The sequence below is a fragment of the Azospirillum sp. B506 genome, from assembly GCF_000333595.1.
GTDB lineage: Bacteria > Pseudomonadota > Alphaproteobacteria > Azospirillales > Azospirillaceae > Azospirillum.
Window position 1 is genome coordinate 1 of record NZ_BADK01000666.1, and the last position, 51,910, is coordinate 51,910.

At 67.2% G+C, this 51,910-nt stretch carries 44 protein-coding genes and 1 pseudogene; 9 read left to right on the plus strand and 36 right to left on the minus strand.

Annotated features, from left to right (window positions below; translation table 11 throughout):
* Both I71_RS19705 and I71_RS19710 read right to left on the minus strand, forming a co-directional pair.
* Window positions 1–2,969, minus strand: a 2,969-nt coding sequence (locus tag I71_RS19705) for an efflux RND transporter permease subunit (protein WP_042696827.1), incomplete at its 3' end; no start/stop codon positions are given.
* Window positions 2,966–3,994 carry an efflux RND transporter periplasmic adaptor subunit gene (locus I71_RS19710; protein ID WP_049976205.1) on the minus strand — a complete coding sequence of 343 codons (1,029 nt, stop codon included), beginning with the start codon at window positions 3,992–3,994 and terminating at the stop codon, window positions 2,966–2,968. The genes I71_RS19710 and I71_RS19705, both read right to left, overlap by 4 nt.
* A gap of 192 nt (window positions 3,995–4,186) precedes the next feature.
* Here I71_RS19710 and I71_RS19715 point away from each other — a divergent pair, with 192 nt between their 5' ends.
* On the plus strand, window positions 4,187–4,810 hold the full coding sequence (locus I71_RS19715) for a glutathione S-transferase family protein (RefSeq protein ID WP_042696833.1): 624 nt from the start codon (window positions 4,187–4,189) through the stop codon (window positions 4,808–4,810).
* A gap of 40 nt (window positions 4,811–4,850) precedes the next feature.
* Here the strand turns inward: I71_RS19715 and I71_RS19720 are convergent, their stop codons facing one another.
* The 7 genes from I71_RS19720 to I71_RS19750 form a co-directional block, all read right to left on the minus strand.
* Window positions 4,851–6,080, minus strand: coding sequence for a phenylacetate--CoA ligase family protein (locus I71_RS19720; protein WP_042696836.1), 1,230 nt, complete (start codon window positions 6,078–6,080; stop codon window positions 4,851–4,853).
* A gap of 62 nt (window positions 6,081–6,142) precedes the next feature.
* Entirely contained in the window at window positions 6,143–6,925 is a 783-nt protein-coding gene (locus I71_RS19725) for an ABC transporter ATP-binding protein (protein ID WP_042696924.1), read from the minus strand.
* A 160-nt stretch (window positions 6,926–7,085) separates the two neighbouring features.
* Window positions 7,086–8,366, minus strand: a complete 1,281-nt coding sequence (locus I71_RS19730; RefSeq protein ID WP_042696839.1) for an ABC transporter substrate-binding protein — start codon at window positions 8,364–8,366, stop codon at window positions 7,086–7,088.
* A 53-nt stretch (window positions 8,367–8,419) separates the two neighbouring features.
* Window positions 8,420–9,493 (minus strand): branched-chain amino acid ABC transporter permease, encoded by a 1,074-nt coding sequence (locus I71_RS19735; RefSeq protein ID WP_042696841.1) that lies wholly within the window; start codon window positions 9,491–9,493, stop codon window positions 8,420–8,422.
* A 7-nt stretch (window positions 9,494–9,500) separates the two neighbouring features.
* The gene (locus I71_RS19740; RefSeq protein ID WP_042696844.1) at window positions 9,501–10,388 is read right to left on the minus strand and encodes a branched-chain amino acid ABC transporter permease; all 888 of its coding nucleotides are present in this window, start codon (window positions 10,386–10,388) and stop codon (window positions 9,501–9,503) included.
* Between the two features lie 211 nt (window positions 10,389–10,599).
* Window positions 10,600–12,543, minus strand: coding sequence for a long-chain fatty acid--CoA ligase (locus I71_RS19745; protein ID WP_042696847.1), 1,944 nt, complete (start codon window positions 12,541–12,543; stop codon window positions 10,600–10,602).
* Window positions 12,543–13,445, minus strand: a complete 903-nt coding sequence (locus I71_RS19750; protein WP_199902214.1) for an ABC transporter ATP-binding protein — start codon at window positions 13,443–13,445, stop codon at window positions 12,543–12,545. The genes I71_RS19745 and I71_RS19750 overlap by 1 nt, the downstream gene beginning before the upstream one ends.
* A 201-nt stretch (window positions 13,446–13,646) precedes the next feature.
* Here I71_RS19750 and I71_RS39925 point away from each other — a divergent pair, with 201 nt between their 5' ends.
* The 3 genes from I71_RS39925 (at window position 13,647) to I71_RS19760 (ending at window position 16,029) form a co-directional block, all read left to right on the plus strand.
* Window positions 13,647–14,579: an AMP-binding protein gene (locus I71_RS39925; RefSeq protein ID WP_244433935.1), complete on the plus strand. Its 933-nt coding sequence runs from the start codon at window positions 13,647–13,649 to the stop codon at window positions 14,577–14,579.
* Window positions 14,580–14,651: 72 nt separating this feature from the next.
* The gene (locus I71_RS39930) at window positions 14,652–15,389 is read left to right on the plus strand and encodes an AMP-binding protein (protein WP_244433936.1); all 738 of its coding nucleotides are present in this window, start codon (window positions 14,652–14,654) and stop codon (window positions 15,387–15,389) included.
* Between the two features lie 70 nt (window positions 15,390–15,459).
* Entirely contained in the window at window positions 15,460–16,029 is a 570-nt protein-coding gene (locus I71_RS19760; RefSeq protein ID WP_042696849.1) for a TetR/AcrR family transcriptional regulator, read from the plus strand.
* A 4-nt stretch (window positions 16,030–16,033) separates the two neighbouring features.
* Here I71_RS19760 and I71_RS19765 read toward each other — a convergent pair whose 3' ends face one another.
* From I71_RS19765 to I71_RS19820, 12 genes are all read right to left on the minus strand, one after another.
* Window positions 16,034–19,000 carry a methyl-accepting chemotaxis protein gene (locus I71_RS19765; protein ID WP_042696850.1) on the minus strand — a complete coding sequence of 989 codons (2,967 nt, stop codon included), beginning with the start codon at window positions 18,998–19,000 and terminating at the stop codon, window positions 16,034–16,036.
* A gap of 276 nt (window positions 19,001–19,276) precedes the next feature.
* On the minus strand, window positions 19,277–19,771 hold the full coding sequence (locus tag I71_RS19770; RefSeq protein ID WP_042696854.1) for an Lrp/AsnC ligand binding domain-containing protein: 495 nt from the start codon (window positions 19,769–19,771) through the stop codon (window positions 19,277–19,279).
* Between the two features lie 150 nt (window positions 19,772–19,921).
* Complete coding sequence (locus tag I71_RS19775) at window positions 19,922–21,526, minus strand: HAMP domain-containing sensor histidine kinase (RefSeq protein ID WP_042696858.1); 1,605 nt, start codon at window positions 21,524–21,526, stop codon at window positions 19,922–19,924.
* Window positions 21,507–22,331, minus strand: coding sequence for a response regulator transcription factor (locus I71_RS19780; RefSeq protein WP_042696861.1), 825 nt, complete (start codon window positions 22,329–22,331; stop codon window positions 21,507–21,509). The genes I71_RS19775 and I71_RS19780 overlap by 20 nt, the downstream gene beginning before the upstream one ends.
* A 28-nt stretch (window positions 22,332–22,359) precedes the next feature.
* On the minus strand, window positions 22,360–23,115 hold the full coding sequence (locus I71_RS19785) for a hypothetical protein (protein WP_244433937.1): 756 nt from the start codon (window positions 23,113–23,115) through the stop codon (window positions 22,360–22,362).
* Window positions 23,116–23,885: 770 nt separating this feature from the next.
* Window positions 23,886–24,785 (minus strand): hydroxymethylglutaryl-CoA lyase, encoded by a 900-nt coding sequence (locus I71_RS19790; protein WP_042696867.1) that lies wholly within the window; start codon window positions 24,783–24,785, stop codon window positions 23,886–23,888.
* A 2-nt stretch (window positions 24,786–24,787) separates the two neighbouring features.
* Window positions 24,788–26,791, minus strand: a complete 2,004-nt coding sequence (locus I71_RS19795; protein ID WP_042696870.1) for an acetyl/propionyl/methylcrotonyl-CoA carboxylase subunit alpha — start codon at window positions 26,789–26,791, stop codon at window positions 24,788–24,790.
* 5 nt (window positions 26,792–26,796) lie between these two features.
* Window positions 26,797–27,579: an enoyl-CoA hydratase/isomerase family protein gene (locus I71_RS19800; RefSeq protein ID WP_042696874.1), complete on the minus strand. Its 783-nt coding sequence runs from the start codon at window positions 27,577–27,579 to the stop codon at window positions 26,797–26,799.
* Window positions 27,580–27,589: 10 nt separating this feature from the next.
* Window positions 27,590–29,197, minus strand: coding sequence for a carboxyl transferase domain-containing protein (locus tag I71_RS19805; protein WP_042696876.1), 1,608 nt, complete (start codon window positions 29,195–29,197; stop codon window positions 27,590–27,592).
* Between the two features lie 42 nt (window positions 29,198–29,239).
* The gene (locus I71_RS19810; RefSeq protein WP_042696879.1) at window positions 29,240–30,373 is read right to left on the minus strand and encodes an acyl-CoA dehydrogenase; all 1,134 of its coding nucleotides are present in this window, start codon (window positions 30,371–30,373) and stop codon (window positions 29,240–29,242) included.
* Window positions 30,374–30,441: 68 nt separating this feature from the next.
* Window positions 30,442–31,623 (minus strand): acetyl-CoA C-acyltransferase, encoded by a 1,182-nt coding sequence (locus I71_RS19815; RefSeq protein WP_042696883.1) that lies wholly within the window; start codon window positions 31,621–31,623, stop codon window positions 30,442–30,444.
* A 68-nt stretch (window positions 31,624–31,691) separates the two neighbouring features.
* Entirely contained in the window at window positions 31,692–32,864 is a 1,173-nt protein-coding gene (locus I71_RS19820; protein ID WP_042696930.1) for an isovaleryl-CoA dehydrogenase, read from the minus strand.
* 300 nt (window positions 32,865–33,164) lie between these two features.
* Between I71_RS19820 and I71_RS19825 the strand changes: the two genes are divergently transcribed.
* Window positions 33,165–34,172: a bile acid:sodium symporter family protein gene (locus I71_RS19825; protein WP_042696885.1), complete on the plus strand. Its 1,008-nt coding sequence runs from the start codon at window positions 33,165–33,167 to the stop codon at window positions 34,170–34,172.
* A 6-nt stretch (window positions 34,173–34,178) separates the two neighbouring features.
* On the opposite strand, the gene I71_RS19830 is transcribed toward I71_RS19825, so the two are convergent.
* Complete coding sequence (locus I71_RS19830) at window positions 34,179–35,603, minus strand: hypothetical protein (protein ID WP_042696887.1); 1,425 nt, start codon at window positions 35,601–35,603, stop codon at window positions 34,179–34,181.
* Complete coding sequence (locus tag I71_RS19835; protein WP_042696890.1) at window positions 35,600–36,706, minus strand: hypothetical protein; 1,107 nt, start codon at window positions 36,704–36,706, stop codon at window positions 35,600–35,602. Before I71_RS19835 ends, I71_RS19830 begins: the two co-directional genes overlap by 4 nt.
* Before the next feature lie 405 nt (window positions 36,707–37,111).
* Here I71_RS19835 and I71_RS19840 point away from each other — a divergent pair, with 405 nt between their 5' ends.
* On the plus strand, window positions 37,112–37,516 hold the full coding sequence (locus I71_RS19840) for a 6,7-dimethyl-8-ribityllumazine synthase (RefSeq protein ID WP_083897271.1): 405 nt from the start codon (window positions 37,112–37,114) through the stop codon (window positions 37,514–37,516).
* Between the two features lie 6 nt (window positions 37,517–37,522).
* Here the strand turns inward: I71_RS19840 and I71_RS19845 are convergent, their stop codons facing one another.
* Complete coding sequence (locus I71_RS19845; protein ID WP_083897272.1) at window positions 37,523–38,740, minus strand: benzoate/H(+) symporter BenE family transporter; 1,218 nt, start codon at window positions 38,738–38,740, stop codon at window positions 37,523–37,525.
* Between the two features lie 112 nt (window positions 38,741–38,852).
* Here I71_RS19845 and I71_RS19850 point away from each other — a divergent pair, with 112 nt between their 5' ends.
* A complete protein-coding gene (locus tag I71_RS19850; protein WP_042696892.1) occupies window positions 38,853–39,551 on the plus strand; it encodes a GntR family transcriptional regulator in 699 nt (232 codons plus the stop codon).
* 19 nt (window positions 39,552–39,570) lie between these two features.
* Here the strand turns inward: I71_RS19850 and I71_RS19855 are convergent, their stop codons facing one another.
* From I71_RS19855 to I71_RS19865, 3 genes are all read right to left on the minus strand, one after another.
* A complete protein-coding gene (locus I71_RS19855) occupies window positions 39,571–41,055 on the minus strand; it encodes a PAS domain-containing hybrid sensor histidine kinase/response regulator (protein ID WP_244433941.1) in 1,485 nt (494 codons plus the stop codon).
* Window positions 40,979–41,992, minus strand: a complete 1,014-nt coding sequence (locus I71_RS39940) for a PAS domain S-box protein (protein ID WP_244433938.1) — start codon at window positions 41,990–41,992, stop codon at window positions 40,979–40,981. Before I71_RS39940 ends, I71_RS19855 begins: the two co-directional genes overlap by 77 nt.
* Before the next feature lie 213 nt (window positions 41,993–42,205).
* Window positions 42,206–43,093: a LysR family transcriptional regulator gene (locus I71_RS19865; RefSeq protein WP_042696898.1), complete on the minus strand. Its 888-nt coding sequence runs from the start codon at window positions 43,091–43,093 to the stop codon at window positions 42,206–42,208.
* Window positions 43,094–43,168: 75 nt separating this feature from the next.
* Here I71_RS19865 and I71_RS19870 point away from each other — a divergent pair, with 75 nt between their 5' ends.
* Window positions 43,169–44,419 carry an MFS transporter gene (locus tag I71_RS19870; RefSeq protein WP_049976206.1) on the plus strand — a complete coding sequence of 417 codons (1,251 nt, stop codon included), beginning with the start codon at window positions 43,169–43,171 and terminating at the stop codon, window positions 44,417–44,419.
* A gap of 6 nt (window positions 44,420–44,425) precedes the next feature.
* A complete protein-coding gene (locus I71_RS19875) occupies window positions 44,426–44,971 on the plus strand; it encodes a GNAT family N-acetyltransferase (protein ID WP_042696900.1) in 546 nt (181 codons plus the stop codon).
* Window positions 44,972–44,987: 16 nt separating this feature from the next.
* Here I71_RS19875 and I71_RS19880 read toward each other — a convergent pair whose 3' ends face one another.
* The 9 genes and pseudogenes from I71_RS19880 to I71_RS19915 all read right to left on the minus strand — a co-directional run.
* Complete coding sequence (locus tag I71_RS19880) at window positions 44,988–45,236, minus strand: hypothetical protein (RefSeq protein ID WP_042696903.1); 249 nt, start codon at window positions 45,234–45,236, stop codon at window positions 44,988–44,990.
* Between the two features lie 163 nt (window positions 45,237–45,399).
* Complete coding sequence (locus I71_RS19885; RefSeq protein WP_042696906.1) at window positions 45,400–46,575, minus strand: fumarylacetoacetate hydrolase family protein; 1,176 nt, start codon at window positions 46,573–46,575, stop codon at window positions 45,400–45,402.
* A 31-nt stretch (window positions 46,576–46,606) separates the two neighbouring features.
* A complete protein-coding gene (locus I71_RS19890; protein WP_042696908.1) occupies window positions 46,607–47,062 on the minus strand; it encodes an RbsD/FucU family protein in 456 nt (151 codons plus the stop codon).
* Window positions 47,063–47,115: 53 nt separating this feature from the next.
* Window positions 47,116–47,832, minus strand: coding sequence for a hypothetical protein (locus I71_RS37585; RefSeq protein ID WP_148294295.1), 717 nt, complete (start codon window positions 47,830–47,832; stop codon window positions 47,116–47,118).
* A gap of 284 nt (window positions 47,833–48,116) precedes the next feature.
* Complete coding sequence (locus I71_RS19895) at window positions 48,117–49,130, minus strand: aldo/keto reductase (RefSeq protein WP_042696911.1); 1,014 nt, start codon at window positions 49,128–49,130, stop codon at window positions 48,117–48,119.
* Window positions 49,130–50,224, minus strand: coding sequence for an ABC transporter ATP-binding protein (locus tag I71_RS19900; RefSeq protein WP_042696914.1), 1,095 nt, complete (start codon window positions 50,222–50,224; stop codon window positions 49,130–49,132). Before I71_RS19900 ends, I71_RS19895 begins: the two co-directional genes overlap by 1 nt.
* 25 nt (window positions 50,225–50,249) lie before the next feature.
* Window positions 50,250–51,080, minus strand: a complete 831-nt coding sequence (locus tag I71_RS19905; protein ID WP_042696917.1) for a carbohydrate ABC transporter permease — start codon at window positions 51,078–51,080, stop codon at window positions 50,250–50,252.
* Window positions 51,077–51,643 (minus strand): carbohydrate ABC transporter permease, encoded by a 567-nt coding sequence (locus I71_RS19910; protein ID WP_244433939.1) that lies wholly within the window; start codon window positions 51,641–51,643, stop codon window positions 51,077–51,079. The genes I71_RS19905 and I71_RS19910 overlap by 4 nt, the downstream gene beginning before the upstream one ends.
* A 64-nt stretch (window positions 51,644–51,707) precedes the next feature.
* Window positions 51,708–51,910, minus strand: a pseudogene (locus tag I71_RS19915) (formate dehydrogenase subunit gamma); the annotation flags it as partial.

Genomic DNA, 51,910 nt, shown 5'->3' on the forward strand with positions numbered 1-51,910 from the left:
AAGTCCAACAGCAGAATGGAATTGCGCACGATGATGCCGGCCAGCGCAATGAAGCCGATCATCGAGGTCGCGGTGAGGCCCGCACCGAACAGCCAGTGGCCGAACAGGATGCCGATCAGCGTCAGCGGCACCGGCACCAGGATGACCAACGGCAGCTTGAAGCTGCCGAACTGCCCGACCACCAGCAGATAGATGCCGAGGATCGCCACCGCGAAGGCCGCTCCCATGTCCCGGAAGGTGACATAGGTGATCTCCCATTCGCCGTCCCACAACAGCGCGGGCCGGCTCTGGTCGTCGGGCTGCCCGTGCAGCAGGATGTCCGGCGCGGCGCCCAGGCCGACGGCCTTCCAGTCGATCTCCATCAGCCGGTCCTGCACCGCCAGCATGCCATAGACCGGCGCCTCGAACCGCCCGGCAAGGTCGGCCGTCACCATCTCGGCGAACCGCCCGTTGCGACGGAACAGCGGATGCGAGGCCGGCTCGCGCGTCATGGTGACGAGATCGCCCAGCTCGACCGTGCCTCGCGCGCCCGGCACCGGCGTGGCAAGGATGCGTTCGGACAGGAAAAGCCCGGATTTGGGCAGTTGGACGGCGATTTCGATGGGATTGCGCCCGGTGCCACGGTGCGAATAGCCGACCGGCACCCCGCCGATCAGCGCCTGCAACGTGTCATAGACCGCCTGTTCCTCGACCCCGTGGAACTCCAGGCTTTCATGGTCGAGGGCGAAGCGCAGCCGCTCGCCGGGCGGCCGGACGGTGGTGTCGACATCGACGATGAAGTCCACGCCGCGGAAGGCGTCCTCGACGATGTGCGCCGTCCTGTTCCGCGTCTCGACATCGGGACCATAGACTTCGACCAACAGGGTGGAGAGCACCGGCGGACCGGGCGGCACCTCCACCACCTTGATCGTCGTCCCCTTGGGCACCGCCAGCCTCTTCAGCCGGGCACGGACGTCGAGCGCGATCTCGTGGCTGCCGCGGCTGCGCTTGCCCTTGGGCGCGAGGTTGACCTGAAGATCGCCCTGTTCCGGCTGGTCGCGCAGGTAATAGTGCCGCACCAGACCGTTGAAATTGAAGGGAGAGGCGGTGCCGCCATAGGCCTGGACGCTGTCCAGTTCCTGCAGGCCGGCAATCGCATCCGCGGCGCCCAGCAGCACCCGCTCGGTGTCTTCCAGGGAGGCGCCGCGCGGCAGATCGACGATGACCTGGAGTTCGGACTTGTTGTCGAAGGGCAGCAGCTTCACCGCCACGTCCTTGGTGTAGAACAGCGCGGTGGAGGCCAGCGTCGCCGCCCCGACCGCCAGCAGGAAGATCCAGGCCCGCCACCTGTTGCGGATGAGCGGCCGCGCCACCGCCAGATAGATTCGGCCGAGCAGTCCGCCGTCGCGATGTCCCGTGCCGTCACTCCCCCCGCCGATTTCGCCGGCCGTTGCCTCGCCGGGGCGGAGTTTCACCATCAGCCAGGGTGTCAGCACCATGGCGACGAAGAAGCTGAACAGCATCGCCGCAGAGGCGTTGGCCGGAATCGGGCTCATGTACGGCCCCATCAGGCCGGAAACGAACATCATCGGCAGCAGGGCGGCGATGACGGTCAGCGTGGCGACGATGGTGGGGTTGCCGACTTCGGCCACCGCCTCGATGGCGGCCTGGACCTTGCTGCGGCCGTCACGCATCGCCCAATGGCGGTCGATGTTCTCCACCACGACGATGGCGTCATCCACCAGGATGCCGATGGAGAAGATCAGCGCGAACAGACTGACCCGGTTGATGGTGTAGCCCATCAGCCAGGACGCGGCCATGGTCAGCAGGATGGTGGTGGGGATGACGATCAGCGTCACGACACCCTCGCGCCAGCCGATCGCCAGGACGATCAGCGCGACGATGGTCACGGTGGCGAGCGCCAGATGGAACAGCAGCTCGTTCACCTTCTCGTTCGCGGTCTCGCCATAGTTGCGGGTGACTGTCAGCGCCAGCCCCTTCGGCAGCGAGGTCGCCTGGATGGCGCCGACACGCTCCAGCACGCGCCCGGCGATGGTGACGGCATTGGCGCCGGCCCGCTTGGCGAGGGAAATCGTGACCGCGGGCGCACGCCGCAGCCCGCCCCGGCCGTCGGGGGTCATGGTCCAGGCCCGGCTTTCGTCCGGCCGGGATCCCACAACGACATCGGCCACGTCCTTCACATAGACCGGGCGTCCGTCGCGGGTGGTCACCAGCAGCAGGCCGATGTCCGCAATCCCTTGCAGGGTCTGGCCCGCCACCACCGGCAGGCTGCCGCCCTGCGCCCGGACCGAGCCGACGATGAAGGAGCGGTTCGCGTTCCTCACCTTGTCGACCAGCTGGGTCAGCGTCACCCCGAACAGGGCCAGCCGTTCCGGATCGGGTTCCACCCGGATCTGGTCGGGACGGCCGCCGACGACCGTGCTCTTGCCGACATCCTCCACCTGCACCAGCTGGGCCAGCAGCTCTTCGGCGACACCATGCAGGGCGGTATCGGTCCAGCGTTCCGCCTCCTCAGGCTTCGGCGCCAATGTCAGGGTCAGGATCGCCACATCGTTGATGCCACGCCCGACGATCAACGGCTCGGGAATGCCGAGCGGGATGCGGTTCAGGTTGGCCCTAACCTTCTCATGCACGCGCAGGATCGCATCGTCCGCCGAGGTGCCGACCAGGAACCGCGCGGTGACGACGACGCCATCGTCCATGGTCTGGCTGTAGGTGTGTTCGACCCCGTCGATGCCCTTGACGATCTCCTCCAGCGGCTTGGTCACCAGCTCGACCGCATCGCCCGCCTTCAGACCGTCGGCACGGACCAGGATGTCCACCATCGGCACGCTGATCTGCGGTTCCTCCTCGCGCGGCAGCGATAGCAGCGCGACGACACCGACGACCAGGGACGCAAGCAACAGCAGCGGCGTCAGGGGCGAGCGGATGAAGGTCCGCGTCAGCACCCCGGAGATGCCGAGCCTCATCGTGCAGCCTCGGGCCGGACGATCACGTCGCCGGGCCGCAAGCCGGACAGCACCTCGATCCCGCCGGGGCTGCCGTCCGGCGCGGGGATCGGGCCGCCGACCTGAACCGGCGTTTCGCTGTCGTCGGCAAGCCGCAGGAAATCGGTGCCGAAACGGCGCAGGATCCAGTCCGGCGGGACCAGGATGGCCTCGCGCGTGCCGGTCGCCACATAGACGCGCACCCGCTCGCCGACGAAGAAGTCGCCGAGGCCGGCGACCGTGGCGTCGGCGACGACCTGCCCACCCGACAGCTCCGGATAAACCTGACGGACGGTCCCGCGCTTCAACCCCGTCTCGCCACTGGTGGCCGGGGACGGAGACAACCCGCGTTCGCCGATCAGCACAGGGTCTCCCTCATGAATGAAGCGGGCATGCCGCTCCGGCAGATGCAGACGCAGCACATAGGTCTCTGTCGCGATGCTCGCCACCGTCTCGCCGGACACCACCACCGCACCGTCGATTGCCTTGACCTGCAGGATCCGCCCGCTGGCCGGCGCCAACACATCGCCCTCGCGCAGCTGTTGTTCGATCACCGACCGATCCGCCTGCATCGCCGCGATCTGCGCACGGTTGACATCGACCGCCGACTGCGCATCGTCCAGCCGCTGCTGTGTGCCCGTCCCGCTCGCCCGCAAGCGGCCGGCCCGGTCCAGTTCCAGCTCGGCCTGATGCTGTTGCGCCTGCATGGCGCGGATGCGCGCCTCCAGGGCCGCCAGCTGCAAGGGCAGCTTCGGATCGACAACGGTGGCGATCAGCTGTCCGGTAACGACCCTGTCCCCTTCCCTCACCGTCAATGCGGCGACGGTGCCACCGATGCGGGTGCGGGCGAGCGTTTCCCGGACGCTTTCCACCGTCGCGAAAACAGCCTTCAGATCCTCGACCTGCTGTTTCTCGACGGTGAGGCTTTGCGGTGCGGAGGATTGTGCGTGTGCCGCCAATGGACTTGCCGCAACGGCCAGAAGGATGGGAATGGATCGAAGAAGCATGAAATGCCGGCTCGGTTGGCAGGGACAAACAGCCCCGATGATAATTTAGTTTTTTCTAATTTACTATCGTCGAATGATTCTGGTGTACCAGCGGACGCGCTTTCCACTGGCATGGCCGGGGCGGTTGAGGCCATCCTCCCGGCAACACCGCCCCCGGCCGATCCGGGTCGGCAAATCAGGGAGACAGAGATCGTGACCGCGCCCTTCATCCTCTATGGCAACGTGAATTCCCAGCCCGCGACCCGCATCGCGCTGTTCTTCCGGCTGGCCGGCATTCCCTTCCAGTACCGTCACCTCGATCTGCGCGCCGGCCAGCAGAAGTCGCCGGAGTATCAGGCGATCAACCGCTTCGGCCGGGTGCCGACGCTGGTGCATGGCGACCATTCGATCTCGGAATCCAGCGTGATCCTGACCTATCTGGCCGAGCAGACCGGCAAGTTCGGCGGCCGGGACGAGGCCGAGACGCTGCGCCTTGCCGAATGGCTGAGCTGGCTGGCCGACGTGCTGTTGCCGGTGCAGCGCGCCCGCGCGGTGCGCAAGTTCAACGGCGATGCCAATGCCCTGCCCTGGCTCGACGGCGCGGCGGCCAGCGGGTTGAAGCTGTTCGACCAGCATCTGGCCGGGCACAGCTACATCCAGAGCGAACGCCTGACCATTGCCGATCTCTTCGCCTTCCCTTGGATCGATCTGCTGAGCGAATCCGGGATCGAAGAGAAGGACTATCCCAACGTCAAGACCTGGGCCGACCGCATCCGCGCCCAGCCCGGCTACAAGCCGCAGTATGAACTGATGCCGCAGGCGGACGCGGAGTGCTGAGGTAGGACGGACGGTTGCGGCGGAGATCCGCCGCAACCATTCAGCCCCGCGTGTCGTCGATCACCTTGCCGTCGTTGGGCAGGCTTCCCGGCGCCACGAACTCCACCGCCCCCTTGAGCTTCGTCACCGACGCCAGGGTTTCGCGGATGGCAGCAGACAGCACTTCTCCGCTCTCCTCCGCTTCGCAGCGGAGCGTCATGGTGTCGCTGGCGTCCTGACGGCCGACGACCAGACGGGCGCGGGCGAGCTGGGGATGGCGGCGCAGCACCTCGGCGACCTGGCTCGGGTGGACGAACATGCCCTTGACCTTGGTGGTCTGGTCGGCCCGGCCCATCCAGCCCTTCAGCCGCATGTTGGTGCGGCCGCAGGGGCTGGTGCCCGGCAGCACCGCCGACAGGTCGCCGGTGGCGAAACGGATGAGCGGATAGGCCGGGTTGAAGATGGTCACCACCACCTCGCCGACCTCGCCGTCGGGAACCGGGTCGCCGGTGCCGGGACGGACGATCTCGACGATGCAGCCCTCATTCACCACCAGACCGGAGCGCGCCTGGGTCTCGTAGGCGACGATGCCGAGATCGGCGGTGCCGTAGCATTGGGTGACGTCCAGCCCGCGCGCCTCGTAGAAGGCACGGGCGTCGGGCAGGTAAGGTCCGCCCGACACGGCGGCGATGCGGATGGAAGAGACGTCCAGCCCCAGCGCGTCGCCCTTCTCCAGGATGATCTTCAGGAAGTCGGGCGTGCCGATATAGCCGCGCGGCTTCAGGCTGGCGACGACCTGGGCCTGCATCTCGGTGTTTCCGGTGCCGGCCGGGATGACGGCGCAGCCGATGGCGTGCGCCCCCGTCTCGAACATCGAGCCGGCCGGAGTCAGGTGATAGGCAAAGCAGTTGTGGGCGAGGTCGCCGGCGCGGAAGCCGGCGGCGAACAGCGCGCGGGCGCTGCGCCAGGGATCGGCCCCATGCGGTTCGGGATCGTGGATCGGGCCGGGCGAGGCGAAGACGCGGGCCAGCCGCCCGATCTCCACCGCCGCCAGACCGCCGAAGGGCGGGTGGGCCTGCTGCAAGGCGATCAGGTCGGACTTCCGCGTCACCGGCAGGGTGGCGAGCGCGGTGCGGTCGTGGATCGACGCCGGGTCGATGTCGGCCAGCAACCGGCGGAAGTAGGGGGCCGCGTCCTTGGCATGGTGCAGGTGGACAGGCAGCGCCGCGAACTGCTCGGCCTCGCGCCGGTCGGAGGAACGGGTTTCGAGGTCGTCGTAGAAATCGGTCATGGTCGTTCGTCCGTTCAGGGGTCGGCCGAGGTGACGCGCATCGGCAACGGGAACCATTCCCCTCAAATCCAGCGCTTGCGCCGCTTGAAGCTCTTCAGGTTCTTGAAGCTCTTGCGCTCTTCGTTGCCGCCGCCGAGGTAGAATTCCTTCACGTCCTCGTTGTTGCGCAGTTCCTCCGCGGTGCCGTCCAGAACGACCTTGCCGTTCTCCATGATGTAGCCGCGGGAGGCTGCCTGGAGGGCCATGCGGGCGTTCTGCTCCACCAGCAGGATGGTGACGCCGAGATCCTTGTTGATCTGCTGGACGATGCTGAACACCTCCTTCACCATCAACGGCGACAGGCCCATGCTGGGTTCGTCCATCAGGATCAGCTTCGGCCGGGCCATCATCGCGCGGCCGATTGCCAGCATCTGCTGCTCACCGCCGGACAGGTAGCCGGCAAGGCCGGTGCGCTCCTTCAGCCGGGGGAAATAGCTGAAGACCATGTCCAGATCATCCTTCACCCCGTTGTCGCGGCGGGTGTAGGCGCCGAGCCGCAGATTCTCCAGGCAGGTCATGTCGGCGATGATCCGCCGGCCCTCCATCACCTGGAAGATGCCCTTGCGGACGATCTGGTCGGGATCGATGCCGTTGATGCGCTCGCCGTTGAAGGTGATGTCGCCGCGGGTGACCTCGCCGTCCTCGGTCTTCAACAGGCCGGAAATCGCCTTCAGCGTCGTCGACTTGCCGGCGCCGTTGGCGCCGAGCAGGGCAACGATCTCACCCTCCGGCACCTCCAGGCTGAGGCCGCGGAGCACGAGGATGACGTCGTTGTAGACGACCTCGATGTTGTTGACGGACAGCATCGTCCGCTTCGCAGCCGTGACGGGCGGTGCGATTGCAGCGTTGGTCGGGGCGGCCGTGGCGGTTGTCAGCATGCGGCACCTGAGCTTTTCGGAAGATGACTGGTCGGAAGAAGGGGGCGCCCCCGCCGGAGAGCAGCGGAGGCGCCGGATACTCAGCGGTTTACCAGCCCAGCCATTCCGGCTTGCGCGGGACGTCGACGGTGGTCAGCTTCTCCAGCTTGATGGTGCCGGCCTTGACCAGATCGTCCACGCTGGCGCCGGTGTCGCCGCTCACCTGGGCACGATAGATGTTGACCGCCGTCATGCCGCGGTGGTCGGTGTCGGTCCAGGTCGAAGGGACGCAGACGCCCTCCAGCCCGGCGGGCACCCAATCCTTCTTCTGGTACATCGCCTTGCGGATGTTCGGACCGGTGACGCCGCCGTTCTTCGACGCCCAGTCCATCGCCTCCTTCATGTAGAAGGCGGTGCAGACGCCGGCCATGTAATGCACAGGGCGATAGGCGTTGCCCGACGAATCGGAGATCTTGGAAATCTCCTTCAGCGTCTTCATGCCCGGCGCGTCGCCGTTCCAGGTCACGGCGGTGCGCATCGGGAAGACCACGCCGTTGGCGGCCGATCCGGCGGCCTTGGCGGCGTTCTCGTCCATGCCCCAGACATTGCCCATGAACTGAACCTTGGCACCGACCGTCTGGCAGGCCTTCAGCACCGAGATGTTGGAGCCGGCGGTGTTGCCGAGATAGGCGTAGTTGGCGCCGGCCTCCTTCAGGGTCAGGCACTGGGCGGTGTAGTCCCCGGGGGTCAGCGCGAACTGCACGGCCGGCAGCACGTCGAAGCCCAGCTCCTTGGCCAACTGCTCGCCGGCATCCTTCGGCGCGTTGGGATAGGGGTGGTTGGCGCCCATATGGACGTATTTGGGCTTGCCCTGGCCGCCCTGCTTCTTCCAGTCCTCCGCTGCCCACATCAGCATGCCGCGCAGCGCATCGGAATAGGAGGGACCGTAGAAGAAGTTGTAGGGCGCCGGCTTGGAGCCGTGCGGACCCTTGCCGGTCGGGTCGGTCAGGTGGCCGGAGTAGGAGCCGGAATAAGCCGGAATTTCGTCCTTGCCGACGAAGCCGGTCAGCGCCTCGGTATCCGCGGTGCCCCAGCCCTGGAGAGCGGCGATCTTGTCGCTGCCCGACGACCATTTCTTGTACTGGCTGATGGCGCGCGGCGCCTGATAGCCGTAGTCGACGGTGTCGACCGCCAGCTTTGTGCCGTTGATGCCACCCTTGGAATTGATGTAGGCCAGCGCGTCCGCCACGCCCTGCGCATAGGGCACGCCGACGTCCGACGTGGCGCCGGACTGGTCCGCCAGATGGCCGACCGGGATGTCGGCGTACGCCGTGGCGGAGGTCGCCAGCAGGAAGGCAGAGGTTGCAAAGAGCGCGGTCTTGATCGACATGGTGCGTTGACTCCCCATTCTGTTCTGTTTGTTGATCGGCAAAAGCGTACGCATCAGTGCGAGAAGGGATAGAGCTTCCAGTAGGCCTTGATCTGCTTCCAGCGGTGGGCCAGCCCGTCCGGCTCGAAGACCAGGAACAGGATGATGACGAGGCCGATGGACATCTCGCGCAGGAAGGCGATGTTGTCCTTCAGGTTCAACGCGGTATCGATGGCGGTGCCGCTGACCAGCTTGGTCAGCGCCTGCATCGCCTCGGGCAGGAAGACCATGAAGGCGGTGCCCATCAACGTGCCCATGATCGAGCCCAGCCCGCCGATGATGATCATGCCCAGGAACTGGATCGAGAAGAGGATGGTGAATCCCTCGACCGACACGAACTGGAGATAGTGGGCGTACAGCGCGCCGCCGATGCCGGCATAGAAGGCGGAGATGCCGAAGGACATCGTCCGGTACTTCGTCAGGTTGATGCCCATGATCTCGGCGGAGAGATAATGATCGCGCACCGCCACCAGGGCGCGGCCGTCGCGGGTCCGCATCAGGTTGGTGGCAATGATGTACATCACCACCAGAGCCACCAGCGCCACGTAGAAGAAGCGCTCGTCGGTGTCGAAGGCGAAGCCGAAGACGGTCAGCGGCTCGGCGATGGTGCCGGCGGTGCCGCCGGTGAACCAGTCGGCCCGCGCGAAGAAGTCCTGCAGGATGTACTGCGCCGCCAGCGTGGCGATGGCAAGGTACAGGCCCTTCAGCCGCGCCGCCGGCATGCCGAACAGCAGGCCGACCAGCGTCGTCATCACGCCGGCCAGCGGGATGGCGAGCGCAACCGGAACGCCCAGGCTGTTGTTCGCCCAAGCCGACGCGAAGGCGCCGAAGCCGAAGAAGGCGGAATGGCCGATGGAGATCTGGCCGGTGAAGCCGACCAGAATGTTCAGGCCGAGGGCTGCGATGCCGAGATAGCCGATCTGGATCAGCAGGCTGAGCCAGTAGCGGTCCATGAAGGCCGGGCAGGCCAGCAGCAGAACCACGCCCAGGATCGCGAAGTTGCGGCTGGTCCTGGTCGGGAAGATGGTGGTGTCGGACCCGTAAGACGTCTTGTAATCGCCGCTCGGGATGATGCTGACAGATGCCATGGGGGCCTCACACGCGCTCGATGTCTTTGGTGCCGAACAGGCCGTAGGGCTTGATCATCAGGATGGCGATCAGGACGTAGAAGGGCGCGATCTCGTACATGTTGCCCCAGTTCAGCCACTGGCTGTCCAGGTAGTGCGCCATGTTCTCCAGCACGCCGACAATCAGGCCGCCGACCACGGCGCCGATGACGCTGTCGAGACCGCCGAGGATCACCGCCGGGAACACCTTGATGCCGAAGAAGGACAGGGCCGACGACACGCCGTTGACCACGCCCACCGTGACGCCGGCCACCGCCGACACCATGGCGGAGATCGCCCAGCTCATCGCGAACATGTGGCGGACCGAGATGCCCAGCGACTGGGCCACCTGCTGGTCGAAGGCGGTGGCCCGCATGGCGAGACCGGTCCGCGAGTATTTGAAGAACCAGCCGAAGCCCGCCATGATCAGGATCGAGATGAGCAGCGACATGACATAGACGGTCTGCACCTCCAGCCCGAACAAATTGACGGTGGGGCTGGCGAAGATCGGCGGGAAGGGCTTGGCGAAGACGCCGAACATCCACTTCATCGCCGCCTGGAAGACGATGGACAGGCCGATCGTCACCATGATGACGGAGATGATCGGCTCGCCGATCATCGGCCGCAGCACGACGATCTGCAGGATGACGCCGAAGACCAGCATGAAGGCCAGCGTGATCGGGAAGCCGATCCAGAAGGGCAGCTGCCAGCTGGTCAGCAGCCACCAGCAGGTCCAGGCGCCGATCAGCAGGAATTCGCCCTGCGCGAAGTTGACGATGCGGCTGGCCTTGTAGATCAGCACGAAGGACATGGCGACCACGCCATACAGCGCGCCGACGATCAGGCCGTTGACGAGAAGCTGAAACAGAAGAGTCATGGCGTGGCCTCGCCCGTGAGGATCGCGTTATCCCCTATCCCCCCCATCGCAAGCGCAGCTTGCGATGCCGACAGGCGAAGCGCAGCTTCGCCGAAAGGCGGGGAGAGGGTTAGGGTGAGGGGGTTGCACGGCAAGGAGCGTCCGGCAAACGGATCCCCCTCACCCATCCTCTCCCCGGGGGGGAGAGGGGTTTTTCCTGTTTGCATAGGCATCACGCCGCGACCGGCTGCCGCGGTGCCTTGGCAGCAGCCGGGGCCAGGTCGATGACGGTCAGGGTGGTGCGGATGCGCTGCTTGGTGCCGTCCTGGAAGGCGATGGTGGTGTCCACGTCGATCTTCGGCTGGCCGGCATAGATGCTGTCGATGATGGTGCCGTACTTCTCGGCGATGACGCCACGGCGCACCTTGCGGGTGCGGGTCAGCTCGCCGTCGTCGGCGTCCAGCTCCTTGTAGAGCAGCAGGAACTTGGAGATGCGCTGATACTCGGGCAGCGTCCGGTTCACCCGCTCCACCTCCGCCCGCAGCAGGTCGTAGACCTCCTGCTTCGATGACAGGTCGGAATATGTGGTGAAGGCGATGCGGTTCTTCTCCGCCCATTTCGAGACGATGGGGAAGCGGATGCAGATGATCGCCGACAGATAGTCGCGCCTGTCGCCCAGGATCACCGCTTCGGCCACATATGGCGAGAACTTCAGCTTATTCTCGATATATTGCGGGCTGAAGCGGTCGCCGCCAGCGGTGGTGGCGATATCCTTGATGCGGTCGATGATGACCAGATGGCCCTTCTTGTCGAAGAAGCCAGCGTCACCGGTGTGCATCCAGCCGTCGCGCATGTCGGCGACGGTCGCCGTCTCGTTGCGGTAATAGCCGGCGAACATGTTGGGGTGGCGGGTGACGATCTCGCCGACACCGTTGTGGTCGGGCTCGATCACCTTCACCTCGATGCCGCTGTCGAACGGCACGCCGACGGTGTCGAAATCCACGTCGGTGCCGCGATGGACGGTGTAGGCACCCATCGTCTCGGTCTGGCCGTAGATCTGGCGCAGCGGCACACCCAGCGCCTGGAAGAACTTGAAGGTGTCGGGGCCGAGTGCCGCACCGCCGGTCGCAGCAGATTTCAGGTTGGTGAATCCCAGCCGGTCGCGCAGGGCCTTGAACAGGATGGCGTCGGCCATCGCCGACCGCTGCCCCTTCGCCAGCGCCTCCAGCCCCAGCTTCATGCCGAGATCGAACATCTTCTGCTTGAAGGGCGAGGCGTCCATCATGCGGGCGCGCACGTCGGCGGCGATCTGCTCCCACAGGCGGGGGGCGAACAGCACGAAGGTCGGCCCGATCTCGCGGAAGTCGTGCATCATCGTCTCGGCTTCCTCGACGAAGTTCACGCGCATCCGCGACACCATGCCCATGCCGACCGCATAGACCTGCTCCATGATCCAGGACAGCGGCAGGACCGAGACATACTCGTCCTCCGGTCCCTTGGGATCGGCGGACAGGTAGCTGGCGACATGGCGGATCAGCCGCCCGGCCGGCAGCATCGCCATCTTCGGGTTCGACGTGGTGCCCGAGGTGGTGCAGAGGATGGCGACCTCGTCGCCCTTCGTCGCTGCGACCATGCGGTCGTAAAGGTCCGGCTGCTGCGCATGCAGCTCCTCGCCCATCGCCACCAGCTCGGTGACCGGCATCAGCCGGGGATCGTGGTATTTGCGCATGCCGCGCGGGTCGGAATAGAGGATGTGCTGCAGCGTCGGCAGCCGGTCGGCGAGATTCAGCAGCTTGTCGACCTGCTCCTCGTCCTCGGCGAACACCACCTTCACGTCGGCATAGGTGATGAGGTAGGCAACCTCCTCGTCCAGCGCATCGCGGTAGATGCCCAGGCTGTAGCCGCGCACGGCATGGGTGGCGACCTCGCCCATCACCCAGTCGGGACGGTTGTCGCCGAGCAGACCGACCACCTCGCCGGGCACGACGCCGAGCTTGGTCATGCCCAGCGCGAAGGCGCGGACGCGGGCCTGCACCTGGCCCCAAGTGAAGGTCCGCCAGATGCCGAAGTCCTTCTCGCGCATGGCGATGTCGCCGCCATGCTCGCGGGCGTGCAGGGCCACCAGCTTCGGCAGCGTGTCGTTGACGGCCAGATCGGGAAGGCTGTTGGCGGCCATCACGCGACCTCCTTCCGGGCGGGCGGAACGACGGTGGTGGCGGGTGCCTCCTCATCCTCGTCGTCCTCGCCCAGATAGGCGCGGCGGACGCGGGGATCGGCCAAAACCTCCTCCGGCTTGCCTTCGGCGATCTTCTTGCCGAATTCCAGCACCATCACCCGGTGCGAGATGTCCATGACCACGCCCATGTCGTGCTCGATCATGACGACGGTCATGCCGAACTCCTCGTTCAGGTCGACGATGTAGCGGGCCATGTCCTCCTTCTCTTCCAGGTTCATGCCGGCCATCGGCTCGTCCAGCAGGATCAGGTCCGGCTTCAATGCGATGGCGCGGGCCAGTTCAACCCGCTTGCGCAGCCCGTAGGACAGCGTGCCGGCGGTCGCCTTGCGCACATGCTGGATTTCGAGGAAGTCGATGATCTCCTCCACCTCGCGACGGTGGGACAACTCCTCCGTCCTGGCGCCGGTCAGCCAGTAGAGCGACCCGGTCAGGAAGTTGTTCTTCAGCAGGTGGTGGCGGCCGACCATGATGTTGTCGAGCACCGTCATGTGCCCGAACAGCGCCAGATTCTGGAAGGTGCGGCCGATGCCGAGCGAGGCGCGGTGGTTCGGGGTCATCCCCGTTACGTCGCGCCCCTTGAAATAGACCTTGCCGTCGGTCGGACGGTAGCGGCCGGAGATGCAGTTGACCATCGAGGTCTTGCCGGCCCCGTTCGGGCCGATGATCGAGAACAACTCGCCCTTACGGATGCCGAAACTGACGTCGGTCAGCGCATGGACGCCCCCGAAGCGCAGATTGACGCCCCGAGCCTCGAAGATGGTCTCCGCCTGGGTGGTGGGCGACTTTTGGCCAGGGAAATTTTGGCCAGGGCCGGGGTGTGGTGCGACGGGCGCGCCTGACATTTCCTCCTCCGTTGCTGTTGGTACCGCTTCTCGGGGGTCACGATCCGGCTCTTTGGCGACCGGCTGGGTCCATATTGTGGACCGTTTCATGAGCAACTTCCGCACTATATACCGGCTCTCCGTCTGTTTTCAACACTGACATTCCGCTATTGCATGTTTTTTGGCGCGACAAGCCGCTTTCTGGTCCATATTATGGACCCCATGAACAGCCATGCCGATATCGTTCCCCCTGCCGCCGCGGCGAGCGCGGCAGGCGGCACCCAGAGCCTGGAACGCGCCATCGCCCTGCTGCGCGCGGTCGCCGACGCCGAAAGCGACGGGGCGCGGCTGGCTGACCTGATGGCGGGCGTCGGGCTGTCGAAAGCGACCGCCCACCGGCTGTTGATGGCGCTCGCCCGCGACGGGCTGGTGGAGCAGGACGGCCGCAGCAAGCGCTATCACCTCGGTCCGGATCTGGTGGCGCTGGGCGATCTGGCGGCGCTGCGTCACCGTCCGCCGGCACCTTCCCCTCCCCCCGCTTTGCCCCAGCCGCCGGAGGCCGCGCCGCCGCCGATGGCACAGCCCTCGCCGCCCACCCTGATGGTCAGGCCGTCGGCCTTCCTGCGGCCGGAATATCGCGGCGACTCCATCGCGCTGGCCACGCTGCTGTGCGACCGCCATGTCCGCGCCGCCGATGGCGCGCGGGCGGCGTTGCTGCATGAAAGCGTGGCCGGCCAGACGACGGAGTTGAGCTTCGCCCGGTTGGCCCGCGATTCGGCGCGATTCGCCGCCGTGCTGGCCGGCATGGGGGTGGGAGCGGGCGACCGGGTGGCGGTCCTGCTGCCGAAGGGGCCGGAACTGCTGATCACCGCGCTGGCGATCTGGCGGCTGGGTGGCGTCTATATGCCGCTGTTCACCACCTACACCGCCTCGGCCGTCGCCTACCGGCTGGCCGACAGCGAGGCGCGGGCCATCGTCACCAACGGCTTCCTCCGCCGCAAGGTGCCGCGCGACAACACCCGGCCGGTGGTGACGGTGGAGGGCGACGAGGCATTCGGTCCCGACGCCGTGCCCTTCTGGTCGTCACTGCACGCGGCCGCACCGCTTGCCGAGGTGGCGCGCTACCGCGAAAGCGACGCCTTCGCCCTGATCTAAACCTCGGAGTCGGAGCCGACGCCGCTCGGCGTCTCGCTGCCGGTCAAGGCGCTGTCCGGCATCGAACAGTACATGCGCATGGGCCTCGACCTGCGCGACGACGACATCTACTGGAACATGGCCGATCCCGGCTGGGCCTATGGCGCCTATTACGGGCTGGTCGGCCCGCTGCTGCTGGGACGGACGACGATCTTCTGCGACGGTCCCTACGATGTGCGGCAGGGCTACCGCATGCTGACCAAGTTCGGCGTCACCAACCTGACCGCCGCCCCATCGCAGATCCGCGCCTGGCACGGCGCCGATCCCGCCGTGTCGCACCAGACCGCGCTGCGCATCCTGTCGGTGGTCGGCGAACCGCTGCCCCCGGACCTGATCGCCTGGGCCAACCGGACGGTGAAGGTCCCCCTGCTCGACCAGTACGGCCAGCGCGAGACCGGCATCTTCATCGTCAACCGCTACGACCCCGACGGCATCGGCCGTCATGACTCCGAGGGACCGGAGGGCGGGGACACGGCCCAGCCGCCCAGCGGCTCGCTCGGCCGGCCGATGCCGGGCTTCCGTGTCGTCATCCTCGACCCCGACGGGCGGGAGGCGCCAGTGGGCGGCGCCGGCGAGCTCGCCATCGACGTCGACCACTCGCCGTTGTTCTGGTTCGAATCCTATGCCAACAACCCGGACCGCACCGCCCGGCGCTTCCGTCATGGCCGGCGCTATTACCTGACCGGCGACCGCGCCTTCCTGGACGGCGACGGCAACATCCATTACCGCGGCCGGGCGTCGGACGCGATCCAGATGCAGCAGGGCGAATAGGCAGCAGCCCCCCTTTTCGGGTATAGAACGCAACCGGAGATGCGGCAGCCGAGAATCGCGAAGGACGGGTATGGAATCCAAGACGAAGAACCGCGAATCCTGGCTGGCCGCCGCCTTCGCGGCGCTGGCCGAAGGCGGCGTCGACACGGTGCGGGTGGAGGTGCTGGCGAAGGCCCTGAAGGTCACCAAGGGCAGCTTCTACTGGCATTTCCGCGACCGCACCGACCTGATGAACGCCCTGCTGGACAGCTGGAAGCTGGGCCGCATCGCCGCGATCAAGGAGCAGACCCGGCTGGACGGGCGCGAACCGGCACAGCAACTGCGCGATCTGCTGGCGCTCTATGGCGGCAGCAAGCCGCGCGGCATGGCGATCGAGCTGGCGGTGCGCGACTGGGCCCGGCGCGCGCCGGAAGCGGAAAGTGTGATCGCCGAGGTCGACCGCGAACGCCTGCACAGCGTCGCCGGCCTGTTCGTCGCACTCGGCCTGCCCGCCGACCAGGCCTTCGCCCGCGCCTACCTGTTCTACGCCTTCGCCTTCGGCCAGGGCCTGCTGGCTCCCGGCGCCGCCGCCGACCGGGCCGACATGGTGCGGGCGATCTGCGCCGACGTGCTGGTGCCGTCGGCGCACCCGCAATCCTGAACCGTCACGGCAGATAGGCCAACCGCAGATTGCCCCAGTGGCGACCGCGAACCAGGATCGGCGCATCGACCTCCTTCAGCCGGACCGTCTGGCCGCCGCCCATGTCGCGGCGGTAGGCCTGCAACAGGAACGGCCGGGTGTTGCGCGCCGCGGCGAGACCGGAACGGTCGACGAAGACGCGGCGGTTGCGGCAGTGGGCGGCGTTCCAGGCAGCATCGCCCGGCCGCTGCGGTTCGGAATAGCAGGCGTTGTGGGTCGGCAGATACCCCACGCCATTGACCGCCGCACAGAACTGGAAGCGCGGGTTGGAGGCCAGCACCGGATCCTGGATCGCCGGGAACAGACGGTCGGTCAATTCGGTGAAGGGGGCGAGGCACTGTTCCGGTTCGGAGCCGGCTATGGTGGACAGCTCGGTCGAGAACAGCGCCTCTTCGCCGATGCCGCCATTGGCAAGCGCCCCCTCCAGCGCCCGGCCCAGGGCCACCGCAGCGTCCTGCGCGGTGCCGATGATGGCGGAATCGGCTTCGATCATCGCATTGTATGCGCTCTCCAGGCGGTTGGCCTGGGCGTCCGAAAGATCGTCGAATGCCAGATGCAGACCCAGATCGCTGGTTCCGGCGACGATGGCCGGCAAATCGCCGACTTCGCGCAGGGTCACGGTCAGCCGCGTCTGCTCGGGCAGATCCGGCAGACCGGCGCTGTCGATCAGGAGGCCGTCCAGCGACAGGTCCAGCATGGTGACGGTGCGCCGGTCATCCGCCACGGTCATGGCGATCGGCTCCTCGCACGGGATGCGGTTGGAGACGCGGCGGTCACCGGCCACCGACTGGCGCAGGGCGATGACCAGCCGGCGCTTCAGGTCGGCCACCGCGGCCTGGGTGTCGGTCATGCGGCGGCTGACGTCGGTGGCGATGCCGGTGATCTCGTCGGTCTGGTCGCGGATCCGCAGAACGCTGCCCGACACCTGGGAGGCGCCGCCGGCGGAGTTGGTGGCGCTGCGCCCGATCTCTGCGTTGGCGGCGGACTGTTCCTCCACCGCCGCGGCGGTGGCGGCGGCGGCCTCGTCGATCTCCTCGATCACCGAGATGACGGTCTGGATCGCAGTGACGCTGCCGCCGACCGCCTGTTTCAGCTGCTCGATCTGGCGGGCGATGTCCCCGGTCGCACGCGAGGTCTGGTTGGCGAGCTGCTTGACCTCGCTGGCCACCACGGCGAAGCCCTTGCCCGCCTCTCCCGCCCTGGCGGCCTCGATGGTGGCGTTCAGGGCCAGCAGGTTGGTCTGGCCGGCGATCTCGTTGATGAGGTTGGCGACCTTGGCGATCTCCTCCGTCGCGATCTCCATCCGGCCGATGGCGCTGGCGGAGCCGCGGGCGCTGTCCACCGCGCGCCGCGCCACCTCGCTCGACCGCGCCGCCTGCCGGGCGATCTCGTGCCCGGAGGAATTCAGCTCCTCCGTGGCGGCGGCGACCGATTGGGCATTGGAACTGGCCTGCTCCGACGCCGCCGAGACAACGACCGTATTCTCGCGCACCACACCCAAGGCATTCATCAGGTGGTGGATGCCGTCGCCGGCGCGACGGCTCGCCAGTTCCACCCCCATCCAGGTGGAATCGATGTCGCCCTCGATCGATTTGCAGGTTTCCAGCAGGGCCTGCCGGGTCAGCGCCTTCTGGCGCAGCTCCGTCTCGTGCTTTTCGTGGAGGCCATAGGCCAGCTTCGCCTTCATGGCGTTCAGTTCGGATGCCACGCGCTGGAATTCGGGAACGCCGATGGCGGGCATCGGCTCGGTCAGGGCGCCGCTGGCGATGCGCTCGAAAATCCTCTCCAGCACCGCCAGCGGCCGCCGCAGGTTGCGCAGGATGGCCCAGCCGGACAGGAGGGCGAACAGACCGCTCAGCAGCATGGCGGCCACCACCTCGTAGAAGCGGCTCTTATAGTCCTTTTCGGCCTTCTCGAACTCCTCGCGCGCCACCCGGACCTGAAGCTCCAGCAGGGCGTCGGCGACGCGGTGCAGGTCGGCGAAGGCCGGGCGGATGATGTTGCGCAGATGGGAGTCCAACCCGGCCGCGTTCCTCTCCCGCGCCTGCGCCAGCGCCGGTGCGATGCCGGTCTGCAGATAGGAGCCGACCAGCGGTTTGAATTTCTCGGCGAGAAGCGTTTCCTCCGGCGTCAGGTAGGTCGCCAGATAGTCGGCCAGCAGGCGTTGAATCGCCGCGGCGTTGGCGGTGACCTCGCTGTCGACCGTAGCCGGATCGCCGGCGCCGCTTCCGGTCCGAAGGTCGGCGGCGAGATCGGTCAGGCGCTGCCGGCTGTCGCGGGCAAGGTTCTGGATCTCGCCGATCTGATAGGCGGGAACGGTGCGGTCCTCATACACGGTGCGCAGCGACTGGTTGGAGTTCGACATGCCGTCCAGTCCCAGCCATCCAGCCAGCAGGATGGCGAGGGTCAGCAGCGCGAACACCGCGGCCATGCGCCCCGACAGGCTCGCCCGGGCATGGACGGCGGCCCGGCCGACGCGGCTGCGGCGCTTCAGCACGCCGCCGGACAGCACCAGCCCGGCATGGCCGGCGCGCATCTCCGCATACAGCGCGCCGGCTGCCGCGATTTCCTCGCGCGACGGCTTGGACCGGATGGAGATGTAGCCGACGACGGCGCCATTCTCCATCACCGGGGTGACGTTGGCCCGCACCCAATAGAAATCGCCACACTTGGTGCGGTTCTTCACCAGCCCTTCCCAAGGCTGTCCGCTCTTCACCGTCGCCCAAAGGTCGGCGAAGGCCTCCTTCGGCATGTCGGGGTGACGGACGATGTTGTGCGGGGCGCCGATCAGCTCATGGTCGTCGAAGCCGCTGATCTCGACGAAGGCCTGGTTCACGAAGGTGATGCGCCCGCCGGTGTCGGTGCGCGACACCAGGGGAACCCCCTCGGTCAGATGGACTTCCCGGTCGGTGATCGGTGTGTTGACACGCATGAGGCGGTTCCGCTCCAGCCAAGGTCTCGACGACATCGGTCGGGCGATTGGGTGGAACGAATGCCACCCGGCAACCAAATCGGTCGCCTCACCGGACCGACCGTTTCGCTGCAAGTGGCATGCCGCGTCATTTTGTCAGCAAACGAACAAGCTTCCGCTTCCGACCGCAGCGACAACGCGCGCTCCGCGGCCTTGCTCGTCGCAAAATGCATTCGGAAACTGGAGACTGGTCCCAACGTATTATGCAATTTGGAAAAAGCTATACTGTCTGATCGTTCAGCTGCGCAACGATCCGGCGGACAGCCCGTCCAGCGGAATGGCGGTGACGCTCTTGACCTCCTCCATCACGGCGTAGGTGTGGGTTTCCCGCACGCCGCGGGCGGTGGACAGCAGCTCGCCGAGGAACAGGCGGTATTCGTTCATGTCGCGCACGCGGGCCTTGACCAGATAATCGAAGCCGCCGGCCACCATATGGCATTCCATGATCTGCGGCATCCGCAGCACGGTGGCCTTGAAGTCGTCGAAATTGTCGGGTGTGGTGCGGTCCAGCACCACCTCGACGAAGACCAGCATGCCGGCTTCCAGCCGGTGCGGGTCGAGCAGCGCGACATAGCGCTGGATGATGCCATCGGCCTGCAGCCGCTTCACCCGCTCCAGGCAGGCGGCCGGGCTGAGGTTGATGCGGCGCGCCAGCTCCACATTGCTGAGACGTCCGTCATCCTGCAGTTCGCGCAGGATCTTGATGTCGGTGGAATCGAGGCTGCGGTCCATCGGCGGCTCGGAATGCTGTTCGGTTCAAGCCCCCGATCCTAACGGAAAGATCGGGACCAGGCCAAGCCGGACCATAGCTGGAGCGGCGATAAGGCCGCCAGCCCGAACCCTGTTCGTCCGGGAGCGGCATGCGGCCGGCAGCGCGGCCGCTCACCCCGCCAGCGGCAGGGTCACCGTCATGCGCAGGCCGCCGGTCGGGCGGTTTTCGGCGCGGACACGACCGCCGAAGGCCTCGATGTTGCGGCGGACGATCCACAGGCCGATGCCGAAATGCGCCGCTCCGGCCTGATGGGCGGCCGCCTCGTCCTCCGGCATGCCGCGGCCGGGTTCGCGATGGGAGAAGTAGCGCTCGAAGATGCGGTCGAGGTTGGCGGGATCGACACCCGGCCCCTCGTCGTCCACCACCAGTTCGGCCCAGCTGCCGCTGCGGGTCAGGCGTACGCTGACCGTGCCGTCGGGCGGCGAGAAGCTGACGGCATTCTCCACAGATTTTTCGACGATGGTCTCCAGGGTCTCCTCGNTGGCCCGCACCACCAGACCGGCATTGATGCGCGAGCGCATGTGCAGGCGGCGTTCGGCCAGCAGCCCGGTATAGCCGCCGGCCATCCGTTCCACCAGCGACGACAGATCGACGCGGCGGCGGGCAGGGGCCAGCAGGTCGGCCGCCGCCTCGTCCATGCGCCGGGCGAAGGAGACGAGGCCGTCCAGCTTGTCCAGCGACTTCTCGATCATGGTCAGGGCGCGCTGGCTGCGGGCGTTCTCCGTCGGCAGCGCGCGGCGCAGCGGCTCCACCGACTGGCGGATCACGGCGATCGGCGTCTTGAAGGCGTGGGCGTTGTCCTCCGCCGCACGGCGCAGCGACTGGGCGCTATCGCGCAGGGTGGCGACCAGCCGGTCGAAATCCTCGGCGACGCCGGCCAGTTCCGGCACGGTGTTGCGCGCAGCGAAGGAGGCGTTGCGGTCCTCATGGTCAGGCGCGTCCTCACCGCCGACGATGCGGCGGGCCAGATCGCCGAAGCGGTTCAGGTTGCGCCAGATGCCGGCCAGCACGGCCAGCACCAGGGCGGCCATCGCCAGATAGATCGCCGCCGCGGCCTGGACCGCCGGCGTGCTCCAATAGGGGCGGCCGATGGAGGAGGAGATGTAGGCTTCCGTGGCGTGGCTGGTCACCAGCGCCCAGCAGCCGAAGCTGGTCTTGATCGGGGTGATGGAGGACAGCACCTCCTCCCCGCCTTCGACATGGGGAACGCGCATCGCCAGCGTCGAATTGCCGGCGCAGCTCGACCCCAGACGGTCCAGCACGCCCTGTTCGAGCAGCAGGCGCCGTTCGGCGTCGATGTCCGCGGTCGACAGGCTGGGAGCGGCGGCAACATAGAAGAAGGGTTCCGGCCCGGCCTTGGCGCCGGACGCGCTGGCGGCCACCCGCGGGCGCACCAGCAGCTTCAGCCGGGTGCGGTCGTCGCCATAGCGGGCCAAGGCAATGCTCAGGCTGGGCAGGGCCGTGCGGTCGACGCCCAGCAGTTCGGGTTCCAGCGCCCGGGCGATCAGTTCGCCCTGGCGCTGGGCGCTTTTCAGCAAAAGCTGCTGCGACGCCTCGTCGGCCCGCTGGAACTGGTCGTAGAGCAGGACCGGTACCGCCACGAAGACGAGGGTGAGCAGCAGCAGGCGGCTCGCCATCGAGCGCCAGAGCCAGAGCAGGCGGGCGGACGCCCGTCGGGGCGCCCGCATCGCAAGGTCAATCGGCAGCAGCGCCATCGATCAGCATATCCTCGCCCATGCCATCCTCGTCCCGGCCCTGGTTGGCCGCGTTCTCACCCTTGCCCCAGCGGTAGCCGAAGCCCGGATAGTTCTCGATGCAGGCGAAGCTGGCGTCGACCGAGCGGAACTTCTGACGGATGCGCTTGATGAAGGCGCGGACGTTGGCGCGGTAGCCCGACGGGCCGTAGCCGGCGACAAAGCCCTTGCCGTGGACGAGATCGTAGATCTCGCGGTAGGAGACATCCTCTTCCGGGCGGGTCGACATCAGCTTGACGATGTTGAACTCGGTCAGCGTCAGGTCGATGCGCTTGCCCTTCCAGAAGGCGCGGCTGTTGTCCAGGCGCAGCTCCAGTTCGCCCAGGCGGTGGCTGGCGCTGTTGCCGCCGGCCTCCGCATCCTCCGCGCCCTTGGCCGCATCGCCCTTGATGCCATCGAGGATCAGGCGCATGCGCTTCAGCAGGATCGACAGGCTGCGCGACTTCTCCACGAAGTCCAGCGCGCCGCCGGCCAGGGCCGCCTCTTCATAAATCTGGTCGGAGAGCACGGTCAGGAAGATGACCGGGGTGGCGATGCCGCGGGCGCGCATCTGGCGCAGCACATCGATGCCGTCCAGCTTGGGCATGCGCCAATCCAGCAGGACGATGTCGACCGACCCGCCTTCGGCGAAGAAATCGAGCGCAGGTTCGCCGCGGTCGAAGGTGATGACCTCATAGCCTTCGTCACCGAGGTTGAGGCTGAGGGACTCACGGAACAGATCATCGTCGTCCACCAGAGCGATGCGGGCAATGGTCGGATCGGTCATCGCGGACATTCCCTTGTTCGACTCCGGCTTACTGAAAGCCGGGGCGGACAGGGCGCCCGGCGTCAGCTTGAGCGAGGAGTTGGGCGAAGCATCGGTGGTCGGCGTCAGGGACATTTTGGCTGCTCTTCATGTCGTAGGAGAGGGCTCGGAAGTCCTGGGACGAGGTCATATCCATGAAGAAAAAGACCTTGAGGGTACAATCGCCCTTGGCATACCGCCAGATTTTGGCGGGAGGCGCCTCTTCCCGTGCAACGGGGGACCCCAGGAGTTTGAGCGTCTGGACTTCGTCCAGCCCGACAAGGCTGTCGGGGTCGGCGTTGGGGGTTGCGGGTTGGGTGGACATGCCCCCCATCGACGGAACCGCTGTCGGCACCACCGCGGCGTTGGCCGCAGCGGCCGCCGACTGGGGACCGGTATCGGGAGCGATGGCCGCCAGCTGCGTGGAAGTCGGCCCGGACGTCTGGGTGGAGGTCTGGCCGGACGTCTGGTTAACCGCCAGATCGCCGGTGGTGACCGGTGGACCCGGCTGCGGCATCGGCAATGCCGGCGCCAGCGCGGCGGCGTCGGCGATCTTCCGCACCGGCTTCTGCCTGGGCACCGGCGGGGTCGCCGTACGGGCATTCGGGTTGGCCGCCGTCACGTCCGCTCCCCCCCACGGTCCGGCCGTGTTGGCCGGGCAACCGGCCAGCAACAGGACCGCGACCAGCAGACCCGCATGTCGGCCCCGGCCGGCGGCGTAGGCGCCATACTGCGCCACATCGCGGAGGACTGCCGGCACGGTCATGGGGGCGGGCCTTTCAAATCCAGGAGGAACGGGCATATCGGCATTAACAGGGGACGAACCATTTTCATCTAGCCTGGAAGTCAACTTCGCCTGCTGGGTTGGAGTTGGTCGCGTCTGATCGTCCTAAACTCAATCCAGTCTGGTTAATGGCGCGTTAAAGCCACAGCCCTTACCCCCATTTTGCGAAAGTCCATCAATATTTTTAAGAGTTTCGTTTGATTTTCGAGTGAATCCGGCCGAATTCATCCGGTTCTTTGCTCAAAAGTGGTATGAATTCCGGCCAATCCATTGGATGTCGTCCGCGTCCTCGACAATTTGCGAAGAGCGACAGGACGTGACAGAAATGAGGCGGGAGGATGGCCCGGTTGGGACGGGATTGTGGCGGTTGCCCAAAAGGCAGCCGCACAAAAATCTCCGACGAAAAAACAATCGGCGGCGGAGCCACCCGGGTATGGCTCCGCCGCCGTTCAGCCGGACGGGCAACAGGTCATGGAGCGGCGCGCGTGAAGCGGCCGTGGGTCGTTGCCACTGGAACTCCAGCCGTGGTTCCGGCCGGCCATCAGGCCGGTCGGCGTCGTGGGAACGCTGCGTTTTCGGCACCATCCTTCACGACAATCATGATGCGCCGACCCAGCCGGTCCGTCAAGTTTGCAGTACGTACAATTTAGGATGCCGCATATCCGGACGATGGGGAGAGGCGGAAACCTCGTGAAGCACGAAAGGGCCGCGCCCCCTGCCGGAAACGCGACCCTTCGTTGCCGAAGGCTCCCTCACGCACAACCACGAGCGCGGGCCACCTTCGATGCGGTCGGACGGCCGATGGCGTCGCTGATGAAGGCCCCGGCCGCGATCAGCCGGTCAAGATCGACCCTGGTCTCGATGCCGAGACCGTTCAGCATGTAGAGCACATCCTCGCTCGCCACATTGCCGCTGGCCCCCTTGGCGTAGGGGCAGCCGCCCAGGCCGGCGACGGAGCTGTCGACCACCGCGACACCCATCTGCAGCGCCGCCAGGATGTTGGCCAGCGCCTGCCCGTAGGTGTCATGGAAGTGGACGGCGATCTTCTCCACCGACACCCGCTCCGCCACGGCGGCGATCATCAGTTGCGCCTTGGCCGGCGTGCCGGTGCCGATGGTGTCGCCCAGCGAGATCTCGTAGCAGCCCATGGCGAACAGCCGTTCCGCCACCTCCGCCACCGCCTGCGGCGCGATCTCCCCCTCATAGGGGCAGCCGAGCACGCAGGAGACATAGCCGCGAACCGGCACGCCCGCCGCCTTGGCCTGTTCCATCACGGGGGCGAAGCGGTCCAGGCTCTCGGCGATGGAACAATTGATGTTCTTTTGGCTGAAGCTTTCAGACGCCGCGCCGAACACCGCCACCTCGTCGGCCTTGGCGGCCAGAGCGCCCTCCAGCCCCTTCAGGTTGGGGGTGAGGGCGGCGTAGCGAACGCCGGGCTTGCGGACGATGCCGGCCAGCACCTCGGCGCTGTCGCCCATCTGCGGCACCCATTTCGGCGAGACGAAGCTGGCCGCCTCCACCACGGTCAGGCCGGCATCGGACAGGCGGTCGACCAGTTCCACCTTCACCGCCGTCGGCACCATGGACTTTTCGTTCTGGAGGCCGTCGCGCGGGCCGACCTCCACCATGCGAACGAATTTCGGCAACAGCATCGTCAGGCCTCCGCGATGTCGAGAACCAGCAGGTCGACGCCTTCAGACACCTGATCGCCCGCCGCGAAATTCACGGCGCTGACGGTGCCCGCCGCCGGGGCCTTGATGGTGTGCTCCATCTTCATCGCTTCCAGCAGCATCAACGGCGTGCCGGCCTCGACGCTCTGGCCCGCTTCGACCAGCACGCGGACGACGGTGCCGGGCATGGGGGCCGTCAGACGGCCGGAGCCACCCTCCTGCTCCGCCGCGCGGGCGCTGGGGTCGTCCAGCGTCAGGCGGGACACCGCCCCGTCGATCAGCACGGTGATGTCCAGCCCCTGCCGCACCACGGTGGCGCGGGTGCGCATGCCGTCCAGCGTCACGGTCAGCAGGCCATCGGCGAGGCTGACGCCGGTCACCGGAACCGGCTTGCCGCCATCCACCGCCACCTCGTAGCCATCTGCCCGGAAATGCAGCGTCACCTCGCGCGCCGTCTCGCCATCCATCAGGCGCAGGTCGTAATGGTTCTCCTCGTTCAGCCGCCAGCCATTGGCGAGCAGCCAGGGCGAATGGCGATCCGATCGGGCACGCAGGGCGGCCTGGGCCTCCTCCCGGCGCGTCAGCAGCACCGACAGGGATGCTGCGGCCAGCGCCCTGTCGGCCACCGGGGCCGGCGGCGGCAACAGGTCGGCGCGGTGGCGCTCGATGAAGCCGGTGTCGATCTCCACCGCCTTGAAGGCTGGATGGCCGGCGATGGCGCCGAGGAAAGCGACGTTGGTGGTGACGCCGACCACCTCGTAGTCGGCCAGCGCCACCCGCAGGCGGCGCAGCGCGCTCTCGCGGTCCTCGTCCCAGACGATCAGCTTGGCGATCATCGGGTCGTAATACATCGTCACCGAATCGCCCTCGCGGACGCCGGTGTCGACGCGGACATGGTCGCTCTCGGCCGGGGGGCGCAGGCGGACCAGCTTGCCGATGGCGGGCAGGAAGTCGCGCTGCGGATCCTCGGCGTACAGCCGCGCCTCGAAGGCATGGCCCCGACGGGTCAGCTGCTCCTGGCGCAGCGGCAGCTCCGCCCCGGATGCCACGCGCAGCTGCCACTCGACCAGATCGAGGCCGGTGATCTTCTCGGTCACCGGATGTTCGACCTGCAACCGGGTGTTCATCTCGATGAAGTAGAAGCCGCCATCCTCATAGAGGAACTCGACGGTGCCGGCGCCGACATAGTTGACCGCCTTGGCGGCGGCGACCGCGGCCTCGCCCATGCGGCGGCGGAGGTCGTCGGGAAGGTTGGGGGCCGGCGCCTCCTCGATCACCTTCTGGTGGCGGCGCTGCACCGAGCAGTCGCGCTCGAACAGATAGACGCCGTTGCCGTGGGTGTCGCAGAAGACCTGGATTTCGACATGGCGCGGCCGGCCGAGATATTTCTCCAGCAGCAGGCTGTCGTCGCCGAAGGCGGCCTTGGCCTCGCGCTGGGCGCCGGCCACCGCGTCGGCGAGTTCACCGGCGGCGCGCACCACGCGCATACCCTTGCCGCCGCCGCCGGCCGAGGCCTTGACCAGCACCGGATAACCGATGCGCTCGGCTTCCGCCGACAGGGTGGCGAAGTCCTGGTCGGTGCCGTGATAGCCCGGCACCAGCGGCACGTCGGCGTTCGCCATCAGCCGCTTGGATTCGGCCTTGGAACCCATGACGCGGATCGCCTCGATCGGCGGGCCGATGAAGACCACGCCGGCTTGCGAGCAAGCCGCGGCGAAGCCGGCATTCTCCGACAGGAAACCGTAGCCGGGATGGATGGCCTCAGCGCCGGTGCGCTTCGCCACGTCGAGGATGACGTCGCCGCGCAGATAGCTTTCGCCGACCGGGGCCGGGCCGATACAGACGGCCTCGTCGGCCATCTGGACATGCATGGCCTTGGCGTCGGCCTCCGAATGGACGGCGACGGTCTTGATGCCCAGGCGGCGGGCGGTGCGGATGACCCGGCAGGCGATTTCGCCGCGGTTGGCGATCAGGATCTTGTCGAACATGGGGATCAGCTCCGCCAGGACGGGGTGCGTTTGTCGAGGAAGGCGCCGACGCCCTCCTTGCCTTCGGCGCTGGCGCGCTGGCGGGCGATGCGCTCCGCCGTGTCGCGCACCACGTCGTCGGTCAGCGGCCGGCGGGCGACGGCGCGGATCAGCTCCTTGGCGGCGGTGACCGCCGAAGGCGCGCTGTCCATCAGGGTCTTCACCGTCTTCGCCACCGTCTCTTCCAGCCCGTCGGCGCCGGTCAGCTCATGCAGCAGGCCGATGCGGTGGGCCTCCGCCGCGCTGAAGCGCTCGCCGGTCAGGAAATAGCGGCGGCAGGCGCGCTCGCCGATGGCGGCGATGACATAGGGACTGATCGCGGCGGGGATGATGCCCAACCGCACCTCCGACAGCGCGAAGGTGGCCGTCTCGACGCCGATGGCGATGTCGCAGGCCGAAACCAGCCCGACGCCACCGCCGAAGGCCGGACCCTGCACCACGGCGACCGTCGGCTTCGGGCATTCGTCCAGCGTGCGCAGCATGGTGGCGAGGCCCATGGCGTCGGCCAGATTCTCCTCGCGGGAGTAGCCGGCCATCCGCTTCATCCAGGACAGGTCCGCCCCGGCCGAGAAGCTCCTGCCCACCCCGCGCAGCAGGACGACGCGCACCGTCGGATCCTCGCCCACCTGCCGGAAGGCGGAAGTCAGGTCGGCAATGACCTGCTCGTTGAAGGCATTGTGGACATCGCCGCGGTTCATGGTGACGGTGGCGACGCCGGTGTCGGCAACCTCGATCAGAATATCGCTCATGGTCGCACCCTCACATCCGGAAGACGCCGAAGGGCGTCTTCGGCACCGGGGCGTTCAGCGAGGCCGACAGGCCGAGGCCCAGCACCATGCGGGTGTCAGCGGGGTCGATGATGCCGTCGTCCCACAGGCGGGCGCTGGCGTAATAGGCGTGGCTCTCCCGCTCGAACTGGGCGCGGATCGGGGCCTTCAGCGCCTCCTCCTCCTCCGCCGACCACGGCTTGCCCTGGGCCTCCATGGCGTCGCGCTTGACCTGGGCAAGCACGCCGGCCGCCTGCTCGCCGCCCATGACCGAGATGCGGGCGTTCGGCCACATCCACAGGAAGCGCGGGCTGTAGGCGCGGCCGCACATGCCGTAATTGCCGGCGCCATAGCTGCCGCCGATGATTACGGTGAATTTCGGCACCTTGGCGCAAGCGACCGCGGTGACCAGCTTGGCGCCGTCCTTGGCGATGCCGCCGGCCTCGTACTTGCGGCCCACCATGAAGCCGGTGATGTTCTGCAAAAACACCAGCGGGATGCGGCGCTGGCAGCACAGCTCGACGAAATGGGCGCCTTTCAGGGCGGATTCGCTGAACAGGATGCCGTTGTTGGCGATGATGCCGACCGGATAGCCGAAGATATGGGCGAAGCCGGTGACCAGCGTCGTGCCGTAGAGCGGCTTGAACTCGTCGAAACGCGATCCGTCGACCACCCGCGCGATCACCTCGCGCACGTCGAAGGGCTTGCGGGCGTCGCTGGGGATGACGCCGTAGAGTTCGCGCGGATCGAAGGCCGGTTCCTCCGGCTCGCGCAGGTCGAGGTCGATGTGCTTGGCGCGGTTCAGGTTCGACACCACGCGACGCGCCATCGCCAGGGCGTGGGCGTCGTTCATCGCGTAATGGTCGGTGACGCCCGAGGTGCGGGAATGCACGTCGGCGCCGCCGAGATCCTCCGCCGACACCACCTCGCCGGTCGCCGCCTTCACCAGCGGCGGGCCGCCGAGGAAGATGGTGCCCTGGTTGCGGACGATGATCGCCTCGTCCGACATCGCCGGGACATAGGCGCCGCCGGCGGTGCAGCTTCCCATCACCACGGCGATCTGCGGGATGCCCTCGGCCGACATGGTGGCCTGGTTGTAGAAGATGCGGCCGAAATGGTCGCGGTCGGGGAACACCTCGTCCTGGTTCGGCAGGTTGGCGCCGCCCGAATCCACCAGATAGATGCAGGGCAGGTTGTTCGCTTGCGCGATCTCCTGCGCACGCAAATGCTTCTTGACCGTCAGCGGGTAATAGGTACCGCCCTTCACCGTCGCGTCGTTGGCGACGATCATGCACTCCTGCCCGGCCACGCTGCCGATGCCGGCGATGATGCCGGCGGACGGGATATCCTCGGCATAGACGCCGTCGGCGGCCAGCTGCGACAGCTCAAGAAAGGGCGAACCGACGTCGAGCAGCTGGCGGATGCGTTCGCGCGGCAGCAGCTTGCCGCGGGCGAGGTGCTTGTCGCGCGCCTTCGCGCCACCGCCCTGCTGGATGGCGGCGACCTTCCGGCGCAGATCGTCGACCAGGGCCTGCATGGCATCGGCGTTGGCCTGGAACTCGGCGGAGCGCGCGTTCAGGGCGCTCTTCAGGACGGTCATGCCGTCTTCCTCCCGGTTTGGCGGTCTTGGTTATTGGACGTGTTACTGGACGAGCGCGCGGCTGATCACCAACCGCTGGATGTCGCTGGTGCCCTCGTAGATCTGGCAGACCCGGACGTCGCGATAGATGCGCTCCACCGGGAAATCGTTGAGATAGCCGTAGCCGCCATGGATCTGGATGGCGTCGGAGCAGACCTTTTCCGCGATCTCCGAGGCGAACAGCTTTGCCATCGCCGCCTCCTTCATGCAGGGCACCCCTGCATCGCGGAGGCTCGCCGCATGCAGCACCATCTGGCGTGCCGCCTCCACGCGGGTCGCCATGTCGGCGAGGCGGAAGGCGATGGCCTGATGCTGGATGATCGGCACGCCCATGCTCTGGCGTTCCTGGGCGTAGCGGATGGCATGGTCGAGTGCCGCGCGCGCCATGCCGACCGACTGGGACGCGATGCCGATGCGCCCGCCCTCCAGATTGGCCAAAGCCACCTTGTAGCCGGCCCCTTCAGCCCCGAGCATCAGGTCGGCGGGAACCCGGCACTCCTCGAAGACGATCTGGCAAGTGTCGGAGCAGTGCTGGCCCAGCTTCTCCTCGGTCCGCGCCACCTGATAGCCCGGCGTATCCGTCGGCACGATGAAGGCGCTGAGCCCCTTCTTGCCGGCGGCCGGGTCGGTTACCGCGAAGACGATGGCGACATCTGCCTGCGAGCCGGAGGTGATGAACTGCTTGGTGCCGGTCAGCACCCAATGATCGCCGTCGCGCCGGGCGCGGGTCTTGATCGCCGAGGCATCGGACCCCGCCTGCGGTTCGGTCAGGCAGAAGGCGCCCAGCATCTCGCCGCGCGCCATCGGCTTCAGGAAACGGTCCTTCTGGGCATCGCTGCCGAATTTCAGGATCGGCATGCAGCCGACCGAGTTGTGGACGCTCATGATGGTGGAGACGGCGCCGTCGCCGGCGGCGATCTCCTCGATGGCGAGCGCGTAGGCGACATGGTCGGTGGCGGCACCGCCGAACTCCTCCGGCACCAGCATGCCCATCAGGCCGAGTTCGCCCATCTCGGTGAGTTCGGCCTTGGGGAAAGCGCCGCTGCGGTCGCGCTCGGCGGCGGTGGGGGCGAGCCGGTCCTGCGCGAAGGCGCGGGCCATGTCGCGGACCATGGTCTGTTCTTCGGTCAGGTGCATCGGGCGTTTCCTCACATTTTTATAGTCCCCTCTCCCCAGGGGGGAGAGGGAGAATAAGCGAGGGAGTTTTACACCCGCTCCACCGCAATCGCCGTAGCCTCACCGCCACCAATACACAGCGAAGCCACGCCGCGCTTCTGGTCGTACTTCTCCAGCGCCGCCAGCAGCGTCACGAGGATGCGGGCACCCGACGCGCCGATCGGATGGCCGAGCGCACAGGCGCCGCCATGGACATTCACCTTGTCGTGCGGCAGATCGAGGTCGCGCATCGCCGCCATGGTCACCACGGCGAACGCCTCGTTGATCTCGAACAGGTCGACGTCGCGGGCGGACCAGCCCACCTTCTCGAACAGCTTCCGCATCGCGCCCACCGGGGCGGTGGTGAACAGCGCCGGCTGCTGGGCATGGTTGGCATGGCCCTTGATCTCGGCGATCACGCGCAAGCCGAGGCGGTCGGCCTCGCTGCGGGTGGTGACGATCAGCGCCGCACCGCCGTCGGAGATCGATGAGGCATTCGCCGCCGTCACCGTGCCGTCCTTGGCGAAGGCCGGCTTCAGCGTCGGGATCTTCTTGGGATCGCCCTTGCCCGGCTGCTCGTCGGTATCGACCAGAACATCACCCTTGCGGCCCTTGACCAGCACCGGCGCGATCTCCGCCTTGAAGGAGCCGTCCTCCACCGCCCTGCGGGCGCGGGTCAGGCTTTCGATGGCGTAATTGTCCTGCGCCTCGCGGGTGAAGCTGTAGCTGCTGGCGCATTCCTCGGCGAAGGTGCCCATCAGACGGCCCTTCTCATAGGCGTCCTCCAGACCGTCGAAGAACATGTGGTCCAGCACCTTGCCGTGCCCCATGCGGTAGCCGGCGCGGGCGCGGTCCAGCAGATAGGGGGCGTTCGACATGCTCTCCATGCCGCCGGCCACCACCACCTTGGCAGAGCCGGCCTTGATGACGTCATGGGCGAACATCACCGCCCGCATGCCCGAGCCGCAAACCTTGGAGATGGTGGTGCAGCCGACACCCTTCGGCAGCCCGGCGCCCAGCGCAGCCTGGCGCGCCGGGGCCTGGCCCAGACCGGCCGACAGCACGTTGCCCATGAACACCTCGTCCACCGCATCCGCGGCGAGGCCCGAGCGCTCCAGCGCCGCCTGGATGGCGACGGCGCCCAGCTGCGGGCCGGTCAGGCCCATGAGGTCGCCCTGGAAGCCGCCCATCGGCGTGCGGACGGCGGCGGCGATGACGATGCTGTCGGTCATGGTGGTCGGTCCCTTTCCCTCGATGCTCTCTATGCTTTGCCGAACCGCTTCACGCGGTCTTCCGGCCTTCAGGCCGTTTCTTTGAACAGCTCACGCCCGATCAGCATGCGGCGGATCTCGCTGGTGCCGGCGCCGATCTCGTAGAGCTTGGCGTCGCGCAGCAGGCGGCCGGTCGGGTACTCATTGATGTAGCCGTTGCCCCCCAGCGTTTGAATGGCCTCCAGCGCCATCCAGGTCGCCTTTTCGGCGGAGAACAGGATGGCGGCGGCGGCGTCCTTGCGGGTGGTCTCGCCACGGTCGCAGGCCTTGCAGACGGCGTACACGTAGGCCTTGGCGGCGTTCATGATCGTGTACATGTCGGCGATCTTGCCCTGCATCAGCTGGAACTCGCCGATGGACTGGCCGAACTGCTTGCGGTCGTGGACATAGGGGATCACCACGTCCATGCAGGCCTGCATGATGCCGAGCGGGCCGCCGGACAGCACCGCGCGCTCGTAGTCGAGGCCCGACATCAGGACATTCACGCCGCGGCCGACGCCGCCCAGGATGTTCTCTTCCGGCACCTCGCAGTCCTCGAACACCAGCTCGCCGGTGTTGGAGCCGCGCATGCCCAGCTTGTCCAGCTTCTGCGCCACCGAGAAGCCCTTGAAACCCTTCTCCACCAGAAAGGCGGTGATGCCGCGCGGACCGGCATTGATGTCGGTCTTGGCGTAGATCACCAGCGTGTCGGCGTCGGGGCCGTTGGTGATCCACATCTTGGTGCCGTTCAGGACGTAACGGTCGCCCTTCTTCTCGGCCCGCAGCTTCATCGACACCACGTCGGACCCGGCGTTCGGCTCCGACATCGCCAGCGCGCCGATATGCTCGCCGGAGATCAGCCTGGGCAGATAGCGGCGCTTCTGCTCCTCGGTGCCGTTCTTGCGGATCTGGTTGACGCAGAGGTTGGAGTGCGCCCCGTAGCTGAGCCCCACGGAGGCCGAAGCGCGGGACACCTCCTCCATCGCCACGACATGTTCCAGATAGCCCATGCCGGCGCCGCCATATTCCTCCTCGACCGTCACGCCGAGGATGCCGAGGTCGCCCATCCTGCGCCACAGCTCGTTCGGGAACTCGTTGGTGCGGTCGATCTCGGCGGCGCGGGGAGCGATCTCGTTGGCGGCGAAGCTGCGCACCGAATCGCGCAGCATGTCGGCCGACTCGCCGAGGTCGAAATTCAGGCTGGGATACTGGTTGGACAGCATGGACGTATCGCTCCCCTGGGAAATCATCAGTTCTTTGACCATACGTTACCGTATGGCATCCGCGCTGACAAGGGGCAAGCGGAGAGCGCCTAAAACCTATTCAGGATCAAGGGATTATCCACTTATCGCCAGCGCAGCGCGTTTCCACATCGTGGAAGAATTGCGGGACGTGCCAGATTCTCCCAAGCTTTTCAAAGCTGCCATGCATCTTGGATACTGTATTCCAGAGCCATGGAGGCGGTTATATCGCTCGGTGCCGCGTTATATCCGGCCCGTACCATCGATTTGGGGGACCAACCAATGATCCGCGTGCCGCGCCCGAACATGGACGGATTCACCATGGCCCTGGTGGCAACCGTCGGGCTGGCGACCGTTCTGCCCGTTCAGGGGCAATCTGCCGAGGGCGTCCGCTGGCTGGGCGAAGCCGCCGTGGCCTTGCTGTTCTTCCTGCACGGCGCCCGCCTGCCGCGGGAAGAGGTGGTGGCGGGCATGGCGCACTGGCGCCTGCATCTGCTGATCTTCTGCCTGACTTTCGTCGCCTTTCCGCTGATCGGCTGGATGGTGGTGGAAACGCTGCCGCACAGCCTGCTGCCGCCGGCCTTGGCGATCGGGGTGCAGTTCCTTTGCCTGCTGCCCTCCACCGTCCAGTCCTCCATCGCCTTCACCTCGATGGCGCGGGGCAATGTGGCGGCGGCGGTGTGCAGTTCCACCCTGTCCAACATCTCCGGCATCGTGATGACGCCGCTGCTGGTGGCGCTGTTCCTGAAGGTGCAGGGGTCCGCGCTGTCGCTCGACACGCTGCAGACCATCGCGGCCCAGCTTCTGCTGCCCTTCGCCACCGGCCAGCTGCTGCGTCGCTGGGTCGGCGCCTGGGCGGCACGGCACAAGACGGTGCTGAAATTCACCGACCGCGGCTCGATCCTGCTGGTGGTTTATCTCGCCTTCAGCGAGGCCGTGGTGAACGGGCTGTGGCATCAGGTGCCGCCGACGGCACTGGGCATGGTGGTGGTGATCGACTGCGCCATCCTGGCGGTCTTCCTGGTCGGCACGACGCTGCTGAGCCGCCGACTGGGCTTTTCCCGTGCCGATGAAGCGGTGATCGTCTTCTGCGGGTCGAAGAAGTCGCTGGTCAGCGGCGTACCGATGGCCGGCGTGCTGTTTTCCCCGGCCACCGCCGGGCTGGTGCTGCTGCCGGTGATGCTGTTTCACCAGATCCAGCTGATGGTCTGCGCCGTGCTGGCCCGCCGCTATGCCGACCGGAGCGCGGCGAGGGACGAGGCGAGGGACGCCCTGCCGGCAACGTCGTGAGGGGCACTACCCCTCCTCCGCCAACTCGCCCGTCGCGGCCATGATGGCGGTGCGGAACTGGTCGGCCCTGGCCGGGCCGGCGACCAGCTCCAGCAGGCGCAGAGCGTAGAACAGGGCGATCTCCGCCGTCTCCGTATCCCCCGGCTCGCCGACAGCCTTGGGATACTGCGCCAGCAGGGCGCGCGCCCGCGCCAGCAGCCCTGATTCCATCGATTCCATCGCCTCCTTCAATGGCTCGTGCAGGCCCAGCGCGTCGGCCAACCTCTCACAACGGCGCAGCGCGCGGGCGTGATCCTCGGCCGCCTCCTGAGCGTTCTCGTCCACCGGAATCGGACGGCCATTCTCGCTTGGGGCGGGAACGGCGACCAGGATGCCGCCGGGTGCGGTATCCAGCACTGCGCCGGTCACCATGGCCCGCACCGCCGCCTTCACCCCGCCGAGCCGCTCGCGATAGGCCGGATCGGCCAGGACGTCCATGACGGCGGACGTGGTGTCGACGCCGGCGACCAGCCGCTCGGCGATGGCGACCGCCTCTTCCGGAGCGATGGCGACGGCCGCCCGATCAGGCCCGGCGCCGAAGCCGCTGCCGTCCAACCGGGCCGACCGCTCTTCAAGGCTGGTGACGACCAGACCGCTCAGCTGGGCGAAGATCATCGGCCGCTCGCGCCGTGCCTTCCCCAAATCCAGATCGTTCAGCACCGTCAGCAGGTCGGCCGGGTTCGCCATGCGCGAGGCGGCGACCAGCAGCAGGTGATGAACCAGCCCGGCGGATTGCCGCGCCACCGCCTGCGCCGCCTGTTCGATGGCGCGGACATGCCGGTCGCCCAGCACCGACAACGGCTTTGGCGCCAGCGCATCCTTCAGCGATTCGGCGGTCAGCCCGATCTCAAGAAAGGCGGCGACGTCCAGCATCTGCCGGCGCATCTCCTCGTCGATATGCAGCATATGCCACGACGTCGGGCGGCCCTGCTCCGCCGGCCGGATCCCCTCCCGAACCGCTTGGGCCGCCATCGGCCACAACCGGCGCCCGATGTTGCGCAAGGCATTCAGATTGCCCGGCGCCGTCTCCTGCACCTGCCGGTCGAGCTGGTCGATCAGCGCGGCATCGCCACGCTGCGTCACCAGCCGCCACACCGGATCGATCACCCGCCGTTCGATGCGGCCCGGCGGCACGTCGACGCCGCTGACGCTCTCCAGCACGTCCTCGAACGGCATGCACAGCACGCGCTTCAGCGTCGGGCGGCGGTCGGGACGCACCTGGACCAGCCGCGGGCGGATGGCCGTGAAGGTCTGGCACACGTCGGGATGGTCGCGCACCCGCTCCAGCAGGCGGACCACCTCGATGAACTTTGCCTCGGGGATGTCGAACAGGCGGCTCTCCAACCCCGGCAGCCGATCAGCCTGCCTGTCTTGCCCGGCCCCCGCCCTCATGGCGCGCGCGCTTTCACCGCTTCGATGCGGCGGATGGCATCGATGTCCATCTGGCCGGTGCGCCAATCCTCCAGCATGCGGACGGAACGGCGGTGGGCCGGCGTCACCTGCTTGGCATCCTCGACGAAATCACGGCTCGACTCCTTGCGCGGCAGCAGCGGCAGGATGCGGAACAGGTCGTTGACGGTGGCGGCCTGCCGGTGGCGGTCCTCCCCCTGGGCCACCTCCCAGGCACCGGTGATGTGGCTCCAGCCATCGAGCAGCCAGCCCATGCGGGCGGCCTGGGCGCGCACGCGGATGAAAGCGTCGTCCCAGTCGCGCATCAGCGGCCCGATGCCGTCCATCCGGCGGTGGAAATCGCCCAGCACCCTTTCGCCGATGGCGATGGTGTGCTGCGCCACCTCGGCGCAGAACTCCGCCACCGGGGAAGCGTCGCCCGGCACGTCGCGCGCCCAGCCGGTCATGCCGTCCCGGAAGCATTTCAGGTCGTTCAGCCCGCGGGTCAGCCGGCCGGGCCGGGGCGCGTGCGCCAGCCCCACCGGGGCGGCGACCGCTGCGATGTCGGCCAGCCGGGCATAGAGCAGCGCCGCGTCCATGCGCAGGCTTTCCGCCGCGCGGGTCATCAGCTGACGGGTCAGCCGCTGCCCCTCGTCGGTGTCGATGCCGGCCTTCAGCATCTCCGGCGATTCCAGCCCGGCCGCCTTCAGGATCGACAGGACCAGCAGATAATGGGTGAGGGTGCCCTGCTCCTCATCCTCCTCCAGTGCGCGGCGCGCCGCCTGTGCCGCCTGCGGCCCGGCAAGCCCGCGCCGCGCCGCCCTCAGCGTCGCCCGCCGGATCTCCTGCGGAGAGCAGGCCTCCTCCTTCACGATCAGGCCGTGCAGGTAACGGTCGTGCATGGTCATCGACACCATGTCCGGCACCGCCTTCCAGGCGACAACATAGATACCCGTGCCCTGGGACAGGCTGGGGATCAGCACTTCGAGCTTCGACCGCTCGCCGCGGCGCACGCGGGTCTGTGACAGCAGCGGCGTGGTGAAGGCCACCGCAGCCCCCCGCTCCTCGAAGGTCGACGGCGCGTATTCGATCGCCCCCTTCACCATGATTGCCGTTCCGGACTCGCCTGTTGGTAGCTATGGCGGAGCGACGGCCCCGTTTCCCGGTTTCGCGCATCCGCCACCTCCGGAATATTACATAGCCGCAAGAAATCGGGCGGCGACCAATTTGTCTTGAATTGTAGCGCTGTGCGACGGCCTGTCGCGTTTGGCGACAAGCCACACGGCAAGCCTGAACTTGTCCATAGGCTGTTACCGCCGCCTGCTTGCCGGATTCTTGGACATGATCGCAAAATAGCGGGATTCATACCGGCAATTCCATAAAGCCGGCAGGAAATCTCCGAACCCTCCCCCCGACGCCAAGAGACGGTTCCTGCGCTCGGCCCTTGCGCTTTGCGCGGCGACGCGACAGTTTGGGCGGACGTTACACCGCGACCATGGGAGAAGCAGAGGGTGAGCAACATCGGCATCGTGCTCGGACGGTTCCACCGCAAAGAGGTGGAAGAGATGCTGGACGAGGCGCGCACCGTCGCCGCCAGCCGCGGCCTCGGCATCGTCGCGGAGGTGTGGGTTCCCGGCTCGATGGAAAAGCCGCTGGCGATCAAGCGCCTGCTGATGCGCGACGACGTAGCCGGTGCGGTGGCGCTGGGCATCATCGAACGGGGCGAGACCGAGCACGGCAACGTCATGGGCCATGCGGTCATCGGCAGCCTGATCGACCTGCAGCTTCAGTTCATGAAGCCGGTCGGCGTCGGCATCCTCGGGCCGGGCATCAACCCGTCGCAGATCCCGCCGCGCATCCGCCCCTACGCCGCCGCCGCGGTGAATGCCTGCGCCGACCTGATCGAGCAGGGCTGACGCCCCTCATGCTTTGGCGGGGCGCCACCGGTGCAGGACATGCATCGCCCCGCCGAACAGCAGGCCCCAGAAGGCCGACCCAACCCCGAAGAAGGACAGGCCCGACGCAGTCACCAGCAGGGTGACCAGGGCGGGGATCCGTTCCTCCTCCGCCTGCACCGCGGCCAGCAGCGACCCGCCGAAGGCCCCGATCAGCGCCAGCCCGGCCACCGCCTCGATCAGAATCGGGGGGGAGCGGGTGACCAGCGTGGCGGTGATCGCCGCCAGCGCCGCCAGCAGGATATAGCCGAGACCGCCGGTGACGGCGGCCTGCCAGCGCCGCTCCGGCCTCGGGTCGGCATCGGGGCCGGCGCACATGGCGGCGGTGATCGCCGCCAGATTGACCGTCGGCGCCCCGAACGGCGCGGTGAGGACCGAGGCGAAGCCGGTCGCCAGGAAGGCCGGCGGCACCCGCGGCGTGTAGCCGAAGGTCGCCAGCACCGCCAGACCGGGGATGTTCTGCGACGCCATGGTGACGACGAACAGCGGCAGCGCCAGACCGACCAGCGCCTCCCAGGTGAAGGCCGGAGCGACCAGCGACAAAGTCGGCCACGGGTTGGCCGGCAGCGCGCCCGACACCGGCGGATTCATCGCCATCGCCGCCAGCGCCACCGCGACGGCCGCCGGCACCGCATAGAGCCGGGCAACCCGCCCGACCACCGCCCAGGTCGCCAGCACCAGAAGCCCCAACCCCGGTGCCTGCCCCATCGCCACGAAGGGCGCCAGGCACAGTTTCAGCAGCAGCCCGGCCAGCATGCCGTTGGCGAGCGGCTTCGGGATCGCCGCGATCCAGCGGCCGAGCGGCCGCCACAGCCCCGCCACCATGATCAGCGCGCCCACCGTCAGGAAGGCCCCCACCGCCGCCGGGAAGCCGCCGGCCACCGGCCCGGTCGCCGCCAGCAGCGCCATGCCCGGCGTGGTCCAGGCGACGCTGATCGGTTTGCGCTGGGTCCAGGCCAGCCAGATCGCCGACAGCCCCATGGAAAAGCCGACCGCCACCAGCCCGGAGGTGATCTGCGCCGTATCCGCCCCGACAGCCGACAGCCCCTGGATCACAACCGCGACGGAGCTTGCATAACCGACCAGCGCCACCAGACCGCCGGTGGCGAGCGCGGAGGGCGACAGGCCGCGCGCGGGAGCGTGGGTGGCGGACGCGGTCCGTTCGGCGGATGACGAGCCGGTCATGGCCGATCCTTTCGCATGGATGGACAAGGGAGGGGGTCAGAGGTAAATTGGATCCAATATCCAGGCAAGTGTTTTTCACACCGCCCTCGTTTCACCCGATCCAGGCCCCCGCATGTCCCAGCCCCCCGACGGCCGCGTTCCCGATCTGACCCTGCTGATCGCGCGCAACCGGCCGCGCTTCCGCACCGCGACCGAATTCGTCGAGGCGGCGATGCGCGAGGCGATCCTGGAGGGGGTTCTTCCCGCCGGCGCCCCGCTGCGCCAGGAGGATCTCGCCGCCGCCTTCGGCGTCAGCCGCATGCCGGTGCGCGAGGCCCTGCGCCAGTTGGAAGCCCGCGCGCTGGTGGAGTTCCATCCGCACCGCGGTGCCGTGGTGGCGGAGATCTCGGCGGAGGATTCGGCGGACATCGGCGCCATCCGGGCGGCGCTCGAACCGGCGGCCCTGCGGCTGTCCCTGCCGCATCTGACGGCGGACGACTTCGCCCTGGCGGCGGAACTGGTGGCGGAGATGGATGCGGAGGCCGATCCCGGCCGGATGGGGGAGTTGAACCGGCGCTTCCACATGACGCTCTACGCCCGCGCCGGCCGGCCGCGCCTGCTGGCGCTGGTGGAACAGCATCTGGCCGCCGCCGACCGCTATCTGCGCTTCCAGTTCGCGGCACTTGGCTACCATCCCCGCTCCCAGGACGAGCATCACGCCCTGCTGACGGCCTGCCACGCCGGCGATGGGGAGGCCGCCTGCGGCATCGTGGTGCGTCACGTCATCCAGGCGGCGGATCAGCTGGGCGCTTTCCTGGAGGGGCGGGGATGAGGGGAGCCGCCAGAACGGATCAGCAGTCCCGGCCCGTCGCCCCCCCCTTTCCCGATGCTTCCAGCAGCTCTCCCAGAGCCTGGCCGAGCTGGCGGGGGGTCACCGGCTTGTGGATGATGCCCAGCCCATGGGCGGCGGCGTCGCGTTCGCAGTCGGGACCGGTCTCGCCGGTCAGGATCAGTCCGGGGATCGGTGCGCTGCCGGGATCGTCATACAGCGCGCGGATGCGGGCGACCGCCTCGGTACCATAACGCCCCTCGCGCAGGCGGTAATCGGCGACGATCAGGTCGGGACGACGGCCGGTGCGGCTCAACCCCTCCACCGCCTTCTGGGCGGAGCCGGCGACCAGCACCTCATACCCCCAGTCGCGGAAGATCGTTTCCAGCCCCAGCAGCACGATGGCGTCGTCGTCCACCACCACGGCGAAGCGGCCGCGGCCGGCGGTCGCCGGCTCCACCGCGGTCACCGGCGTCTCGATGGTGCGGCCGAGCGGCAGGGCGATGACGAAGCTGGTCCCCTGCCCCGGTTTCGACTGGACGTCCACCGGGTGGTTCAGCAATTGCGACAGCCGCCGAACGATGGCGAGCCCCAGACCAAGCCCGCGGTTGCGGTCGCGCTCGGGATTGCCGACCTGATGGAACTCCTCCCAGATGTGTTCCAGATGGTCGGGCGGGATGCCGATGCCGGTGTCGCGCACCTCGATCAGCAGACGCCCGCCCGCCCGCCGGCATTCGATGTCGATCCGCCCGCTCTCGGTGTAGCGCAGGGCGTTCTCCACCAGATTGCGCACCATCCTGGTCAGCAGGGTACGGTCGGTGCGGGCGGCGGCATTGCAGGCGGACATGTGCAGTTCCAGCCCCTTGGCCGCGGCCACCGGCCGGTAGGACGCGGCGATGTGCTCGAACAGAGGGCCGACCGGCACGATCTCGATGTTCGGCTGGACCACCCCGGCATCCAGCCGCGACATGTCCAGCAGACTGTCCAGCAACTCCTTCAGCGCGTCCAGTCCGCGACCGAGATGCATCAGCGCAGTGGCGCCCTGGCTGCCCCGGACATGCGGCTTCAGCACGTCGACGAACAGCAGCAGCGCCTGCAGGGGCTGGCGCAGATCGTGGCTGGCGGCAGCCAGGAACTTGCCCTTGGCAAGGTCGGCCGCCTCCGCCATCTCCTTCGCCTGCAACAACGCCTGCTGTGCCTGCCGACGGGCGGTGATATCGCGGAAATAGACGGAAAGCCCGTCGGCGCTGGGATAGATGCTGGCCTCCACCCAGTTGCCCATGGTGGGGGACATCACCTCGATGGTCATCTCCCGGCCTTCGCGGACCGCCTGTTTCTGCGCCTCGAAAGCCTCGCTGCCCTGGATCTTGGGGAACGCCTCCCAGATGCGGCGGCCCAGCAGCGTGTCGCGCGGCCGCCCCCAGACCTGTTCAGCCTTTCGGTTGATGTAGGTGAAGCGCCAGTCGTGATCGACCGCATAGAAGGCGTCGCTGATGCTTTCCAGAATCTTGACCGCCCGCTCGTGCGAGGCGCGGGCCTCCTCCTCCGCCCGCTTGCGCATGGTGATGTCGCGGAAGAAGCAGCCCACCCCCTCCCGCGTCGGCAGGAAGCGCATTTCCAGCCACAGGGTGGTGCCTTCGCCATCGAAGCGCTTTTCGATGCCGGTCGGCAGCCGCTCCGTCATCGTCCTGCGACACAGCGCCTTCAGGTCCGACCCGGGCAAATCGGGCCAGACCTTCCCAGAGCCGGCGCCCGCGCATCGCCGACAAAGACTGGCGGTCTAGCTGTTCGGCCCGGCGGTTCTGGTAGATCACCCGGTAATCGCCATCCAGCGCCACCAGGGCCTCGTCGATGCTGTCCAGGATGTCGGTTGCGCACCGGCGGGCATCGGCGATGGCGTCTTCGATCCGCCGCTCATCGGAACGATCGTGCAGGATCCACAGGAATCCCTCCTCGTCGGCCTGCAGCGGCAGGATGGTCAACGCGCCCCAGACGCCGGATCCGTCATGGCGGCGGAACGCGCGCTCCTCCTGGATGCGGCCTTCCGCCAGCGCGCGCAGCCGCAGCGCATCCGGCAGGCCGGCGAGACTGTCATCGGCAGGAAACAGAATCGCCACCGGCCGGCCCCGCGCCTCCTCCTCCGTCCAGCCGAAGATGCGGACCGCGCCGGGGTTCCAGCTGGTTATCCTGCCATCGGGCGCCAGGGTCAGGATGGCATGGCCGACGGCGCTGTCGAGGATCGCGCGCAACCGCCTTTCGCTGTCGGCATGGGCGGCGCGGCTTTGCTCCAGGGCAGTGAAGGCGGTCCGCAGATCCTCGTTCAGCGCGGTGACCGTCAGCAGGTCGTCGCAGCCGGTGCCGGCAGTGGACAGCGCCGCCTTGAGCCGGACATTTTCCCGCTCCAGCGCGTCCAGCCGTTCAAGCAGCTCTGCTTGGTTTGGCACCTCCGGTTGCGCGTCCGGTTGGACATCCCGACGCCCTCCGCCGTCCTTTCGGTGGTCGCCGGACTCGTTCGGGGCCGACTGCTGCTTGATCATAGGCGCCCAAGGAAAACGAAAGTCTCTCCAGCCGAGAGTGCGCAAGACCTAAAGCCGCTGTAAACCAGCCAAAAGCAATACTTCGGACGATTATTGATCCCATTAATTTTATCGAATTTGCTACCGCATACCTGTGATCGCCTTCACCATTGCCCGCACGCCGGTATCGAGCATTTTGTCACGCCGCAATGCCAACCCAAGCGTGCGGATCAAAGGCGGAGTCAAAGGTTGTACTGCGAAGCGGCCGCAATCCTGCGGCCCCTGCACTGTGACGGACGGCAGGATCGATTGGCCGAGCCCGGCGGCGACAAGATTCTTGATCGCTTCCACATTGCCCAGCTCCATCGCCGGGCGCGGCTGGACACCGCCGGTCATGAACCAGCCGTCGATCACCGCGCGCATGGTGCCGCCGCGTTCGTAAAGGATCAGCGTTTCTTCGGCCAGCGCCGTCGGGGTCACTCCATCCTGCCCCCTTTCCCCTGCCGGCAGCGGAGCGACACGGACCAGTTCCTCCGCACAGACCGGTTCGATCGACAGGCCGGGGCGGCCGGCGGGCAGGGTGACCAGAGCCAGATCCAGCGTTCCCTCCTCCACCGCATCCAGAATATCCGGCGTGTTGCCGGTGACGACGATGATCTCCAGCCCCGGATGGGCGGCGCGCAGGGCGGTCAGGATCGGCGGCAGCCGGTAAATACAGGCGGTGGCGCCGGTGCCGATGCGCACGCGCCCGACCTGTCCGGCGCGGTGGCGGCCCATGGCGGCGGCAGCGGCATCCATCTCCTCGCGCAGACGGCGGATGAAGGGCAGCAGATCGCGGCCGGCCGCGGTCGGCAGCGCACGCTTGCCCACCCGCTCCACCAGCCGCACGCCGAAGCGCTCCTCCAAACTGCGAATCTGCATGCTGACCGCCGGCTGGGTCAGGCCGAGCCGGCCGGCCGCCTCGGTGAAGCCGCCATGCTCGACGACGGTGGCGAAGGTGATGAGCTGGTCGAGGTTCAGGCCGCGCATACCCATAGTGTTCCTTATCAAACCGATCAAATCAATAAATTTGCCTTTTCATCGGCGGTCCGCGACGGTGTGCCCATGACGACCGCCGCCACCCCTGCCCCCGCCTCCGCTTCGCAACCGATCTGGCTTGTGCTGCTGTGCGCCAGCCGCTTCGCCACTTCGATGGCCTTCATGGTCTATGCGGGCGCCTTGGGGCCGGCGATGCAGGCCTGGGGCATGAGTGCGGGAGAAGCGGGGGCGATCCAGACCGCCTTCAACGCCGGCTATGCCCTGTCGCTGGTGGGATCCTCCTGGTTCGCCGACAGCCTGGGCGCCAAGCGCGTCTTCCTGTGGGCGAGCTGGGCGACCGCGCTGACCGGCATCGCCTTCGCCACCTTCGCCCGCTCGGCGGAAAGCGGACTGCTGCTGTTCGCGCTGATGGGGCTGACCCAGGGCGGCACCTACGCCCCCTCCATCATGCTGGTGGCGCAGGGCGTGCCGGCGGCCCGGCGTGGTGCTGCGGTGGGCTGGCTGCTGGCCGCGGGGTCGCTCGGCTATTTCGCCTCCATCGCGATCGCCGCCGGACTGGCGGAGCGGCTGGGCTACGAGGCCGCCTTCATCGCCTGCGGGCTTGGACCGCTGCTGGCGGCGCTGCTCGCCACGCCGGGCCTGCGCAGGCGACCCAATCTGGCGGCGGGCGGCCCGGTGCGGCGGCTGCGCGGCGCCTTCCGCTTCCTGTCCGACCGCCGGTCCTTCCTGCTGACCGCCGGCTACACCGCCCATTGCTGGGAGCTGCTCGGCATGTGGGCCTGGCTGCCGGCCTTCCTGAGCGCCAGCCTCGCCAACTCTGGAGGGGCCACCTCCGGTGGAGCCGGGGTGCGTGGGCTGTGGATCGCCGGGGCCATCCATGTCTCGGGCTTCCTGTCGTCGCTGCTGATGGGGCGCGCGTCCGACCGGCTGGGACGGCGGACGGTGCTGGTGGCGATGGGCGTGCTGGGTGCCGCCTGCTCCGTCTCCATCGGCTGGATGGACGGGATGCCGCTGGCCCTGGTGCTGCTGATGGCGGCACTCTATGGATTTTCCGCGCTGGGCGATTCTCCCGTCCTGTCCACGGCGATGACGGAGTCCGTCGAGCCGGGCAGCCTGGGGGCGGCGCTCGCCGTGCGCTCCATCCTCGGCTTCGGCGCCGGCGGCGCCGCGCCGCTGGCCGTCGGGCTGGTGCTGGATCAGGCCGGCGGAGCCAGCGGCGCCGGATGGGGCTGGGGTTTCGCGCTTCTCGGCGTCGGCGGTGGGTTGGCGACCGCCTGCGCCCTTCTTCTTCCCGCCGACCGTCCTGACCGGAGTTGAACGATCATGGTCTCCCCTGCTGGATCAGCAATCACCGTGCGGGCATCCGCCGACGCCGACATTCCCGCCATCGCTGCGCTCTATGCCTGCCATGTGCTGCACGGCACCGCCTCCTTCGAGGAAGTGCCGCCGGGCGAGGCGGAGATGGCCCGCCGCCGGACCGACATCCTGGCCCGCGGCCTGCCCTATCTGGTGGCGGAGTGCGAGGGGCGGCTGGCCGGCTACGCCTATGCCGGGCTGTACCGCACGCGCAGCGCCTACCGCTTCACGCTGGAGAATTCCGTCTATGTCGCCGACGGCATGGCCCGGCGCGGCATCGGCCGGGCGCTGATGCTGCCGCTGATCGAGATGTGCGAAGCGGCAGGTTACCGCCGGATGATCGCAGCGATCGGCGACAGCGCCAACCACGGTTCCATCGGCCTGCACAGCGCCTGCGGCTTCCGTCCCGTCGGCATCCTGCCGGCGGTGGGCTTCAAGTTCGGCCGCTGGCTGGACGGCGTGCTGATGGAACGCCCGCTCGGCGACGGCAGCGACAGCCCGCCGGAGGGCTGACGGTCAGTCCACGCCCTCAGTCGGCCCCCAGCAATTCGTCCCGGCGCGGACCGGGCGCCATCGGCACCGTCCGCGGCAACTCCATCGTGGGCAGTTGCCAGTCGACCGGCAGCGCCGATCCCGGAGTCGGCCTGTATTGGTCCAGCACCGCCAGCAGGGTCAGCAGCGCCAGTGCCAGCGCCACCACCAGCAGCCGGCGGTCCACCCCGGCCATCGGACCCGTCCTGTCGCCGGGTCCGGCATTGTCGCGATCCAGCAGGGCCATGTTGCGTCCCCCATCCTGTCGGCCTCGTCTGGGACAAGCCTGATCCATGCGGCGGATCGTCACAATGCGGCTTTGCCGCAGGCTGCCTTCGGCTGAGACGAAGCCAGACCGCGCGCCTGCCGTGTCCTGCGCCGCGGCTGGGGCCGGGGAGCGGCGGCGGGCCTTACAGTGCCCCGCGCCGGCGGAGCGAGCGCATCAGCTCGACGATGCCGATGGTCCAGGGTTCGCAGGCGTCGCTCGGCCGCATGCGGTTGACCAGGGCGCCGAGCTTGGGCGCCGCGATGGTGACGATGTCGCCCTCCTTGTGGGTGAAGCCGCCGCCGGGATTGTCGCGGTCCTGGGTGGGCGCGAACATGGTGCCGAGGAACAGGGCGAAGCCGTCGGGATACTGGTGGACCGGACCGACGGTCTGGGCGACGAGATCCTCCGGATCGCGGCTGATCCGGGAGATCGAGGACAGGCCCGCAAGTTGGAAGCCCTCCGGTCCCTCCACCGTCAGGGCGACATCGGTCGTCCGCACATCGTCGAGCGTGAAGGTCCCATCGAAGAAGCGGATGAAGGGGCCGATGGCACAGGACGCATTGTTGTCCTTCGCCTTCGACAGCAGCAGGGCCGAGCGCCCTTCGAAATCGCGCAGGTTGACGTCGTTGCCCAGCGTCGCCCCGGTGATGCGCCCATCGGGGGCGACGATCAGCACCACCTCCGGCTCCGGGTTGTTCCAGGTCGATTTCGGGTGCAGCCCGGCATCCATCAGCGTGCCGACCGACGACAGGACGGGCGCCTTGGTGAAGACCTCCGCGTCCGGGCCGATGCCGACCTCCAGATACTGGCTCCAGGCGCCCTGGGCGATCAGCACCTCCTTAAGGCTCATCGCCGCGTCGGAGCCGGGCTTCAGCGCCGCCAGATCGTCGCCGACCAGCCGCTGCACCTCGGCGCGGATCGCCTCGGCGGCGCCGGGATTGCCGCGGGCGCGTTCCTCGATCACCCGTTCCAGCATCGACACCGCGAAGGTGACGCCGGCCGCCTTCAGCACCTGAAGGTCGGTCGGCGCCAGCAGCCAGGGAGCGTCGGGGTTGCGGCTGTCCGGCGGCGTGTTGGCGAGAATGTCGGCCAGCGCGCCGATGCATTCCCCCGCCGTGGCCGCCAACGCCGCCGCGGGATCGGGAAGGGCGGCCAGTTCGCTCATGGTCGGGAAGACGGATGTCACGTCATACACGCCATCGGCGCGTACGGCGACCACCGACGGACCGATGCCGGGCCGCCAGACCCGCCCGGCCAGAGCGCCGGCATAGCCATCGGTGGGAAGGGTGCGGGCCACATCCACGGGAAACTGGATCATCTCGGAGTCCGGATTCTGAAAGGGGGTCTGGTTACGACAGTTCGGCAGCGATGACGCCCTTGCGCAACAGGAAACAGCCGTAGGGGCGAGGGTCGCCGACCTGCACCACGGCGAAGGCGCGGCGGGCGGCCTCGTAGAAGGCGAAGCGCTCGATCCCCTGCAAAGGCAGCGGCCGGCCCTCGGCGCGGTCGATCTCGGCCTGCACCTCGCCCTGGACGGTGGGAAGTGCGGTGGGATCGCCCACCACCTCCATCCGGCGCACCGGATCGGGCACGTAGCCGTCGAGCGGAAGGACGCTCAGGATACCGCGGGCGGCGCGCGCCATCGTCACCCCCGGCAGCAGGATCAGCCGGCCGGAAATGGTGGCACGGGCAATGGTCTCCGCCGGGTGATTGGCATCGACCAGTGCGAGATCGTCGCCATGCCCCATGGCGGCCAGCACCCACAGCAGGTCGGGTGACAGAAGCGGGTCGAGTCCTTTCAGCATGGGCCTTACGGAGCCCCCCTGTTCCCGTATTACATTTAAAAAGTCGCTTTTATCTAAAATCTTGGCTTATAATCTTTTGGTATTCCATTTTTAACTGCATCTGCTGCAGATGACCTGATTCTGGTTTCATATGATTCCTGGAAAATTTGATTTTGGAAGGAGACCCTTACACTCAATGCCCCATCACTGTCTTTAGATATTACAGCTCCAATCGCATTGCTAAAATCGCACGAAGAAATGCCTTGAAATGAATTTTTCTTTGATGTTCTTGAGCTTGCCGCCCAAATGGATTGACCACTTCCATAGTAATCACATTTTTTAAGATGTGGGTATTTTTCACTAATGAGAGAAATATATTGCTGAGGAGCGCTCCAAGTCTTAACGCTAAAGTCTGCCCAAAATTCTACGATTTGGGCATCAACGTCCTTGGTAGACCTTTGAAGAATTCCTGGCATCATTGTTACGATGAACTCAGAGCCAGCTTCATCGATTTTTCTCATAGCGAATGGAGGTGTCATGCATATCTCAATCGATGCTCCTTCATGCACTTCGGGAGAACAGGTCTTACTATTTTCATGATAATTTAACGGAGTGAAGCCGTTTCTTTTCAATATAGTGACTGCTTCACCTATCTTCTGTCTAATTTTTACACCCATGAAATCATATTCAACATCAGCGATGGCGGAACCGCTTACGGTCAATATGGTTCCAGCAAAAAGAACAGAGAGTAAGGCTCTTTTGGCTTTCACCGATTTAACGAAATCAATCATTCTATTTACTCCAAATTACAGCTATTTTACCGCGCATTGCCCAGACCGCCTGAAAACTGTGCCGGTTGTCGGTAAAGCAGACACAATAAGGGATGCATCCAGCGCCCCTTTGAAAATACACCATAAGGCGCAGCTGTGTAGCCCGATTTGGGCGAAAGCCAGTCAACATAGGCCGTCGTGGCGTGGCCAATCGAAGCGGGCGAGGAGGTCATCGACCACCGGCTCGACGGTGTAGAGCGCAGTTACGGTATCCCTTTCGGTTCCTGTCCAGGGTCAACCAGCGGTCACGCCGGCACCGGCACGCCCGCTGCCAGCAGCCCCTCCGCTTTCAGGTCCGACCACAGCGCGGCAGGCACATCGGCCGCCATGGCGTCGAGATTGCGGCGCACCTCATCGGCCGTCACCGCCCCCAGAACCACCGACGACACCGCCGGATGGCCGAGCGCGAAGCGCAGCGCCGCCGTGGCGAGCGGCACGCCATGAGCGCGGCAGACCGCCTCGATCCGCCCCACGCGCTCAAGGATGTGAGCCGGAGCCGGGCCGTAATTGTACTTGGCGCCGGGCACCGCGCCGCTGGCGAGAATGCCGGAGTTGAACACGCCGCCCAGCATCACGCCGATGCCCTTCGCCTGGGCCAGCGGCAGGAATTCGTCGAGCGCCGGCTGCTCCAGCAGGGAATAGCGCCCGGCCAGCAGCATGGCGTCGAAGTCGCCGGCCTTGGCGAAGCGGACGCACATCTCCGCCTCGTTGACACCGACGCCGATGGCCTTGACGGTACCGTCGGCGCGCAGCCGGTCGAGCGCGCGATAGGCGCCATCCATCGCCTCGGTGAACCGCTCCTCGATGCGGTCGGCGCCGTGGGTCCAGACATCGACGTCATGGATCAGCAGCACGTCGATGCGGTCGGTGCCCAGCCGCAGCAGCGACTGCTCCACCGACCGCAGCGTGCCTTCATAGGAATAGTCGATCACCGCCCGGTGCGGGAAACCACCGGCATAGCCAGACCCATCCCCCCTCCCCCGGGTCGGATCCATCCAGCGACCGACCTTCGTACACAACACGACGCCGTCTCGCCCGGCCTGACGCAGGGCGGCACCGCAGCGCGCCTCCGCCAATCCGTGGCCATACAGCGGCGAGCTGTCGAGCAGCGTCACCCCGGCCGACAGGGCGGCGACCGCGGCGGCGACGGCGGTGGCCTCGTCGAGATGGCCGTACAGGTCGCCGAGCGGCGCGGCGCCGAAGCCGATCTCCGACACCGGAATGCCAGTGCGGCCCAAGGGTCTGGTCTGCAACGTCATCACAAGCGCATCCCTGTGTCGGGGTTGAACAGATGGGCCAGTGCCGGGTCGGGCGCGATCCGCACCATCTCGCCGGGACGGGCGCCGGTGCGTTCGCGCAGGACCCAGGTCAGTTCGCGCTTGCGATCCTCACGGCCTGCTCCCGCCTGGCCTGCCCTCCCCAGCGGGCGCAGCACCATCTGGGTTTCCGATCCGGTCGGCTCCACCACCACCACTTCGGCGGCCAGCCCCTCGTCGGCAAGGCGGAAATGCTCCGGCCGCACGCCATAGACGGCGGGACGGCCGTCCGACGCCGCCGGCACGCGCCCGGCCAGCGGCAGGCGGTCGCCGTCCACCGTCGTGAAGCCGTCGTCGCCGATGCTGCCGGGGATGAAGTTCATGGCGGGCGAGCCGATGAAGCCGGCGACGAACATGTTGGCCGGATTGTCATAGAGGTCGAGCGGGGCGCCGATCTGCTCGATGATGCCGTCATGCATCACGACGATCTTGTCGGCCATGGTCATGGCCTCGATCTGGTCGTGGGTGACATAGACGGTGGTGGTCTTCAGCCGCTGGTGCATCTCCTTGATCTCGGTGCGCATCTGCACGCGCAGCTTGGCGTCGAGGTTGGACAGCGGCTCGTCGAACAGAAAGACCTTGGGGTCGCGGACGATGGCGCGGCCCATGGCGACGCGCTGGCGCTGCCCGCCGGAGAGCTGGCGCGGGAAGCGGTCCAGCAAGGGGCCGAGGCCGAGGATGCCGGCCGCCCGCTCCACCTTGGCGGCGATCTCGCTCTTGGCGGTGTTCTTCAGCCGCAGGGCGAAGCTCATGTTGTCGGCGATGGTCATGTGCGGGTAGAGCGCGTAGTTCTGGAACACCATCGCAATGTCGCGGTCCTTCGGCGGCATGTCGTTGACGACGCGGTCGTCGATGGCGATGGTGCCGCCGCCGATCTCCTCCAGCCCGGCGATCATGCGCAGCAGGGTGGATTTGCCGCAGCCGGAGGGGCCGACCAGGATGACGAACTCGCCGTCCTGGATGTCGACGGACACGCCCTTGATGATCTCGACCGGACCGTAGGATTTGCGGAGGTTCCGGATGCTGACGGAGGCCATGGGGTCGTCTCTCTCTTGGAATGGATCAGCCGCCCTTGACGGCGCCGGCGGTCAGGCCCGCCACGATCTGGCGCTGGGCGGCCACGGTCAGGATCAGCACCGGCAGCGTCACCACCAGCGCGGCGGCGGCCAGCGGCCCCCAGCTCACCTGCTCGAAGGACAGCATGTTGTAGACGGCGACCGGCAGCGTCCGCGTCTCGCGGCTGGCCAGCACGATGCCGAAGACGAAGTTGTTCCAGGAGAAGATCACCGACAGGATGAAGGCGACGACGATGCCGGGCTTGGCGATCGGCAGCGCCACCTTGGCGAAGATCTGCCAGCGCGTGGCACCGTCGACCATGGCGGCCTCCTCCAGCTCCATCGGAGTCGTCTCGAAATAGCCGATCATGATCCAGATCACGATGGGCACGGTGACGACCAGATGGATTATGATCTGCGGCCACAACGTACCGAGCAGCCCCAGCCACTGGAACAGCAGGAACAGCGGGATCAGGAAGGACAGGCCCGGCGTCATGCGGGCGATCATGATGACCACCGCCGACTTGTGCGCCCGCATCCGGGCGATGCCGTAGCCGGCCGGCACGCCGACCAGCAGCGCGAACAGGGTGGCCGCCCCGGTGACGATCAGGCTGTTCCAGAAATAGAGCAGGAAGCTGTTGCCCTGGAAGATCGTCGCGTAGTTCTTCCAGGCGAAGCGGTCGGGGATCAGGATCGGCGGATAGGCGCCGTTGTCGATCTCGAACTTCAGCGACAGCGACAGCATCCACAGGAAGAACAGCAGCGCCGGCGACACCAGAAGCAGGACGCAGACGGCCATGCCGGCCTTGTCCAGCAATTTGCGGATTTGGCGGTTCATTGCCCGTCCCCCGAATTCCAGGCGCTGCGCTGGCGCAGGTAGATCAGGATCAGCGACAGCATGATGATCAGCACGAAGAACACCACCGCGATGGCCGAGCCGTAGCCGATGTCGTAATAGGTGAAGGCGACGCTGTAGAGATACAGGTTGATCGTCTCCGACGCCGTGCCCGGCCCGCCCTGGGTGATGGTGTAGAGGATGTCGAAGCTCTTCAGCGCGTCGATGCTGCGGATGATGACCGCCACCATCAGAAAGGGCCTGATCATCGGCAGGGTCAGGTAGCGGAAGCGCTGCCAGGCGGTGGCGCCGTCGATCTGCGCGCTCTCGTACGGTTCGGTCGGTAGCGACGCCAGCCCGCCCAGGACGATCAGCATCACCAGCGGCGTCCATTGCCAGGTCTCCACCAGCACCAGCGACAGGATCACCGTGCCGGGGTGATAGACCCATTGCAGCGGCCCGATGCCGACCAGCGACAGCAGGTAGTTCAGAACGCCGCCTGGCGTTCGGAAAGGTTGCTTGTCATGGCTGGCGTACCCGGGATGGCGGAAGCGCCAGGGGGCCATGATGTGTGGTGAGGGTCAAGGGGGAGAGTCTGTGTGGTGGTTCAGCCCTGGCAGCGATTCCCCCCTATTCCGCCGGTGTCCCGTGATGCCCGTGGCGCACCTTCTCGCCGGTCATTTCCTCGACCCACAGCGAATGGTGCTCGCGCGCCCATTGCAGCTCGACCTGACCGTCGCCCATGGCGTCGAAGGCGCCCTCCATGCCGACGGAGCCGATGTAGATGTGCGCCAGGATGATGGCGATCATGATCACGGCGATCGCGGCATGAG

Excerpts from the sequence above, each read along its gene's own strand:
- I71_RS19710 (WP_049976205.1), bottom strand. The coding sequence starts at position 3,994 with ATGCTTCTTCGATCCATTCCCATCCTTCTGGCCGTTGCGGCAAGTCCA.
- I71_RS19720 (WP_042696836.1), bottom strand. The coding sequence starts at position 6,080 with ATGACCGATTTCTACGACGACCTCGAAACCCGTTCCTCCGACCGGCGC.
- I71_RS19725 (WP_042696924.1), bottom strand. The coding sequence starts at position 6,925 with ATGCTGTCCGTCAACAACATCGAGGTCGTCTACAACGACGTCATCCTC.
- I71_RS19730 (WP_042696839.1), bottom strand. The coding sequence starts at position 8,366 with ATGTCGATCAAGACCGCGCTCTTTGCAACCTCTGCCTTCCTGCTGGCG.
- I71_RS19735 (WP_042696841.1), bottom strand. The coding sequence starts at position 9,493 with ATGGCATCTGTCAGCATCATCCCGAGCGGCGATTACAAGACGTCTTAC.
- I71_RS19740 (WP_042696844.1), bottom strand. The coding sequence starts at position 10,388 with ATGACTCTTCTGTTTCAGCTTCTCGTCAACGGCCTGATCGTCGGCGCG.
- I71_RS19745 (WP_042696847.1), bottom strand. The coding sequence starts at position 12,543 with ATGGCCGCCAACAGCCTTCCCGATCTGGCCGTCAACGACACGCTGCCG.
- I71_RS19750 (WP_199902214.1), bottom strand. The coding sequence starts at position 13,445 with ATGTCAGGCGCGCCCGTCGCACCACACCCCGGCCCTGGCCAAAATTTC.
- I71_RS39925 (WP_244433935.1), top strand. The coding sequence starts at position 13,647 with ATGAACAGCCATGCCGATATCGTTCCCCCTGCCGCCGCGGCGAGCGCG.
- I71_RS39930 (WP_244433936.1), top strand. The coding sequence starts at position 14,652 with ATGCGCATGGGCCTCGACCTGCGCGACGACGACATCTACTGGAACATG.
- I71_RS19760 (WP_042696849.1), top strand. The coding sequence starts at position 15,460 with ATGGAATCCAAGACGAAGAACCGCGAATCCTGGCTGGCCGCCGCCTTC.
- I71_RS19765 (WP_042696850.1), bottom strand. The coding sequence starts at position 19,000 with ATGCGTGTCAACACACCGATCACCGACCGGGAAGTCCATCTGACCGAG.
- I71_RS19770 (WP_042696854.1), bottom strand. The coding sequence starts at position 19,771 with ATGGACCGCAGCCTCGATTCCACCGACATCAAGATCCTGCGCGAACTG.
- I71_RS19780 (WP_042696861.1), bottom strand. The coding sequence starts at position 22,331 with ATGACCGATCCGACCATTGCCCGCATCGCTCTGGTGGACGACGATGAT.
- I71_RS19785 (WP_244433937.1), bottom strand. The coding sequence starts at position 23,115 with ATGACCGTGCCGGCAGTCCTCCGCGATGTGGCGCAGTATGGCGCCTAC.
- I71_RS19790 (WP_042696867.1), bottom strand. The coding sequence starts at position 24,785 with ATGCTGTTGCCGAAATTCGTTCGCATGGTGGAGGTCGGCCCGCGCGAC.
- I71_RS19795 (WP_042696870.1), bottom strand. The coding sequence starts at position 26,791 with ATGTTCGACAAGATCCTGATCGCCAACCGCGGCGAAATCGCCTGCCGG.
- I71_RS19800 (WP_042696874.1), bottom strand. The coding sequence starts at position 27,579 with ATGAGCGATATTCTGATCGAGGTTGCCGACACCGGCGTCGCCACCGTC.
- I71_RS19805 (WP_042696876.1), bottom strand. The coding sequence starts at position 29,197 with ATGACCGTCCTGAAGAGCGCCCTGAACGCGCGCTCCGCCGAGTTCCAG.
- I71_RS19810 (WP_042696879.1), bottom strand. The coding sequence starts at position 30,373 with ATGCACCTGACCGAAGAACAGACCATGGTCCGCGACATGGCCCGCGCC.
- I71_RS19815 (WP_042696883.1), bottom strand. The coding sequence starts at position 31,623 with ATGACCGACAGCATCGTCATCGCCGCCGCCGTCCGCACGCCGATGGGC.
- I71_RS19820 (WP_042696930.1), bottom strand. The coding sequence starts at position 32,864 with ATGCTGTCCAACCAGTATCCCAGCCTGAATTTCGACCTCGGCGAGTCG.
- I71_RS19825 (WP_042696885.1), top strand. The coding sequence starts at position 33,165 with ATGATCCGCGTGCCGCGCCCGAACATGGACGGATTCACCATGGCCCTG.
- I71_RS19830 (WP_042696887.1), bottom strand. The coding sequence starts at position 35,603 with ATGAGGGCGGGGGCCGGGCAAGACAGGCAGGCTGATCGGCTGCCGGGG.
- I71_RS19835 (WP_042696890.1), bottom strand. The coding sequence starts at position 36,706 with ATGGTGAAGGGGGCGATCGAATACGCGCCGTCGACCTTCGAGGAGCGG.
- I71_RS19845 (WP_083897272.1), bottom strand. The coding sequence starts at position 38,740 with ATGACCGGCTCGTCATCCGCCGAACGGACCGCGTCCGCCACCCACGCT.
- I71_RS19850 (WP_042696892.1), top strand. The coding sequence starts at position 38,853 with ATGTCCCAGCCCCCCGACGGCCGCGTTCCCGATCTGACCCTGCTGATC.
- I71_RS19865 (WP_042696898.1), bottom strand. The coding sequence starts at position 43,093 with ATGCGCGGCCTGAACCTCGACCAGCTCATCACCTTCGCCACCGTCGTC.
- I71_RS19870 (WP_049976206.1), top strand. The coding sequence starts at position 43,169 with ATGACGACCGCCGCCACCCCTGCCCCCGCCTCCGCTTCGCAACCGATC.
- I71_RS19875 (WP_042696900.1), top strand. The coding sequence starts at position 44,426 with ATGGTCTCCCCTGCTGGATCAGCAATCACCGTGCGGGCATCCGCCGAC.
- I71_RS19880 (WP_042696903.1), bottom strand. The coding sequence starts at position 45,236 with ATGGCCCTGCTGGATCGCGACAATGCCGGACCCGGCGACAGGACGGGT.
- I71_RS19885 (WP_042696906.1), bottom strand. The coding sequence starts at position 46,575 with ATGATCCAGTTTCCCGTGGATGTGGCCCGCACCCTTCCCACCGATGGC.
- I71_RS19890 (WP_042696908.1), bottom strand. The coding sequence starts at position 47,062 with ATGCTGAAAGGACTCGACCCGCTTCTGTCACCCGACCTGCTGTGGGTG.
- I71_RS37585 (WP_148294295.1), bottom strand. The coding sequence starts at position 47,832 with ATGATTGATTTCGTTAAATCGGTGAAAGCCAAAAGAGCCTTACTCTCT.
- I71_RS19895 (WP_042696911.1), bottom strand. The coding sequence starts at position 49,130 with ATGACGTTGCAGACCAGACCCTTGGGCCGCACTGGCATTCCGGTGTCG.
- I71_RS19900 (WP_042696914.1), bottom strand. The coding sequence starts at position 50,224 with ATGGCCTCCGTCAGCATCCGGAACCTCCGCAAATCCTACGGTCCGGTC.
- I71_RS19905 (WP_042696917.1), bottom strand. The coding sequence starts at position 51,080 with ATGAACCGCCAAATCCGCAAATTGCTGGACAAGGCCGGCATGGCCGTC.
- I71_RS19910 (WP_244433939.1), bottom strand. The coding sequence starts at position 51,643 with ATGGCCCCCTGGCGCTTCCGCCATCCCGGGTACGCCAGCCATGACAAG.